The following is a 57671-nucleotide window of genomic DNA, read 5'->3' on the forward strand; positions in this document are numbered from 1 at the left end:
CGCCGCGTTGGAGACGCCGGTGAAGACGCCGCCGACCAGGGCGGCGACCCCGACGACGGTGCCGATCACCCCGACTCCGGTTCTGGTACTCCTTCTCAAAACCGAGCTCCTCGCAGATCGTGCAGGACCCCTGACCGAGGCGGTGGCGCGGGGGCCACTCCTGATCCCGCGGGGGGCAATTCATGAATGTGAACAACATCCATGAACCGGAACGCGGCCTAAATTACGGATCACGAGAACCCGGGTCAATGCTCCGTGTCGGACGATTGACGGGCCAATTCGGGCAGTTGCCGGTTTGTCCAGGTGAGGGGCGAAGCGCCGGGGTCTTCTCGGTGAAATTTTCATGAAACACCCGCGCCGGGCCAGCGCTCGGCGCGAGCGGCGCACTCTCGAAACCCCGACCGGCCTCACCAGGTGTAGGTGAGATCACACCCCGCCGAAGCGGGGCGAGGGTTCGTCGGCGATATCGTTTTGTACCGACTGGTCAGTACAAAAGAGTGGAGCGCAGACATGGACGCCGGGCGGACCGTGAATCCCGCACCCGCTGCCGGAGCTCCCGCCCCACCGTCCGGCGGTGTCTCCGGCAGTGTTCCCGGCAGTGTTCCCGGCAGTGTTCCCGGCGGTGTCTCCGGCAGTGTTCCCGGCGGTGTTCCCAGCGGTGCCTTCGCGGGTGCCGAGGTGGTGGCGCGGGAGCTGGGCGTCCGGGGTGGTCACGGCTGGGTCTACCGGCACGTCTCACTGCACGCGGCTCCCGGCACGCTCACCGTCGTCACAGGTGAGGCGGGCAGCGGCCGTACGAGCCTGCTGCTCACCCTCGCGGGACGGATGAAGCCCACCGAGGGGACGTGCACCGTGGGCGGCCTGGCCGCGCCCCGCAGGATCAGGCAGGTGGCCGCCCTCGGGCTCTTTCCGCAGGTGAATCCCTTCGACGACGCCCTGTCCGTGCGGGAGCACCTGCAGGAGCGGCTGCGCCCGCACGGTTTCCTGTGGCGCAGGCGGCACCCCGACGCCGCGTGGTCGGCCCTCGCCCACGCCGGGCTCGACCCGGGCGCGCTGCCACACGGCGATCGGACCCTGGCCAGGGAGCTCACCCGTGACCAGGCGGTCCGGCTGGGCGTGGCGCTCGCGCTGCTCGACCAGCCGGGTCTGCTCCTCGTGGACGACGCCGGCACCGGCGTTCCCGTGGGCAGGCGTCACGAGTTGTGGGACACGCTCCGCGGCCTGGCCGACGAGGGCCTCACGGTCGTCACGGCGTGCACCGACGCCGAGGAAGCGGCCGGCGTGGCCACCACGCTGCTGCCGCTGCCCGTCGAGCGGGTGGCCGCGCGCCGCGACGACGACCGTCACGATGCCGAGGAAGGGACACGTCGATGAGGGCCTCCCTCCCCGGCCGGTTCGAACTGCGCAGGTTCATGCGCTCCCGGCTCACCAGGGCCGCGCTGGTCGCCGTCGTGATGCTGCCCCTGCTGTACGCCGGGCTTTACCTGTGGTCGTTCTGGGATCCCCAGGCGAACCTGAGCCGCGTACCGGTGGCCCTCGTGGTGGAGGACCGTCCGGCCACCGTCGCCGGAGCCGCGGATGGCCGGCCGAGCACGGTGAACGCCGGAAGCGAGCTCGCCGCAGAACTGGAGGAGCGCAGGGTCTTCGCCTGGCACCGGGTCGGCGCGGCCGAGGCCGACAGAGGCGTCCGCGAAGGGCGTTACTACCTGTCGCTGACGATCCCGGCCGACTTCAGCGCCGACCTCGCCTCGCCCTCGGGTGACGGCACGCCGCAGCCCGCCCGGCTCGGCGTGCGGGTGGACACCGGGCGCAGCTACATCATGGGGACGATCTCGGACGCCGTGTTCCGCGAGGTCAAGGAGGCGGCCGGGCGCAGCGCGGTCAAGGACTACCTCGACCGGATCTTCCTGTCGTTCGGCGAGCTGCACGACAAGACCACCCAGGCGGCCAACGGCGCCGGCCGGCTGCACGACGGAGCCGCCACCGCCAGCGACGGCGCCGCCTCACTGGCTAAGGGGCTGGGGTCCGTGCAGGACGCGACGGGCCGGCTGTCATCCGGGGCCGGCGCCCTGTACGGCGGGTCGAAGCGGCTGACGAGCGGGCTGCACCAGGCCAGGACCGGCTCGGCCTCCTTGTCCGCCGGCCTGTCGAAGGCGGCCTCCGGCGCGGCCGCCCTGCGTGAGGGCCTGTCCGCGCTCGACAAGGGGGCGGCCACGCTGGCGGAGGGCAACCGCGAGGCCTACCGCCAGGTGCACGCCCTGTCTCCGGCCGTCAACCGCGCGGCCGACACGTACGTCCCCGTGCTGGAGCAGAACGGCGACCGTATCCGGCGGGCCGCGCTCACCCTGGCGGAGGGCGCCGACGGCTTCGCGAACGCGCTCGACGGCCTGCCCCGGGAGGTGCGGAGCTCGGCCGGCGCGGCCCGGCAGGACCTGCGTGCCGTCGAACGCTGGCTGGGCGCCCATCCCGACGCCGACCCCGAGCTGCGCACGCTGGTGGAACGGGCGGCGGGGTCGGCCGGCGACCTCGCGTCGGCCGCCGGACGGCTGCAGGACCGCCTCGGCGCCCAGGAGGGCAGACTCGACGACCTCGCCCGTACGGCGCGGACGGTGGCGGACGACGCCCGGGAGCTGGCCGCCGCCGCACCCGGCCTCGGCACCGCCCTGGACGACGCCCGCGACAAGTTCAACGAGCTGGACAAGGGCCTCAAGCGGCTGGCCGACGGAGCGTCCGACCTGCGCGACGGCACCGGCAAGGCGCTGAGCGGGGCCTCCTCGCTGTCCACCGGTCTCGGCACGCTGAACACGGGCGCGCGCCGCCTGTCCACCGGCCTGGCCGAACTCGACGACGGAGCGAGCGGCCTCACCACGGGCCTCGCCTCGCTCGCCTCCGGCGCGGGCAAGCTCGAGGGCGGCATCGGCGCGCTGCGGCGGGGGGCCGGAAAACTCGACTCCGGGCTGGTCAAGCTGACCGACGGCTCGGGCGAGCTGGCCGGCGAGCTCGGCGACGGGGCCGCCCGGATCCCCGACTACGGGGCAGGGGACCGTGACAGCCGTACGGACATGATGAGCGACCCCGTCCGGCTCGCCACCGAGGTGGACAACGAGGTGCCCAACTACGGGACCGGGTTCGCGCCCTTCTTCGTGCCGCTGGCGCTGTGGGTCGGCGCGATGGTGACGTACATGGTGCTGCGGCCGGTCAACCCGCGGCTGCTCGCCGGGTCGGCGCCGGCCTGGCGTACGGCGCTCGCGGGGTGGCTCCCGGGGCTCGCGATGGGGACGCTCCAGGTGGCGGTGCTGCTCGCCGTGCTGCGCTTCGGGCTCGGGCTGCGGGCCGGCGACTGGCCGGGCATGGCGGCCTTCCTCGTGCTCGTGACCGCGGCGTTCCTCGCGATCGTGCAGGCGGTCAACGCGCTGCTCGGGCCGCCCGGACGGGTCGCGGTGCTGGCGCTGCTCATGCTGCAGCTCACCTCGTCGGCGGGCACCTACCCCATCGAGACCTCCCCCGGCTTCTTCCAGGCGATCTCGCCGTGGCTGCCGATGAGCTGGGTGGTGTCGGCGATGCGCCGGCTCATCAGCGGCGGCGACGCCACCGTGGTGTGGCAGGCTTGCGGCGTGCTGTCCCTGTTCGTCGCCCTCGGTCTCGCGCTCACCGTGCTCGCCGTCCACCGCGGCCGTACCTGGTCGATGCGCCGCCTCAAGCCGGAGCTGTCGCTGTGAGCCGCCCAGTGGACGGCACAGTGGACGGCACAGTGGACGGCCCGGCGGACAGTCCGGCGAAGGAACAGGGCGGCAGGCGGGCTGAGACGCGGCAACGGCTGTACCGTGCCGCGGCCGACCTCATCGCCGAGCAGGGTTTCGCGGCCACGACCGTCGACGCGATCGCCGAACGCGCCGGGGTGGCCAAGGGCACCGTCTTCTACAACTTCGGCAGCAAGGAGGCGCTGTTCGCCGGGCTGCTCGACCACGGGATCGAGCGGCTCGCCGACGCCCTCGCCGAGGCCGCGCGCGGCCCCGCCGCCTCGCCGGTCGCCGTGCTCGACGCGCTCATGCTCGCCCAGCTCCGCTTCTTCGACGAGTACGGGCCCTTCGCCCGGGTGCTGCTGGCCGAGTTGTGGCGGGCGGCGTGGCAGGACGCCGTCCTGCGGCTGCGTACGACCGTGCTCAGGACGTACGAGCGCGTTCTCGCGGACGCGGTGGCGGCCGGCGAGCTGCGCCCGGGGTTCGACACCGGCACCGCCGCGACGGCCGTCTTCGGCATGGTGCTCACCGTCGCCATCGAACGCCGCGCCCTGCGCCCCGACCAGCCGGTCGAGGACGTCCACGCCACACTCGCCGAACTCGTCCACCGCCGCATCACACCCTGACCGGCCGCGGCGTGGAAAAGCCGGAATCTACCGGTCGTGCGAGCGCTGAGCCCGCACGGCGCCGACAAGGACCCCTGGCGTCAGCAGAGGCAGGGAGATCAGGAGAAGAGGTCGTCCACTTCGCCGTGGCCGCCCGGCCAATCCACTGCTCCAGCAGGTGCAGGTCGGAGCATCGGCTGATCCGCTCAGGTGCCGCGGAAGGGATGTCCAGGCCCCGGGCGTCGAGCACGGCGAGGATCGCCTCGATCTCGCTCTCCGTGCGGCCCTCTTGACGACCCTGTTCCAGACCTTGTACCAGGCCCCTGTTCACCCACTCGGAGAAGGCGGACTTCACTCAAGGTGTTCACGCCATTACGGAGGATCATCGGAGTCTGTGGATGGCGTGGGAACGGGGCTGATGCGTTAGCGAGACGAGATGATCGGCAACTAACGTGAACCGCCGTTCGTCGGGATGAATGCAGGCATCCCGGAGCAATGGAGGAGATCGTGTACCCCCCACCGCAGCAGAAGCGCCGGCGCAGCGTGGCTCCGTTCATCGTCGCGGTCGTCTTCGCGGGAGCGCTCATCGTCGGGTTGAAGCTGCTGTTCGGCGGGGTGTCGGGCGGCGGGAACGCCGGGGACGGCAAGGACGGGAACGCGACCAGACGCGCCTGCGACGACGACGGGATCACGCTGACCGTCGCCGCCTCCAGTGAGAAGGCCGAGCTGCTGCGCACGATGGCCAACGACTACAACGGCCACAAGGTGGACGGGAAGTGCGTGGACGTCGTCGTGAACTCCAAGGCGTCCGGCGGGGCGATGCAGGCCCTGGCGCGCGGCTGGGACGAGCGGCAGGACGGCCCGAAGCCGGACGTGTGGACGCCGGCGAGCGCCGGCTGGATCACCCTCCTGCGGCAGCGCGTCGAGGGCGGTGACCAGGCGTCCCCGGTGTCCGCGGAAAACCCGACGATCGCCACGTCTCCGCTGGTCATCGCGATGCCCAAGCCGATGGCCCAGGCGCTCGGCTGGCCGTCGAAGAAGATCGGCTGGTCCGACATCCTGGACCTGGCCAACGACCCGAAGGGCTGGGCGAAGTACGACCACCCGGAATGGGGGCAGTTCCGTCTCGGCAAGACGAACCCGAACTTCTCGACATCGGGCCTGAACGCGACCGTCGGGGCGTACTTCGCGGCCACCGGGCTGTCGGGCGACCTGACGGAACGGGACGTCGCCGCGGCGAAGACGCGTGACTTCGTCAAGGGGGTCGAGCGGTCCATCGTCCACTACGGCGACACCACGCTGACCTTCCTGTCCAACCTCCAGCACGCCGACGACTCCGGGACGGCCATGTCGTACATCTCCGCCGTGACCGTGGAGGAGAAGTCGGTGTGGGACTACAACCAGGGCAACCCGACGGGCGACCCCAAGACGCTCGGCGACCACGCCAAGCCGAAGGTCCCGCTGGTGGCGATCTATCCCAAGGAGGGCACGCTCCTTTCCGACCACCCGTACGCCGTGCTGTCCTGGGCGGACGGCGCGAAGAAGGCCGCGGCGGCGGACTTCCTGAAGTACCTCCAGGCGCCCGAGCGGCAGCGGGAGTTCGAGAAGTACGCCTTCCGGTCCTTCGACGGCAAGCCGGGCAGCCTCGTCACGACCGCCAACGGCCTCGACCCCAAGCAGCCGGCCACCACGCTCAGCACGCCGACTCCGCAGGTGCTCGACCGGATCCTCGCCAGCTGGGCCGAGCTGCGCAAGCCCGCCAACGTGCTGATGGTGATGGACGTCTCCGGCTCGATGGGCGCCGACGTCGCGGGCACCGGCAAGACCAAGCTCGACCTCGCCAAGCAGGCCGCGATCAACGCGCTGCCGCAGTTCGGCCCGAACGACCGCGTGGGCCTGTGGCTGTTCAGCCTCAAGCAGGACGGCGACAAGGACTACCGCGAGCTCGTCCCCCTGGGCACGAACAACCAGTCGCGCCTCAAGAACCGCATCAACGGCCTGATACCCAGCGGCGGCACGGGGCTGTACGACACGGCCCTGGCGTCGTACCAGCACGTGATGCGGCACCAGAGCGGCGACGCGATCAACGCGGTCGTGTTCCTGACGGACGGCAAGAACGAGGACAACAACTCCATCTCGCTCGAGAACCTGCTGCCCGAGCTGCGCAAGGAGGCAGGGCAGGAGACCGTGCGGATGTTCACCATCGCCTACGGCGGCGACGCCGACCTCGGCGTCCTGCGGAAGATCTCGCAGACCACCGACGCGGCGGCCTACGATTCGCGCAAGCCGGGGAGCATCGACGAGGTGTTCACCGCCGTGATCTCCAACTTCTGACCGGGAGCCCCTGCCTGTGTCCCGCTTCACCGACGAACTGCGCGACCCCTGGGCGCTGCTCCTGGGCGCCACGGCCGCCGGCGCCGCCTGGGCCGTCGACCTCCCTGCGGCGGGCGTGGCCGTCGCCGGGGTGGGGGTGTGGCTCATCAAGGCGTTCGCCTCCGCCTGGCAGTCCGCGGGAGGCGAGAGCCGTACGGAGCCGGAGGCCCCGCCGGTCGCGCGCGGCAGCGTGGAGGAGGCGTGGCTGCGCCGGGCGGAGCAGGCCGCCGCGTCCTTCGCCGACCTGGCCGCCTCGATGCGCGGGCAGCTCCTGCTCGACCGGATCGCGGCCATGCGCCCGCAGGTGGACGACACCGTCGCGACCCTGCGCCGGCTGGCCGGGCACGCCACCGTCACCGGCTCCGCGCTGGCCCGCTTCGACCCCCGGTTCCTCGAGCAGGAGCGCGCACGGCTGACTCAGGCCCGGCGGACGGCCCGGCAGGAGGTCGCGGGCGAGCTCGACCGGTCGATCGCCGCCCTGGACGCCCAGCGCGAGGTGTACGACCGGTTGTCGGGCGCGCGGGAGCGGGTGCTGGCCCGGCTGCAGTCGGGCGCCCTCAGCCTGGAGGGCCTGGTCGCCCGGGCGGTCGAGATCTCCGCCATGACCGCGACCGCCGACGGCGCGGGCGGCGGCGCCCGGGCGCTCGACGACCTGACCTCGGAGCTCGAACTCACCCGGCAGAGCCTGCACGAGGTCGAGGAGGCCACCCGCAACGACCTCGGCCCCTGATCGCCCGGCTCAGGCGGAGGACCCGGTCACGGCGTGCGACAGGCGGCTCAGCGACAGGCCGTGCCGCGCGATGCCGGGCAGGTCGCGCATCCGGTCCATCCGGAAGTCCGTCAGCGCGGCCACCAGTGGCCCCGGCCGCTCCGCGTCGGGCCCGGCGATCCAGCGCGACCTCAGCACGGTGCCATCGCCGCGTCGAGGTCGCCGAGAAGTCTCCGGACGCCACCTGCGGTCATGTCAGTCTCCGGGAGAAGCGCGGGGCCGGGGCAGAGCGCACGCAGGCGCCGCAGCACGCCGCGGCGGGCGTGGACGGGGGCCCGCGCAACCCGCGCAGCCGCCGGCCGTCGTGTGTCACCCGTCCATCTATCTGACCGACCGGTCGGCCTTCTATTCGGCAGGGGCGAGAAGACGGGACAGTTCGGCCGGGCCGGCGTTGCCGCCCGTACAGACGACGGCGACCTTCCGGCCGGCGAACTCCTCGCGCCGGGCCAGCAGCCCGGCGAGGGCGGCGGCCCCGGCGCCTTCGGCCAGGGTGTGCGCCTCGGTGAGCAGCAGGCGCTGGGCCCGCAGGATGTCGTCGTCGTCCACCAGGACGAAATCGGCCAGCCGGTCCCGCATGACGGCCTGCGGGGTCGCGAACGCCGAACCGGTCGCGAGCCCCTCCACGACGGTTTTCACGGGCCGGGTCACGAGCTCTCCCAGCCGCCAGGAGTCGTACGCGGCCGGGGCCTGGGCCGACTGGACGGCGATCACCCGGCAGCCGGGCGCGAGCGCGGCGGCGGCGAGGCACGCGGCGGCGGCACCGCTGCCGCTGCCCACGGGCACGAACACCGCCTCCAGATCCGGCCGGGCGGTGAACATCTCGACGTAGAGCGTGCCCACCCCCGCCAGGATGTCCGGCTCGTCGGCCGGGCTGATCAACCTGCGTCCGGTCTCGGCGGCGAAGACCCGCGCGTGCTCCCCGGTCTCCACCATCGTCGCACCCCGGACCTCGACGGCCGCCCCGAGCGCCTCGACCGCCGCGACCTTGGCGGGGTTCGGGTTCTCCGGCATCAGGACCGCGCAGGGCACGCCGTACAGGCGGCAGGCGTACGCGATGGATTGCGCGTGGTTGCCGGTCGAGTACGCCACGACCCCGCGGGCGCGGTCGGCCATGCGGGCCAGCAGCGCGATGCCGCCGCGGACCTTGAACGCCCCCGTCGGCTGGACGTTCTCGTGCTTGACGTGGACCTCGGCGCCGACGGCCGCGTCGAGCACGGGATAGGACCACATGGGAGTCTCGGGCAGGTGAGGGGCGATGAGCCGCCGGGCGTCCAGGATGTCGCGGATGTTCGTCATGGCCTCAGCCTGGCCCGCGGCCCGACAATAGGTCCAACTGAAGTTTCCAGGCAAATCCATAGACGGGATCGATGAATGCCGCTTGACGTCGTACGACTGCGGGTTCTCGTGGCCGTGGCCCGGGCCGGGACGGTGACCGCGGCGGCGCGGGAGCTGCACTACTCGCAGCCCTCGGTGAGCCACCACCTGGCCCGGCTGGAGGCGGAGACGGGCGCGAAGCTGGTGCAGCGGGCGGGCCGCGGCATCCGCCTCACCGAGGCCGGCCGCCTGCTCGCCGAGCGCGGCGCGGAGATCCTCGGCCGGCTCGACGCGGCGTCCGCGGAGTTGTCCGCGCACGTCGGGCTGCGGGCCGGGCGCGTACGGCTGGCCGCGTTCCCCTCGGCCCTCGGCACGTTCGTCCCGGCCGCCGCCGCGCGGCTCGCCGACGACCACCCCGGGCTGGACCTGCGGCTGATGGAGGCCGAGCCGCCCGAGGCGCTGCGGCTGCTGCGGGCGGGCCGGGTCGACGCGGCCGTGGTCTTCCGGTACGGCGAGAGCGGCCCGGACGATGACACCGACGATGACACCGACAATGACACCGAGGACGACGGCGTCCGGCTGGTCCACCTGCTCGACGACCCGAGTCTCCTCGTCACCTCGGCCGCGCACGACGGCGCGGGAGACCTGGCGGCGTACGCGGACGGGCCGTGGATCGCGGGCTGCGAGCGGTGCCGGGCCCACCTGCTCGCGCTGTGCGCCGAAGCGGGCTTCGAGCCGCGCGTCTCGTTCACCACGGACGACTACGTCGCCGTCCAGGCCATGGTCGCGGCAGGTCTGGGCGTCACGGTCCTCCCCCGGCTGGCGCTGTCGGCCCATCGCCATCCCGGCGTACGCGTGACCGAACTGCCGGGCTCGACCCGCCGGGTCTACGCCGCGACGTACGGCGAGCCGCCCGACCCGCCCGCCACCACGGCCCTGGTCGCCGCGCTCCGGTCCCGTAGAGATGGGTGACATGTCCCGGATGATCCAGCGCGGGACCCGGCCGTGGGCCGCGATACTTCGACACGTCCACGGCAGACCGGCCGATCGCTCGAAGGAGACGTCGAGGCATGAACGCGCCCCCATCACCGTCCGGGGTGGAGCACACTGACGAATCATCCATCCGGATCGGCGTTCTCGTGCCGCTGACCCGCCCCGGCTGGGTCGAGGCGGGCCGGCACCTGCTCGCCGGGCTCGAACTGGCCGCCGGCGACGTCAACGACGCCGGTGGGATCGCCGGAAGACCGCTCGAACTGGTGGTCCGGGACACCGCGGCCGATCCGCACAGGGCCGCGGCGGCCGTGGACGAACTGGCCCGCCTGGGCGTGGCCGCCCTGGCGGGGGAGTATCACAGCGTCGTCGCCCGCGCGGCCGCCGCCAGGGCCGACGCCCTCGGCCTGCCGTTCCTCTGCTCGTCGGCGGTTCTCGACGCGCTCACCGAACGGCCGACGCGATGGGTCGCGCGCCTGGCCCCGGCGCAGTCCCACGGCTGGCGGATCTACGCGGACTTCCTCCTCGGCGCGGGCCACCGCCGAATCGCCGTGGCCGCCGACGCGAGTGTCTATTGGGCGTCCGGGACTCGCATTCTGCGGGACCACCTCGCTCCCCGGGGCGGCACCGTGACCGAACTCGACATGCGCGCGCTCACCCCCGCGGCCGTGTGCGACGCGCTCGCCGCCGATCGCGCGACGGCCCTGCTGATTCTGGCCGGCCACCCGGAGCCGGCCGTGCCGATCGTCAGGTCGGTCCGCCGCGACCGGCGCCTGGCCGAGATCATGATCGGTGCTCCGGCCGGGCAGCCGGAGCTCGCCGAATGGGCGGCGTCACTGGGCGGCGACGGCGCCGGGGTCCCGTTCCTGCGCTACCTGCCCGAGCGCCTCGGCCCACTCGGCGCGCGGGTCGAGGCGGCCCTGCGCGAACGCCTGGCCCAAGCGCCCTCCTTCGTCGCCTTCGAGGGCTACGACACGATCGCCGTCCTCGCCGACCTGCTCCTTACCGGTGGCGCGGACCGGGCGCGGATCGCGGAGTCCTGGCCACGCGTCGCGGTCGAAGGCACCCGCGGGCTGATCCGGTTCTCCCGTACGCCGGGCATCGACGTATGGCAATGGGCGTGGCCGCCGGTCCAGGTCGCCGACAGGGATCCGGCGGAACCCGCTCGCTTCCGTGTCCGGGGGTGAGGAACCCGTGGACAGCCGCGACGGATCAGCTCGGGCTCGGTGCGGGCGACGGGGTGGCGACGTCGTTGTCCAGCTCCCTCGCGGTCCACAGGGCGACGCCGCTGCCCGGCAGCTGGCTGATCCGGGACAGGAACGTCGCGGTGCCGTCCGCCGCGTCGTCGTCCTCCGCCGCGAAGACGGTGAGGGACTGCCAGGTGCTCCACTGGTCGGCGGGGAAGAGCAGCCGGGGGCCGATGGACAGGTCCGGATCGCCGAGCAGCCGCTCGCTGTCGACGGTCACCCAGCCGTACGACGGCTTCTGGCTGAGCCGCACGTGGATCAGCGCCGAGCCGCCTTCGGGCACGACGATGTCCGCGGGCGAGACGACGACGCTCGGCGTGGCGCTCGGGCTCGGCGACGGGACGGGCGTGGGCGCGGCGGAGGGCGGTGGGGCGGCCACGCACGGCACGCCGTTGACGGCGAAGTCCGTGGGCCGCGGATTGCTCCCGCGCCAGGTGCCGGCGAACCCGACGGCGGCGGACGCGCCGGGCGAGATCGAGCCCGCCGGGACCGAGGCGGCGACCAGGCGGCCGGTCTGGGCCCACTGCGCCGACCAGCCGTACGTGAGCCGCTGCGAGCCGGGAAAGGTGAACGTCAGCGTCCAGCCCGCGATGTGGTCACCGGTGTTGGCGACGTCCACACTGGCCGTGAAGCCGCCCCCGTCCTCTCCCCACTGCGTGGTCGCGTACGTGACCTCGCAGGAGACCGCGGCGTCGGCCGTCCCCTGGACGAGCCCGGTCGTTGCGGCCGCCGCGACCATGGCGGCCGCGAGGACGGCCGAGCGACGCAAGCGGCCGTGGGGGAATCGCATCCGGCACCTCCATGGTGAGCTGACCACCGCCCTGGCCGGCTGCGACTGATCGCCGGCGACGCTCCCAGCGTCAGCTCTCCTTGGCGGCCTGTACAGGAATCACCCCCGCGGTCGCGGCGAAACGGCCGGGCCACGAGGCAGGCGGCCGGCGATCTACCTGAGGTAACCCGTCACCGGCCGCGGTTCACCCGGCGATCGGGCCGCTGAAAGATTCAGAGGAGACGGTTCCCGCGACGGGTTCGGTCCCCCGTGCGATCATCTCCGGGTGCGTACCAGTATGGGGGTACTCGCCGCGCTGGCCCTCGTGTGCGCGTCCGCGCTGATGGCCGACACGGCCCGGTACGACGCCGGGCGGACGGCCGCCCACGCTGTCGAGTGGTCGTCGCGGTGGACCCTGAGATACGCCGCCAGGGAGCACGAGGACCTTCCGTTGTCGATGGTCCCCGCGGCGGACGGCGGAGTGTCGCTGTTCGTCAGGCAGAGACCTGGCCCCGGCTGGTCGATGCTGCGGTGGGACGGGACCTCCTGGAGGCGCGCTCGCCTGCCCGCGCAGTTCGGCGAGGCCCGGGGGCTCGAGATCGGCGGATCCGCGTCCGGGGAGACGATGTGGGCGGCCCTGAGCGTGCCCCAGGAGTACGACAGCGTGACAGAGCACCTGTGGCGGTTCTCCGCCGGGCGCTGGACACGCCTGCTCTCCCGGGACGCGACGTGGAACCCGGTGGTCGGCATCTCCCTCGACTCGCGGGGCGGCGCCTGGTTCGTCACCGGCATGGACCCGGACGGGGGTCGCTCCACCGTGCTGCGCTGGAGCGGCGGCACCTGGCGAAGGCAGCCGTCGCCGCCGGATTTCGACCTCATCGCGGTCGCCGCCGCGAGCCCGGACGACGTGTGGATCGTCAGCCGGGAGCGGGGGGACAGGTTGCTGCACTGGAACGGCGCGTCATGGCAGGACGTGCCCTACCCCTGCGCGATCGGCTCCGCCCGTCCACCCTGTCGCGGGCGCGCTCACCTGAGCGATCTGCACCTGACCGCGCGGCCGGACGGCGAGGCGTGGGCGGCCGGGCCCTACTGGGCGGACGGCGGCGGCCCCGTCGTCCTCCACCGGGACCGCACGCGATGGGAGCAGGTGGGCACGGACCTGGTGCGGACAGGCCTGACGGCGGTGCGTGCGGACCCGGTGGACGGCGTGTGGATGGCGGCCCATCCCGCCTCCGGCGCGCCCTATGTCCTCGGCCTGCGCGACGGCGGCTGGACCAGATCCACCCTGCCGGCGAGCGGCCCCGGCGAGCGCATCGTCGGCATCGCGCCCATGCGGGGCACGGAGCGACTCTGGGTGCACACACGGCGGCCCGATCCCAGCGGCGACGGAACGACCTCGCTGGTGTACGAGCTCTCCCGGTGACGGCACGGCCGGGGCGTCAGCCGGCTTGGCGGAACTCGGCGGCGTGTGGGCCCTCGGCGCAGGCGGCGGCCAGCTCGTCCAGCGACAGGCCGAGCGCGGCGGCCAGCGCGGCGACGGTGAAGAAGGCCGGGGTCGGGGCCCGGCCGGTCTCGATCTTGCGCAGCGTCTCGGCCGACAGCCCGGCCGCCGCCGCGACCTCGACCATGCTGCGCTCGCCGCGCGCCTGCCGGAGCAGGGCGCCGAACCGCTCTCCCCGCAGGCGTTCCTCGGGGGTCAGGGGCACTCTCACCATGACCGTGATACTAATACCGGTATAGTTATTGGTGCCACTTGGGAAGGGCAAGTGTCATGGTGGAGATCAAGACCGATGCCGCGCTGGACGCGATGCGGGAGGCGGGGCGCGTGGTGGCCCGCACGCTCGACGCCGTACGGAAAGCCGCGGCCATCGGGGTGCGGCTCACGGACCTGGACGAGACCGCGCGGGCGGTGCTGCGCGAGGCGGGGGCGAGCTCGCCGTTCCTCGGCTACCGGCCGCGGTTCGCGCCGACCCCGTTTCCCGCGGTGATCTGCGTGTCCGTCAACGACGCGATCGTGCACGGCATCCCGACGGACTACCGGCTGCGCGACGGTGACGTCGTCGGCGTCGACTGCGGTGCGGAACTGGACGGCTGGACGGCCGACGCCGCCGTCACGTTCATCGTGGGCACGCCGCGGCCCGGCGACCTGGAGCTCGTCGACACCACGCGCCGGGCCCTGGAGGCCGGGATCGCCGCCGCGACCGTGGGCAACCGCATCGGGGACATCTCGGCGGCGATCGGCGCGGTCGCCGGGAAGGCCGGGTACGGCATGCCCAGGGACTTCGGCGGCCACGGCATCGGCCGCCGCATGCACGAGGACCCGTCGGTGCCCAACCACGGCCGGCCGGGGCGGGGCTATCCCCTGCGGCACGGCCTCGCGCTGGCCATCGAGCCGATGTTCATCGCCGGAGGCCGGGACGGCTACCGCACGGCGGACGACGGCTGGACGCTGCACAGCGTGGACGGCAGCCGGGCCGCCCACATGGAGCACACGATCGCGGTCACCGAGGACGGCCCCCGCGTGCTGACCGTGCTCTGAGCAGGAGCCGCTAAATAGGAGTGCTTGAACAGGGGCGTTGTCCGTACCATCCGAGCCATGCCGACTCTGCCGACACTCGCCCTGTTCGCCGCCGCCACACTGGCGCTGCTCGTGGTCCCGGGACCCGCCGTGCTCTACATCGTCACCCGCAGCGTGGCCCAGGGCCGTTCGGCGGGACTGGTGTCGGTGCTCGGCGTGCACGCCGGTTCGCTGGTGCACATCGCCGCCGCGGCGCTCGGGATCACCGCGTTGCTCGCCGCCTCGGCCACCGCCTTCGCCGTCGTGAAGTACCTCGGTGCGGCCTACCTCGTCTACCTGGGGGTCCGCAAGCTCATGCGGCGGCCGGAGACGGAGGACGCGGAGGTCAAGGTGGCCTCGAACACCCGGCTGTTCGGCGAGGGCTTCGTGGTCAACGTGCTGAACCCCAAGACCGCCATGTTCTTCCTGGCGTTCCTGCCGCAGTTCGTCGACCCGGCGCGCGGTCCGGTGGCGCCGCAGGTGCTCGTGCTCGGGGCCGTCTGGGTCGCGCTGGGCATGGCCAGCGACGGCACCTACGCGCTGCTGGCCTCGGTCCTCGCCGGCCGGATGCGCTCCTCGGCCCGGGCCCGGCGGCGGCTCGACCGGGGCAGCGGCGTCGTCTACCTCGGTCTCGGCGCGGTGGCGGCCCTGGCCACCGAAGGCGCCAGGAAGCTCTGACGGCTACCGGGACATTTGTACTGCCGTAATCGGGATCGCTGAATCTGCCCGGCTCCTCCGGCTTTCGAGACGCTTGACGCGTGCGGAGAGACGAGCTGGAGGAGCCGATGACGCAGACCCTGACCGCGCCGCCGAGAGCCGAGCAGCCCCGGAAGGGCAATCTCGGCAGGATGCTCATACCGCTGGCGCTCGACGTCGCCACGCCGATGGCGTGCTACTACCTGCTGCACGGCGCGTTCGGCATGAGCGAGGTCGCCGCGCTGGCCGTGAGCGGCGTGATCCCGGCCGTCCGGGTGGTCGCCGGGATCGTCAGGGACCGCACGCTGAACGGGCTCGCCGGGCTGACGCTGGCGGTCAACGTGGCCGGCATCGCGCTGAGCTTCGTCACCGGCGACGCCCGCATGATGATCGCCAAGGACTCCGGCCTCAGTGCCGTGCTGAGCCTGGCGATCATGCTCTCGGCGTTCACCCGGCAGCCGGTGATGTCGGCGGGCATGCGCCCGTTCGTCACCCGGGGCACACCGGAGAGGGAGGCCGCCTGGGACCGGCTCGCGGAGGGGTCGCCCCGGTTCCGCCGGGCGGTGCGGCTGTTCAGCGGCATCTGGGGCGGCGTGCTGCTCGCCGAGTGCGTGGCCCGGCTGATCGGCGCGTTCACGCTGCCGGTGTCCACCATGGTCTGGCTGTCCAACGTGATGCTGATCGTCGCGATCGTGGTGGGGCTCCTGGTCGCGGGCGCCTTCGCCTCCGGGCCGATCATGATGATGGTCAGGATGGAGGCGAGGGGCGCGCGATGAGGGGCAGGGGCATCAACTACGACACCGGTTTCCTGCCCGGCGGGCGCATCAGCCGGGAGACGTTCGACTCCGAGACGGTCCGGGCGGAGATGCGGGTCATCGCCGGGGAACTGCACTGCACGGCCGTCCGCATCACGGGCGGCCACCCGGAACGGCTCGGCGTCGCCGCGCGGCACGCCGCCGACGCCGGGCTGGAGGTGTGGTTCGCGCCCTTCCCCTGTGAGATGACCACGCGGGAGCTCGCGCCGTTCTTCGCGGAATGCGCCGAGCGGGCCGAGGAGGTGCGGCGCGGCGGCGCGGAGGTGGTGCTCGTCACCGGCTGCGAGCTGAGCATGTTCGCCGCCGGCTTCCTCCCCGGCGACACCGTCTTCGAGCGCATCGCCGGCCTCATGAAGGGCGACCCCGAGGTGTACGCCCGGTTCGCCGGGATTCCCGCGCTGCTGAACCCCTTCCTGACGGAGACCGTCCGGGCGGCGCGCGAGGTCTTCGGCGGGCGGGTGACGTACGCCTCGGGGGACTGGGAGGGGATCGACTGGAGCCCGTTCGACATCGTCGCGGTGGACGCCTACCGCGACGAGCGCAACGCGGCGACCTACCGCGAGGGGCTGCGCTCCCTCTTCGGGCACGGCAAGCCGGTCGCCGTCACCGAGTTCGGCACGTGCGCCTACACAGGGGCGGGCGCACGCGGCGGCATGGCCTGGGCCATCGTGGACCGGTCGCGAAGGCGGCCCCGGCTCACCGCTGACTTCACCCGCGACGAGGGCGAGCAGGTCCGCTACCTGCGTGAACTGCTCGCCGTGTTCGAGGAGGAGGGCGTGGACAGCGCCTTCTGGTTCACCTTCGCCGGGTACGGCCTGCCGTACGACCCCCACCCGCGCAGGGACCTCGACCTGGCCTCCTACGGGGTGGTCCGGCTGCTGAAGGACGGCGGCAGGGAGCCGAAGGAGGTCTTCCACGCCCTCGCGGCCGCCTACTCCGACGGACGCGCGACCGGCTGAGATGCGGGCCGCTGAGATGCGGGCGGCTGAGATGCGGGCGGCTGAGATGCGGCGGCGGCCACCTGACCGGCCCACCGGTAGTCGGCCTTGCCCGCCGGGGAGCGGACGATCTCCTCCACGAACGCGTAGGTCCGCGGCACCTTGTAGCCCGACAGCCGGGTGCGGCAGTGCGCGTCGAGCTGCTCCGCCGTCGGCGCGGTCCCGCCGTACGGCTGGACGACGGCCGCGACCCGCGAGCCCCAGCGTTCGTCGGGGATGCCGGTGACCACGGCGTCGAACACGGCGGGATGCCCCTTGAGCACCGCCTCGACCTCCTCGGGGAAGACCTTCTCCCCGCCGGTGTTGACGCACTGGGACCCGCGTCCGCAGAACCGGATCGTGCCGTCCTCCTCGACCGTCGCGAGGTCGCCGGTGAGCAGCCACCGCACGCCATGGGCGTCGGTGACGAAGGTGCGGGCGGTCTTGTCCGGGTCGTTGTGGTAGCCGAAGGCGATCCGGCCGCTCCTGGCCACCGTGCCGATCCGCCCGGAGCCCGGCTCGACCGGGGTCAGCGTCTCGTCCAGCACGGCCACGGTGGCGTTCGCGTTGGGCCGGTAGCGCAGGCCGGACTCCGGCGACGACCCGTCGACGCCCGAGGCCGTGTATCCGGACTCGGTCGAGCCGAAGTTGTCGAGGATCATCCGGCCCGGCAGCAGCTCCTCCAGCCGCGCGCGCACGGCGCCGCTGAGGATCGCCCCGGTCGAGCTGAGCACGAACAGCGACGACAGGTCGTAGGACCCGGCGGCCATCTCCTCGGCGAGCGGGCGGGCCATCGCGTCGCCGGTGATGTTCAGGCTGACGACCTTCTCCCGATCGATCGCGCGCAGCACGGCGGCCGCGTCGAACCGGCGGACGTGCACCATCGTGCCGCCCATCCACCAGGCGATGAAGGTGCCCATCTGGGCCGCGCCGTGCATCAGCGGGGCCCCCGTCATCATGACGACCGGGGACGCCGTGCCGCGCGCCTGCTCGATGACCGCCTCGGGCGTCTTCAGCGGGTCGCCGTACGGGTTGCCGCCGCCGAAGGCGAAGAACAGGTCCTCCGACCGCCACATCACGCCCTTGGGCATGCCGGTCGTGCCGCCGGTGTAGATGACGTACACGTCGTCGCCGGAGCGGGGCGGGAAGTCCCTGCCTTCGGACTCCCCCGCCACCGCCTCCTCGTACGGCACCGCCCCCGGCACGGCGGTGGGGCCGCCGACGGCGACGAGGTGGCGCAGCCCGGGGACCTGCGCGGCCACGGCCGCGACCCGGTCGCCGAACTCCACGTCGAACAGCAGGGCCGCGATGCCGGAGTCCCGGTAGAGGTAGCGCAGCTCCGACTCGACGTACCGGTAGTTGACGTTGACCGGGACGGCCCGCAGCTTCAGCGTCGCCAGCAGGGCCGCGACGTACTCCATCCCGTTGTAGAGCTGCATGCCCACGTGCGTTCCGTGGCCGACGCCGTGCGCGGCCAGGTGGTGGGCCAGCCGGTTGGCGTGGGCGTCGAGCTCGGCGTACGTCGCGCGGTCGTCGCCGCAGACCACCGCGACGCGGTCCCCGATGGCGTCGGCGAGCCCCTCGAAAAGATCGGCGTGGTTGAACTCCATCGGGCGGACCTCCCGCTCGTCAGGGTCTGCGACTACCTCACGGTCTGCTGCTTCCGACGATCCACATCGCGAAGAACTGCGCGCCTCCGCCGTACGCGTGGCCGAGCGCGAGGCGTGCCCCCTCGACCTGGTGCTCCCCCGCCATGCCCCGCACCTGGAGCGCCGCCTCGGCGAAGCGGATGAGGCCGGACGCGCCGATCGGGTTGGACGACAGCACGCCGCCGGAGGCGTTCCACGGGGTGTCGCCGTCGAGCGCCGTGCATCCGGCCTCGGTGAGCTTCCAGCCCTCCCCCTCGGCGGCGAAGCCCAGGTTCTCCAGCCACATCGGCTCGTACCAGGAGAAGGGCACGTACACCTCGGCGACGTCGATCTCCCGGCGCGGGTCGGTGACGCCGGCCTGGCGGTAGACGTCGGCGGCGCAGTCGCGGCCCGCGCGCGGGCTGACGACGTCGCGGCCGGCCACCATGATCGGCTCCGAGCGCATCGCCGTGCCGTGGATCCAGGCGGGCGTGCCGGTCACCTTGTCCTCGGCGGCGAGCACGATCGCGCAGGCGCCGTCGGACGACGGGCAGGTCTCCAGGTAGCGGATCGGCTCCCACAGCATCGGGGTCGACTCGACCATCTCCCGGCTGATCCCCGGGATGCGCAGGTGGGCGTAGGGGTTCTTCAGCGCGTTGAGCCGGTCCTTGACCGCGACCAGCGTGCCGATGTGGTCCGGCGCGCCCGACCTGCGCATGTACTCCCTGATGTGCGGAGCGAAGTAGCCGCCCGCGCCCACGACCAGGGAGGCGTTGAAGGGCAGGTGCGTGGACAGGGCCCAGGTGGCGTTCGACTCCGACTGCTTCTCGAAGGCGACGACCAGCACCCGCCCGTGCACGCCGCCCTGCACGAGCGACGCGCCGACCAGCGCGGTCGAGCCGCCGACCGAGCCCGCCGTGTGCACGCGCATCACCGGCTTGCCGGCCCCGCCGAGCGCGTCGGCGAGGTACGCCTCGGGCATCATCACGCCCTCGAACAGGTCCGGCGCCTTGCCGATGACGACCGCGTCGATGTCGGCGAACGTCAGCCCGGCGTCCTCCAGCGCCCGCAGGGCGGCCTCGCGGACCAGCCCGGCCAGCGACACGTCCCGCCGTCTGGTCTGGTAGCGGGTCTGGCCCACGCCGATGACGGCACAGCGGTTTCCCACGGCGACTCCTACAGAGACTGGTCGAGGACGGCGCCTTCGAGCACGGCGACGAGGTTCTGCTGCAGGCACGGTCCCGAGGTGGCGTGCGCCACCGCGCGGGCGGCCGAGCCGTCGAGGATCCGCCGGGCCGCCTCCCCGACGCGGATCAGGCCGGTGGCCATGACCGGGTTGGCCGCGAGCGGCCCGCCGGACGGGTTGACCGTCACCTCGCCGGACAGGCCGAGCGCCGCCCGCAGGATCGGCTCCTCGTGGCTGAACTGGGTGTGCAGCTCGGCCACGTCGACCGGGCCCTTGCCCACTCCGGCCGCCCGGCCCGCCTCCGCCGTGGACACCGACCGGGACAGGTCGCGCATGCCCAGGTAGTGGGGCTCGGCGCGGTGGGCGATGCCGGTGATCCAGGCGGGCCGCCCGGTTAGCTCGCGGGCACGGTCCCCGGCGGCCAGCACCACGGCCGCCGCCCCGTCCGTGACCGGCGCGACGTCGTACGGCCGCAGCGGCTCGACCTCGAACTCCTCTCCGGAAGGGTCGGGCAGGTCGAGGGCGTGGGGGTTGGCCCGGCCGTCGGCCCGGCTGCGCCGTACGATCTCGTCCAGCGCCGGTCTGTCCGCGTTCACCGCGCAGGCCTGCAGGGCGGCGTACGACACCTGGTCGAGCCCGAGCGGCGCGAGATAGTACGGATCGAGCTGGAGCGTCATGATCTCCCGGATGTCCGACATCGACGACTTGCCGAAGCCGTAGACCAGGGCGGTGTCGATGTCGCCGTGCTGGAGCCGCACCCACGCCTCGTACAGCGCGAACGCGCCGTCCATCTCGACGTGGCTCTCGCTGATCGGCGGCCAGGCGCCGACCGCGTCAAGCGCCGAGACGAACGAGAACGGCGCGCCGGCCAGGTAGTCGCACGAGCCGGAGCAGGTGAAGCCGAACCTCTTCAGCCCGGTCGCCCGCTTGACCTCGTCGATCACCGGCAGCAGCAGCTCGGGCTCGGCCAGCCCGGTGTCGTGCCCGGTGTGCACGGTCTGGGCGAAGGCGACGACCGCGACCTCCCTCATCAGGCACCCCCGATGGAGTCGTCGAGGTCGGCGTCCGGCTCGCCGGTCGGCTCGAACCACTTGACGTTGGTCATCGACAGCGTCCGCTCCTCCGGCGGCACCCACACGGCGCGCACCCGCATGCCCTGCCGCACCTCGTGTGCCGGGATGCCGCCGATCAGCGCGATCATCGGCGTGTCCGCGCCGTCCAGCAGCACGTACGCCGAGACGAACGGCACCTCGGGGGCCCGGGGGTCGGGCAGGTTGTTGATCGCGTAGGTGGTGACGGTGCCGGTGTCGGCGACCTCCACCTCCTCCTCCACGACGGAGCCGCAGGCGGGGCAGGACACGCGGTAGGGCACGTAGACGGCGTCGCATTCGGCGCACCGGCCGCCGAGGAACCTGCCGTCGCGCACGCCTTCGAGGAAGCGGGTGAGCGCCCGGCCCGGCGTGACGCGATACTCGGCCCGCACCGGCGCGACGAGCGAGGTGACCTCGGGCACGAAGCACTCGATGTCCGTGATGTGGCCCGTCGTGGCGGCCCGCCAGCGCGGGCGCACCCGCAGTCCCGGCCGCAGCGCCTTCGGGCTTCCCGCGTCCAGCGCGTGGACCAGGGCGGTGTCGGCGCCGTCGAGCTTGATGAGCGCCCAGGCGAACGGCCGGTCGAGCGGGTGGCCGGGGCGCGGGGAGCCGACCCAGGCCCACGCCTGGACGGTCCCGGCCGGTCCGACCTCCACGTAGTCGTCCGTGACCGGCTCGCCCGTGTCCGGGTCGTACTCCAGCGGCGGGACCAGCACCCGCCCGCCGGCCGTGCGGACCCCGACCAGCCGCCGGTCGCGCAGCTCGGTGAGGAACCGCCCGATGACCGGACCGGTCGTCCGCGTGTAGCCGCCGGGGAACTCCAGGACGTGAATGGCGGCCGGCGATTCCTCAGATGGCACGGTCCCTGCCTTCCCAGTAGGGGGCGCGGAGCTTGCGTTTGAGCAGCTTGCCGTTCGGCTCGCGGGGCATCTCGTCGATGAACTGGATCATTCTCGGCCACTTCATGTGGGCCAGGCGGCCCTGCAGCGACAGGACGATCTCCGCGGCCAGTTCCTGCCCGGGAACAGCGCCGGGCGCGGGCTCGACGACTGCCATGATCCGCTCGCCCCACTCGTCGTCCGGGATGCCGAACACGGCCACGTCCGCCACTTTCGGGTGGACCATGAGCTCGTTCTCGATCTCGGCCGGGTAGATGTTGGCGCCACCCGAGATGATCATGTCGGCCTTACGGTCGCAGAGGAACAGGAAGCCGTCCTCGTCCAGGTAGCCGATGTCGCCGACGGTGAAGTGGTCACGCAGCCGATTGGCCGCGGTCTTCTCCGGGTCGCCCTTGTACTCGAAGGAGACGCCCATCTTCATGTAGACGGTGCCGGGCGTGCCCGCGGGCACCGGTGCGAGCTCGTCGTCCACGATCAGCAGCTCACTGCCCGGCCAGGCCTTCCCGACCGTGCCCGGCCGTTTCTTCCAGTCGTCGGGGGTGGCGATCGTGCCGCCGCCCTCGGTGGCGGCGTAGTACTCGTAGATCACGTCGCCCCACCACTCCAGCATCTGCCACTTCACGGGCACGGGACACGGCGCGGCGGCGTGGATCATCCAGCGCAGCGACGACAGGTCGTAGGACCGCCGCGTCTCCTCGGGCAGCGACAGCAGCCGTTTGAAGTGCGTGGGAACCATGTGGGAGTTCGTCACGTGGTGCCGCTCGCACAGGCGCAGCGTCTCCTCGGCGTCCCACTTGTCCATGAAGACCAGCGTGTGGCCCATGTGCAGCGCCGTACCGGCGAACTGGGTGACGGCCGTGTGGTAGCTCGGCGAGGTGACGAGGTGGGCGTTCGGCCGGCCCGGCGTCACGCCGAACAGCCGCAGCAGGCCCGTCATCAGCTCGGCCGAGTCGTCGGGGTCGAGGCCCGTGAGCGCGCGCCGCACGCCCTTCGGCCGTCCGGTCGTGCCGGAGGTGTAGTGCATGGTGGCCCCGGCCGTACGGTCGCCGGGCAGGGTGTCGGGCATGCCGGCGGTCAGCTCGGCCACCGGGCGGAAGCCCTCGATCTCGCCGTAGGAGAAGCACCGCCCGGCCGCGATGCCGGCCTCCCGGGCGGCCCTGGCGGCCTCGGCGGCGTACCGCTCGTGGGCGAGGAACGCGGCCGCCTCGCTGTCGGCGACGATGTAGCCGATCTCCGGTCCGGTGAGGTGCCAGTTGACCGGCGTGTAGTACCACCCCGCCTGCAGGGCGGCGAGATAGAGCACGAGGCCGTCCGCGCCGTTGGGCAGCAGGCCGCAGATGCCGTCCCCGGGTCCCAGGCCCAGCGCGCGCAGGCCGTGGACCATGCGGTTGGCCCGGGCGAGCAACTCGCCCGCGGAGTGTTCCGTGCCGTCGGGATCGACCGCCGCGATCCACGCCGGGTCGGTCTGCGCGAGCCTCCAGAAACCGAGTGAGCCCATGTGCCAGCTCCCTAGGGGGTGCGCCGCGAAGCCGGGCGTCAGCGGCCGGGCAGTGAAACACGACGGGACGACGCTGACAAGATCTGGCAATGCGGAGCGACTCAGATGAGAATCGGTTCTAGTTCTTGCGGGCAGACTAACCCCGCGCGCGATGTCTAACAAGCGCTTGATCGAACCGGTGACGCCGTCCCGCTGGAGGACACCTGTGGAGCTCCTGCCCATCAGCACCCCGCACTGCCGGATCGAGCGCGACGGTCACGTGGTGATCGTCACGATGGACCGCCCCGAGGCCAGGAACGCGCTCTCGCAGGACATGCTGGTGGGGCTGGCCGAGGCGTGGCAGTACGTCTCGGACGAGCCCGAGGTGCGGGTCGGCATCCTGACCGGGGCGAACGGCACGTTCTGCGCCGGGGCCGACCTCAAGGCGATGGGCACGCCCTCGCAGGACGAGCGGGTGCGCCGCCGGGCCGCCGAGATCCCCGACTACCACTGGAAGGGCCTGCTGCGCGATCCCGAGGCGCTGCCGTCCAAGCCGATCGTGTGCGCGGTCGAGGGATACGCCGTGGCGGGCGGCACCGAACTGCTCGTCGGCACCGACCTGCGCGTCGCCGCCGAGAGCGCCACGCTCGGGCTTTTCGAGGCCAGGCGGGCGCTGTTCCCGATGGGCGGCAGCGCCATCCGGCTGCCCCGCCAGATCCCGTACGCGTTCGCCATGGACGTGCTGCTCACCGGCCGGGCGGTCACGGCGGCCGAGGCGCTCGCGATGGGCATGGTCAACCGGGTCGTGCCGGACGGCGGGGCGCTCGCGGCGGCCCGTGAGATCGCCGAGCAGGTGGCCGCCTGCGGGCCGCTGGCCACGCGGGCGATCCTGCGCGCCTACCGCGAGACGCTGGGCATGCCGGAGGCCGAGGCGCTCAAGGTCTCCGACGCGATCGGCTGGCCGGTCATCGGCTCCGAGGACGCCAAGGAGGGCGCCCGCGCCTTCCGCGACAAGCGCCCGCCCGTCTACCGGGGCCGATAGCCGTTCAGGGACGGACCTGGACCATGGCGTGGGTGCCCGTGGTGCGCCATGGGCGGCCGGTCGCGTCCAGCTCCGCCAGCGTCCGCTCCGGCACGCCGACCAGCGCGTCCGACTTCAGCGTGCGCAGCGCGACGACGGGCCCCGGGAAGTAACCGGTGACCGCGGCGAACGGCATGGTCGCCGGCCACATCCGGTCGCCGACGAGCCGCCGGTAGTTCAGGTCGCCCTTCAGGACGGTCAGCGAGGCCGACGCGAACTCCGCGCGCAGGTCGTCCGGCATGTCCGAGTAGGGCAGCGGAGCGCAGGCGAAGGGATGCGCCCGCAGCCGAAGACGCCCCTCCTCCATCGCGGCCCACAGGCGGGCGCCGGCCTCCCCGGCCCGGCCGGGGGCCGCGGCGAGCCGCCGCACGCACGCGAGCACGTCGGCCGGGGTGGCGTCCGACACGAAGTACGGAACGGGCTTCACGTGGAGGACGACCTCGCCCGCGAGCCCGCGGGTGAGGAGGTGGTCGACGAGCACGAGGTCGGGCAGCAGTTCACGCCCCGCGTTGTCGGCGACCAGGCAGATCCGCCCCGGCGCGGCGGCCTCGACAAGCGTCCACAGCAGCGGGCCGTCGTCCACGACCAGGCCTGCCGCCCTCTCGTGGTCGCCGTCGAGCGTGACGCCGAAGGACAGGTCGGCGCGGTTGCCCCACAGCGAGCCGAGCAGGAGCGCCCGGGCCTGCTCGTCCGGGGGCAGCGCCGCCGTCTCGTCGAGCGCCGCCAGTTCCCCGTCCACGACCGGGCCCTCGAGCTCGGCCTGCTTCATCGGGCCGAACGGGTCGACTCCGCGCCACGGACCGTCGCCGAAGTATCCGGTGGCCTCCAGCAGCTTGCGGTAGAAGTAGCTCTCACCCCACAGGAACGGCACGTCGACGTAGCGACCGCCGATCTTGCCGCGTCCCCACTCGGCCCAGGCGGCGCCGTCGTGGGCCGACGGCCCCAGCGGCGCCATGACGTCGCGCACGACCTCGTCGAGCAGCCGGTCGAGCGCGCGCCGCCGGTCCGGGTCGTACGGCAGCGCCCGCGCGACCTGGCGGACGAGCACGGGATGCCGCTCCCTGAAGACGCTCAGGGCGTAGGAGCCGGGGACGTTCCCCATGATCGGCGGGGCCTCGGCCACGGTCTCGTCGCGGGCACCACTCATCCCCGGCATCCTCCCTCGGCTCGCCGAACTGCACGGCCAGTAAATCGCAGCGGCCGAGCGACCGAGGGAGGCGGGGCGGCGGTGTGGGGCAGGGGTGAGGGACCGGGGCGAGGGACCGGGGCGAGGGACCGGGGCGAGCGACCGGGGCGAGCGACCGGGGTGAGCGACCGGGGTGAGCGAGGACCCCGCCCGCCTCGCCCGCTCGCTCGCGGCGTCAGCCGTCGCCGGTGATGCTGCCGAGGCGTTCCATGGCCTCGACGTACTCCTCCACCATCTCGAAGACGACCTGTTTGGCCGGCTTGACCTGGTTCATCGCGCCGATGATCTGCCCGGCGGGGAACGTGGCCAGCTCGGTCGCGTCCGACCTGCCGATCCGCCGCAGCGCGTCGGAGATCAGCATGAACTGCAGCGGCATCGGCAGCGTGCCGGGCGACTCCGCCGACTCCCACGCGTCGGTCCACTCGTTCTTCAGCAGACGGGCGGGCTTGCCGGTCCAGCTCCGCGACCTGACGGTGTCACGGGAGGTGGCCGCGATGATGCGCCGCCGTACGGTCTCGGAGGTGTCGGCCTCCTCCACGGCCAGCCAGATCGAGCCGGTCCACACGCCCTCGGCGCCGAGCGCCATGCCCGCGGCCATCTGGCGGCCGGAGCCGATGCCGCCCGCGGCCAGGACCGGGACGTCCACCGCGTCCACGACCTGCGGGATGAGCACCATCGTGGAGATCTCGCCGGTGTGGCCGCCCGCCTCGGTGCCCTGCGCCACGACCACGTCCACGCCGACCTCGACCTGCTTGACGGCGTGGCGCGGCGTGGAGGCGAGCGCGGCCACCTTCACGCCCTTGGCGTGCGCCTGCTCCACGACGTCGGCGGGCGGCGGGCCGAGGGCGTTGGCGAGCAGCGCGATGGGATGCCGGAGCGCGACCTCGACCTGCGGCCGGGCCGTCGCGTCGGTCCAGCCGAGCAGGACCTTGCCCGAGTCGGATCCGTCCAGCGGCGGCACGCCGTGCCGGGCCAGCAGGTCCTCCACGAAGGCCCGATGCCCCTGCGGGATCATCCCCTGCAGCCGCGCCACCAGGTCGGCCGGGGAGTCCACGTCGAGGTCCGACCCCGCGTAGGAGGCGGGCATCACCACGTCCACGCCGTACGGACGGCCGTCCACGTGGTCGTCGATCCACTTGAGCTCGATCTCGAGCTCCTCGGGGGTGAAGTACAGGGCGCCGAGCACTCCCATGCCGCCGGCGCGGCTGACCGCGGCGACGACGTCCCGGCAGTGGCTGAAGGCGAAGATCGGAAACTCGATACCGAACATGTCGGTGACACGTGTCCGCATGCCTTCGAACGTACGACGGCCTCCGGCGAACTGCAACGCGTTCTACTAACTGGGGATCGACCCGTTCCTACCAGCCGGTAACTCGACGGCCGGGGACGCGACGGGAAGCCGCACGAGAACACGTTCCAGCACCCGGGGCGGCGATCATCCCGCGATGACCACCGTTAAAGTCAGATTTCATGACAATGCGGGATTGCGGCCATACCACGGGAGTCGTACCTTCCCCCTATGGATCTGGAGATCCGCCACCTCAGAATCGTGCACGCGGTCGCCGAAGCCGGGAGCGTCACGAAAGCGGCCACCCGGCTCGGCCTCGCCCAACCGTCGCTCACCGCTCAGCTCAAGCGCATCGAGCGCTCGCTCGGGGGCCCGCTGTTCGAACGCGACCGCAACGGCGCACGTCCCACTCCTCTCGGCGAGATGGTGCTGTCCCGCGCCCGGGTGCTGCTGCCCGCCGTACGGGACCTCCAGGAGGACGCGGTACGGTTCGCCAACACCTCGGTCAAGCTGCCCGGCTATCGCATCGGCGCGACGAACGGGCCCATACTCGGCGGGCTGGTCGAGCGCCTGACCGCCGACCAGCCCGGCGTCCCGGTCACCACCCGCACGTCCTGGTCGGCCGGTGAGCTGACCTCGCTCGCGGTGGCCGGCCGGCTCGACTTCGTGCTGCTCGGCACGTGCGGCGACAGCCCGCCTCCCCCGGCCGAGGCGATGAACTGGACCACGGTCGGCACCGACCCGGTCTTCGTGCTGCTGTCGGCCGACCACCCGCTCGCCGGGGAGAGGGAACTGGAGCTGTCCAGCCTCGCCGACGAACACTGGACGGTCGCCCCCGGCGACGGCTGTTTCGCCGACTGCTTCGCCGCCGCCTGCGCCCGGGCCGGGTTCGTCCCCGAGTCCATCTACGAGACGGACGTGGCGACCTGCCTGCACCTGGTCGGGGTGGGCAAGGCGGTCGCCCTGTGCCAGGCCACCTTCCGGCTCACCGCCGGGCTGGTCATGATGCCGCTGGCCGGCGCGCCGCTGCGCTGGCGGCACCTGCTCGGCTGGCACGCCGACTCGATGGGCGCGCGGGCCGCCGCCCCCGTGGTCGCCGCCCACGCCCGGGCGGCGTACGCCGACGCGGTCCGCCTCAGCGCCCGCTACGCGGACTGGCTCGTCACCAACCCCGAATACGGCACCGTCCCCTGACGCGGCGGCGGGCGCACCCCCCTGCGCCCCCGCACGTCCGTCCACGCGATCCGGCCCCGCGATCCGGCCACGCGTCCCGCCACGCCTTCCGTCCACGCGTTCCGGGCCACGCCCAGTCACCCGCCCGGCCGCCGGTGCAACTCCGCGACGCCTCCCTCCTCTCGCGCTCGCGCACGCCCGGAGGTCCGAGGGCGGTTATTTCCGGGCCAGCGAATCCCCCAGCGAGGGCGGTTCCATAACTCGGTGATAGGGGCGAATTGATAGATCCACGTGACAGCGGAGGTCGGTTACGTTGACGGCACCCCCCAAAGACAAGGAGAGCCCCACATGCTCCACAGACGCACCGTACTCGCCGGATGCGCTCTGGCCGTCACGGCCCTCGCCACGGTCGCCACCCCCGCCATGGCCGAGCCGAACAACTCTCCCGCCTCCTCCGCCGTCAAGCCGCCGCCCGCGATGGTGGAGGCGATGCAGCGGGACCTCGGGCTCACCTCAGCCCAGGTCGACGCCCGCCTCGCGAACGAGGCGAAGGCCATGGCCACCGAGGCCAAGGTGCGCGCCACCATCGGTGACGCCTACGCCGGGTCATGGGTCTCCGGCACCACCTCGGAGAGCTTCATCGTCGCCACCGCCGACGCGTCCAAGGCCGGCGCGATCCTGGCCGCGGGCGCGCAGCCGAAGCTCGTCGGCCGCAGCCTCGCCACGCTCGAGTCCGCCGAGGCCGCGCTGGACCGGGCCGCCGCCGGCGCGCCCGCCTCCACGTCCGTCTGGTACGTCGACGTGCTCAGCAACAGCGTCGTCGTGCTGTCCTCCAACGCCGCCGAGGCCGAGGCGTTCGTGGCCGCGAGCGGCGCCGACAGGTCGGCCGTACGCGTCGAGCAGTCCAACGAGCAGCCGCAGACCTACTACGACGTGCGCGGCGGCGACGCCTACTACATCAACAGCTCGGCCCGGTGCTCGATCGGCTTCTCCGTACGCAGGGGAACCACGAACGGCTTCGTCAGCGCCGGTCACTGCGGCCGCGCCGGCAACAGCACGACCGGCTACAACCGGGTCGCCCAGGGCACCTTCCAGGGCTCCTCGTTCCCCGGCAACGACTACTCCTGGGTCGCGGTCAACAGCAACTGGACGCCCAGGGGCTGGGTCAACAACTACAGCGGCGGCAATGTGGCGGTGCGGGGCTCGTCCGCCGCGCCCGTGGGCTCGTCGATCTGCCGGTCCGGCTCGACCACCGGCTGGCACTGCGGCACGGTCCAGCAGCTCAACGCCAGCGTCCGCTACTCCCAGGGCACGGTGAGCGGCCTGACCCGGACCAACGTCTGCGCCGAGCCCGGTGACTCCGGCGGCTCGTTCATCTCGGGCAACCAGGCTCAGGGCATGACCTCCGGCGGCTCCGGCAACTGCTCCTCCGGCGGCACCACCTACTTCCAGCCCGTCAACGAGGCCCTCTCGGCGTACGGCCTCACCCTCGTCACCGGCTGACCCCCACCCCCCACCCCCCACCGCCCGTGATCTTGTAGTTTGTCGCAACAAAGGCTGTGTCCAGGGCCGCCACGGTCCGTGATCTTGCACAAAAGCGCACCCTGGGTCCACGACCAGCGAGAACGCCCTCCGTGATCATGCAATTGCTAGATCACGGAGGGCGTTTTCGCAGGTCGAGCACATGACCAGTGAGTCGACCACAAGATCACGAAGGATAACACTGCAGGTCAGCGGCTTCTCTGCGACAAACTACAAGATCACGGGCTGTGTGTGGGTGGGGTCAGCGGGGGAGCCTGCGCCATATGGGGCGGGGAAGCAGCCGCATGACGGCGAACGCGAGCCGCAGCCGGGCGGGGACCCACACGGTCCCCTTCCGCGTGTCCAGGGCCTCCACGACCGCGTCCGCGACCTCGGCCGCCGTCACCGACATCGGGGCGGGGGTCATCCCCCGCGTCATCCGGCCGATCACGAACCCCGGCCGGACGACCACGACCCGGGCCCCGGAGCCGTGCAGTGCGTCGGCCAGTCCCTGGGCGAAGCCGTCCAGCCCGGCCTTGGCCGAGCCGTACACGAAGTTGGCCCTGCGCACCCGCACCCCGGCCACCGACGACAGCACGACGAGCGTGCCGTGTCCCTGCTCGCGCAGCCGTCGCGCGGCGGCCAGCCCGATCGAGACGTGGCCGCCGAAGTTGACCGCGACGTCGCGGGCGGCGGCCACCGGGTCGGCGTCGTAGACCGCCTGGCTGCCGAGCACGCCGAACGCCGGGATCACCACGTCGAGGTCGCCCACCTTGGCGGCGGCCTCCTCGATCAAGGCGGCGTGCGCCTGCGGACGGGCGGCGTCGAAGTCCAGCATGTGGACCTCGGCTCCGAGCCGTTCGAGGTCCTCCACCGGCGCGGTCCCACCGCGTGCGGCGAGCACGACCCGGCGGGCGCCCCGCCGGACCAGCCGCTCCACGATCGCGAGGCCGATCTCGCTGCGCCCGCCGAGCAGCAGGACCGTGTCGACCGAGCCCAGTGCGTTCCTCACAACCACTCCCTCGACGACGGAATCAGCACAGGCGCAGCCTACGGGCGAGGTCGGAGACGAAGACGCCGTCCGGATCGGCCCGGCGCCGGATCTCCCGCCACTGCGGCAGCCGGGGGTACGTCGCGGCCATGGTGGCGGCGGACATGCGGGAGTCCTTGGCCAGGTAGAGGCGGCCCCCGGCCGCGGCGACCCACTCGTCGAACTCGGTCAGCATCGCGGCCAGCCCGCTCTGCCCGGCGGGGATGTCCAGGGCCAGCGTCCATCCCGGCATGGGGAACGACAGCATGCCGGGAGTGCCCGCCCCGAACCTCTTCAGCACGGTCAGGAACGACACGACCCCCGCGCCGGACAGCCGCTCGACCACCCGGCGCAGCGTCTCCTCCGCCCCGAGCGGCACCACGAACTGGTACTGCACGAAGCCGCGCGGGCCGTACATCCGGTTCCAGCCGTCCACGCCGTCGAGCGGGTGGAAGAACGGCGCGATGCCCTGGACGATACGGCGCGGGGCGGCGGGGGCCTTGCCGTACCAGGCGGCGTTGAAGGCCCGTACGGTGGCCCGGTTGAGCAGGCCGCCGGGCACCCGGGGCGGGGCCGACAGCAGGGGCCGCGGCGCGAAGGCGAGCGGGTTCCCGCGCGCGCGGGCGGGCAGGTCGCCGGGCACGGCGTGGTCGCCCCGGGTGAGCACGCCCCGGCCCATCCGCCCGCCGCGCGCCAGCAGGTCGATCCACGCGACCGTGTAGCGGTGGCCGTCGTCGGTCGCGGTCATCGTCGCCAGGGTCTCGTCGAGGTCGCGGGTGCGCTCGACGTCCACCCGCACCCACGCGGTCTCGACCGGCACGCACCGGAACGTCGCCTCGGTGATCACCCCGGTCAGCCCCATGCCGCCCACGGTGGCCCAGAACAGGTCGTCGCGGGGGGTGAGCGTCCGCAGGCTCCCGTCGGCGGTGAGCAGGCGCAGCGAGCGCAGGTGGGCGCCGAAGGAGGAGTCCACGTGGTGGTTCTTTCCGTGCACGTCGGCCGCGACGGCCCCGCCGACCGTGACGTACCGGGTGCCGGGGGTCACCGGGACGAACCAGCCGCGCGGGACGAGCGCGGTCATGAGGTCGTGCAGGCTGATCCCCGCCGACGCGGTGACGAGCCCCGCGGAGTCGACGTGCCACGACCGCTCCAGCGCGGTGCAGTCGAGCACGAGCCCGCCCGCGTTCTGCGCGGCGTCGCCGTACGCGCGGCCGAGGCCGCGGGCGACGACGCCGCGGCCCCCCGCCTTCGCCAGCAGCGCGGCCGCCTCCTCGGCGGTGCGCGGGCGGGCCACGGTGGCGCGCGTGGGCGCCGTGCGCCCCCATCCCGTCAGCAGCGTCATGCCAGGAGTCATGCCAGTTGGATACCGCATGCCAGCAGGACCAGCATCAGCGCGAGGAAGATCTGGAGCGGGCGGTCGCGCAGCACCAGTTCCTCGGGCTCCTCCCCCACTCCGCGGTCGACCAGCAGCGCGTGCCGCAGCACGACCAGCACGAACGGCACGATGCTGAGCGCGCAGAACGCCCTGGCCGGCCCGGTGTGCTCCTGGAGCGCCCACAGGCAGTAGGTGACGATCATCGCCCCCGAGGCCATGACGCGCACGTGGCCGAGGTAGCTCGCGGTGTAGGTCTCCAGCGTGGCCCGGGCGATCGAGCCGTCCCCGGGCCGGGCGCGGAGCTCGGCCTCCCGCTTGCCGGTCACCAGCAGCAGCGAGCCGAGCGAGACGACGACCAGGAACCAGCTCGTCACCGGCACGGCCACGGCGACCGCCCCCGCGTACGCGCGCACCACGTGACAGCCGGCCACCGCGACCAGGTCCACCACGGGCTGGTGCTTGAGCCAGAGGGTGTAGGCGAAGGTGAGCGCGAGATAGCCGGCGACGACGGCGGCGAGCGGCCACCCGCCCGCGAGCCCGGCGAGCAGGCCGGCCGCCAGCAGCGCCGCGCCGGCGGTCCGCGCGAGCCGTACGGACACGGTCCCGGCCGCGATCGGCCGCAGCCGCTTGCGCGGGTGCCGCCGGTCGGCGGCCACGTCGGCCGCGTCGTTGAAGAGGTAGGAGCCACTGGCGGCCAGGCAGAAGGCGGCGAACGCGATGAGCGAGCCGCGCAGGCCCGCCCCGGTGGTCAGCACCCCGGCGGCGGCCGGCGCGGCGAAGACGAGCGCGTTCTTGAGCCACTGCCGGGGCCGGCAGGCCCGCACCAGCCCCGACGCGCGTGCGCGCCGGGAGGGCGCGCACGCCGGAGGCGTCGCCACCGGCGGGCCCATCGGCGGCCCCATCGGCGGGTTCAACGCGCTCTCCCGCTTCACGGACAGGTCCGTCTTCGGGTCACTTCACGCGGCCGGGCCGCAGCAGCAGCCACGCCCCGACGACGGCGAGCGCGAGCCCGAGGATGAGCGCCACCAGCGGGAGCGTCGTCCTGATCAGGGTGATCTGGGCCATGTTGTCGCGGGCCGTCTGCACCAGATTGCTGACGGTCTCCGGGGTGAACGACGCGGTGGCGATGAAGGCGGGCAGGCGCTCGACGCCGTCGGACGTCTTGAGCACCTCGTGACGCTGCTGCTCCTGCTTGACCGCCACGCCGGTGTTCGGCTCCACCCAGAACGTGATGGTGCCGTCGTAGACGCGCTCGACCTGGATGTCCCCGGTGCCCTTCATGCCGAGCACGGAGGCGGGCGCGCTGAGCGTGTCGGTGACGGTCGGGGGGATCTGCTGCGTGAACTTGTAGACCGGCAGCCCGTTGACCGTGTCCTCACCGGCGAACGTCGCGTCGTACGCCTTGCGGGCGTCGGCGTTGAACACCTGGTAGGTCTTCTTCTCGACGCCGAAGGGGAACAGGAAGACCTGGCCCCGCAGTTGCACGGGCTGCGCGCCCTCCCCGGTGTCGACGCTGGTGCCGCAGCAGGTGACGCCCTGACCGTTGAACTTGTTGAACGCGCTGCGGAACTGCGTCATCGAGATCCGCGGGTTGTTGTTGGTGACGTCGCTCGCGGCGGTGAACTGGTCCCACACCACGTGGTCGTCCTTGGACTCCTTGACGTCGCCCCGGACGGTGACCGTGATGTCGAGGTCGCCGGTGAGGACCTTCAGGTCGCGCATGCTGAAGTAGCGCGCGTTGGGAGCGGTCAGCTTCGCGACGCTGTACTGGTCGGCCGGCGCCTGCACGAGCTTGTCCGCCACCTGGAACCGCAGCAGTGGCGCGAAGACGACGAGGAACGCCCCGATTGCCAAGAGAACAACTCCCACTCCGCGGCGCATCGCTCCTCCTGGGGGCAGACCAGTTGATGCCTATTTATCCTGAAACAGGTTTCTATTTCGCTGTATGTTAGACGGGGCAGTGACCGACGTCACGAGGGATATGGAAAAGTGACCGAAACAGGTTCTAGCTCGTCGGCCACTCGTGACATGTTACCCGCCGGTTCGCAACCCGTTCGTGACACTGGCGTGCCCGTCGGCCACGTCGACGCCCTCGACGGCGTGCGGGCGCTCGCGGCCGTCGCCGTCCTCGTCTTCCACGTCGCGATCGAGTCGGCGGCGGCGCTGCACGACAACTTCTTCAGCAGCCTGCTCGCCCGTGGCGACGTCGCGGTCCCGATCTTCTTCGCGCTGTCCGGGCTGCTCCTCTACCGGCCGTACGCGCGTGCCGCGCTGCTCGGGGAGCGTCCCCCGGACACCCGCGTCTACCTGGTCAAGCGCGCCCTGCGCATCCTCCCGGCGTACTGGCTGGTCGTGGTCGTGGCGATGGTGCTGTGGTCCAAGCCGCACCTCGGCGACGTCAAGACGTGGCTGCAACTGCTGCTGCTCGGCCACACCTACGAGATCCACCCCTGGTGGTTCGGCCTCGGGCCGCGCGGGCTCGCCCAGATGTGGAGCCTGTGCGTCGAGGCCGCCTTCTACGTGCTGCTGCCGCTGGTCGCCGCCGTGCTCGCGGCGTTCGCGCGGCGCGGCGGCCCCGGCCTCGACGCCCGCGCGCGGCGGCTGCTGACCGGCGTCGCCGTGCTCGCCGCGTCGTCGTTCGCGTGGGCGCTGCTCACCTACTACCCGGTCTACCGGCCCTACCTGAACGCCTGGCTGCCCCGGGCCTGGGTGTTCTTCGCGGTCGGCATGGCGCTGGCCGTCGTCTCCGAGTGGGCCCGGCAGGAAACCGGCGAGAACGGCCCGGCGCGCCGGTTCGTCCGGGCGGTGGGCGCGTCGGCGGGCTCGTTCCTGCTCGTCGCCGCCCTCGCGTACGCCGTGGCGGCCTCGCCGCTGACCGGCACGCGGTTCAGCGGCGTGGACGGCGTCTGGGCCGACCTGTCGGAGCTGGCCCTGTACGCCACCGTGGCGGCCGGGCTGGTGACCCCGGCAGCGCTGCTGCCGGCCGGCGGCTCGCCGTACGGCCGCTTCCTGAGCAGCCGCGTGATGCGCTTCCTCGGCCGGGTGTCGTACGGCGTGTTCCTGTGGCAGTTCGTGGCCCTCTATCTCTGGTACGACTTCACCGAGCAGCAGGCGTGGAGCGGGAACTTCGCCGGCAACCTGGTCGTGGTCGGCGCGCTCACGCTGCTGCTCGCCACGCTCACCCATCGGTACGTCGAGGAGCCGGCGAGGCGCCTCGCCCGCCTGGCGACCTCTTCCCGGAGGGAGAAGCGGACGGGGACGCCGACGGAGACGGCGACGGAGACGGCGACGGAGAAGGCGGCGGCGTCGCCGCTGCCGTAGGGGCGGGCGCGCCGGGCACGGGGTCGCCGTAGGCGAAGCCCTTCAGGCAGACCCCCGACGGGTCGTCCAGCCGGATCAGCAGCCCCCTGCCGACGGCCGTGACCGGGAACCGCACCAGCGCGCCGCCGGAACCGGTGGCGTGGAACCGCAGCTGTCCCCGCTGCCCGCTCATCTCGTAGCTGCCGGTGCCCGCGCGCTCGGCGGTGTAGGCCAGCCCGGCGATCGGCCCGGGCCCGCCGAAGGACACGACGTCGGGGAAGAAGATCGCGTCGCCGAGGAGCGGGAAGCACGAGCGGCCCCCCGGCGGCACCACCCCGACCGACGCCTTGACCTCGACCGGCGCGAGCCCGCCCTTGTCGTCGAAGACGAGCGCCTGCTCCGACGGCTCGGGCACCCGCATCCGGGCGCGCAGCGCGGGCCGGGCGAGCGGGGCCAGCAGGTGGTGGCTGAGCCTGCGGTTGCCGTTCCAGGGCAGCACGATGTCCTCGGGCAGCGGGCTGGAGTAGATGACGGCCGTGTCCGGCACCCGGGCGAGCGAGGCCCGCACCGCGGCCAGGTAGGCCCGCACGCGGTCGCCCGACAGCGTGTCGCGGTAGTTCTGAATCGAGACGATCGACATCGCGAGGTAGGCGCCCGCGAGGAGCCCCGCCGCCGTCGGCAGCCCGCTCCCTGCCGGGATCGGCCGCCGGTACGGCTCGGTCTCGTCCCGCATGGGCAGCAGCGCGAGTCCCAGGCAGACCGCGAGCACGATCGCCGCGTCGGCGACGTACCGCGTCTCGGAGCCGACGACCTGGGCGAGCCCGGTGCCCCGCGCGATCGCGGTGGGCACGCCGTCGGCGGCGACCAGGTAGCCCGCCAGGATCAGCCAGGCCCGCACGGCCCGCCGCCGCCACAGCACCGTGCCGGCCACCAGCACGGCGAGCACGGCCCATCCGGCGGCCACCAGCAGCGGACCCGGGTCGGCCAGCCCGCCGTTGGGCAGCACCGGGCCCCACGACAGCGGCCCGCCGACCACCCCGGCGGGGAAGATCTCGCCGAGCAGGCGGCCCAGCAGGTCCGCCGCGTCGCCCGGCGCCGGGACGGCCGCGCCCTCGCCCGGCGCGGTGCCGCGGCGGGCCAGGTAGAGCGCCGCGTACGCGCCCGTCAGCAGCGCGTACGAGCCCCACAGGCGCCAGTGGGAGCGCAGCTCGCGCAGCATGAGCGCCGGCCACGGGCCCGCCCACGGCCGCAGGTGCGACGTGGTGAGCGCGAACAGCAGGAACGGGACGAAGACCCCCTTCGTGCTGAACGCCATGCCGGCGAGGACCCAGAAGAAGGCCCGGCGGGCGTGCCGAGCCCCGCCCTCCCGGACGTACCTCACCTGGGCGGCGAGGGCCATGACCATGGCGAGCTGGAGCGGCACCGCGTTGACGGCGGCCGACCACCAGCCGAAGGCCGGGATGGTCAGCGGCGAGAACAGGGCGAGGGTGAGCGGCAGCAGGATGCCCGGCCGCGTGCCGAACAGCCGCACGAGCAGCCGCAGCAGCATGACCGCCGCGGCGGCCTGGACCGCGAACGTGACCGCCGAGACCAGCAGCCAGTCGTACGCCGACAGCCGCGACAGCACCCAGGTGAGCCCGAGCGCCCCCGGCATCAGGTGACCCTTGTGGACGCGGAACAGGAAGTCGAACGTGAGGGAGTGCTCGTAGGCGTCACCCACGAACAGGAAGTCGTCCTCGACGAAGGACGACGACGTGAGGACGGGGACGCGGACCGCCAGCGACGCCACGACCAGCAGGACCGCCGCGATCATGACGGGATTCGCCAGGCCCGCTCGCCATGCCGGCGCGATGCCGGGCCGTCCGGTACGCATGATCTGACTCATCGGGATTCTCCCAGCGCTGTGGGACAAAAGGGGTGTTATGCTCCGGCGCACCCGACAGGAGAGGGACGTCGTGCACGCCGAGCCGTTCCGCGCCGACCTGGCCCGTTCGATTCGCCTGTTCAGCGCCTTCCGCAAGGAGCAGACCGACCCCGACTTCTTCTACGGCCTGCTCGCCCGCGACACCGTCGCCCAGCTCGCGGCGTACGCCGACCTGGACGGCGCACTCGTCGCGGACGTCGGCGGCGGGCCCGGTTACTTCACCGACGCGCTGCGCGCCGTGGGCGCGCGGCCGGTGTGCGTGGACTGCGACGCCGGGGAGATGAGCGCGCGCACCGGCGCGATCCCCGACGGCGCGGTGCTCGGCAGCGCCCTCGACCTGCCGCTGAAGACCGGTGCCGTGGACGTGTGCTTCTCCTCCAACGTGCTGGAGCACGTGCCCGACCCGTGGCGGATGGGCGACGAGATGGTGCGGGTGACGCGGCCGGGCGGCCTGGTCTACCTGTCGTTCACCAACTGGCTGTCGCCCTGGGGCGGCCACGAGACCTCGCCGTGGCACTACCTGGGCGGGCATCGGGCCGCGCGCCGCTACACGCGCCGCCACGGCCACTCCCCCAAGAACGTGTACGGCACGAGCCTGTACGCCGTCTCGGTGGCCCGGGCGCTCGCGTGGGCCCGGCGGCACCCCGGCGCCGACCTGGTCGACGCCCTGCCGCGCTACCACCCTCGCTGGGCGACCCCGGTGATCCATCTACCCGGCGTTCGCGAAATCGTGACGTGGAACCTGCTGCTGGTGCTGCGCCGCCGCTGACCTTCTCGTCCGCGCGCCGATCCGGTGGACCAGGGCGAGCACGACCGCGAGCAGGCCGCACGCCAGCGGGATCCACTCGCGCGTCAGCAGGATCCACCGGCGGAACCGGGCCGCCTCGTCGGCGAACGCCCGCACCTCGGCGGCGCTCGTCGTCAGGTCGGCGTCGAAGGCGACCTGACGCTCGACCTGGTCGGGCGTGCGCAGGGTGTCGCGCCGCCGCTCCCGGGTGCGCACGGTCAGCCCGCTCTCCGGCTCGACCCAGATCGTGCGGGTGATCTCGGTGTACCTCGCCACGGTGACCCGCCGCTCGCCGGGCATGCCGACCGACGTGCCGGGCACCGGGCCGGGCAGGTCGGCCGTCTTCACCGGCCCGGCCGAGTAGGTGTAGCGGTAGGTCCGCAGGCCCTCGACGGTCTCCTCGCGCTCGAACCGCATCGGCGCCTCCCGCCGCAGCACCGGGTCGAACATGCCGTACGAGCGCGGCTCCGCGCCCGCGGGCAGGCGGAAGGCGAGCCCGGTCTGCCGTACGCCGGGATCCTCGTCGACGTATCCGCCACAGCAGTCGACGGCGAGGCCGGTCCGCCGGTCGAAGGCCGTGCGGCGCTCGTGGTAGTCGACCCGCTCGCCGTCCCGGGTGTCGAGCGAGGAGAACTCCACCCACACGGCCGTGCGCTCGTCCCCGGCCCGCGGATCGCCGTAGACGGCCACCGTGTTCTGCACGGGCACGCCTCTGTGGAGCCGGAACGTGGCGGTGTCGAGGTAGGTGGCCGAGGGCGAGACGAGCCGCTGGATCCTCGTCAGCTCCAGCGGCAGCACCGTGGTCCGCGGGGCGACGTAGAAGTGGAACAGCACCCCCACGGTGACCAGGAAGGCGATGCCCGCCAGGAGCAGCGTGCGCGGCGACCGCCCCATCTCCCCCCTCACACCCCCACCCCCCTGCCGTGATCTTGCAGTTTGTCGCAGGAACCCGGCGCGACCTGCGCGTCTTCCGTTCGTGATCTTGCACTTGAGCGGCCGAAAGCGCCCCCACCAGCACCGTTCCCGTCCGTGATCTTGCGATCGTCGTCCGGATCCCGTACGGCGGCCAGCAGCCGGGCGAGCACGACGAGACAGAGCGCGTCGGCGGCCGCGCCCTGCCCGGCCGCCTGGGCCACGCCGGCGAGGCCGAGCGCGACGAGCACCACCCACGCGGAGGCGGCCCGGCGGGCGAGGGCCCGCGGGCGGCTCGGGCCCGCGTGCTGGGCGGCGGCGATCCCGCGCAGCCACAGGAACGCCGCGAGCGCCGCGGCGACGACGGCCACGCCCGCCACGCCCCCGGCCCACAGCCCGGCGAGCGGCGCCGCGATCCACACCCACGGCGCGCGGACGCGTCCCGGCCCCACGGGTCGCAGCCGCGACCGGCCCCGCACCAGTGCCAGGGCCACCACCACGAGGGCCAGGCCCAGCCCGGCCAGCAGCGCCGCGCGGTAGGCCGGATCGGGCTCGTAGCGCAGCACCACCTCGCCGCCGCCGGCCGGCAGCTCCCACGCCTGCCGCCAGCCGTCGAGCCGTGCCGGGGTGAGCCGCGCGCCGTCGAGGTACGCCTGCCAGCCGGCGTTGAAATTCTCGTTGACCACCAGATAGGACGGCGCGGCGGCGGCGACCCGGAGGCGGCGCTCCTGCGGCCCCCACGAGGTCACCGTGGCGGGGGCGGCCGTCACCGCCTTCCGCTCCTGCCCGGTGCCGTCGGCCAGCACCACCGAGCGAACCCGGAAGGCGTCGCCCGGCGCCACGCTGACCCTGCTGCGGCCCTCGGTGAGGTGCACGGGCGCGCAGCCCGAGTAGGTCAGCGGGCGGCCGTTGAGCACGTCGTCGAGCGTGCCCTCGACCACCCGGGTCGGCACGTCGTCGCCGTCCACCCGCAGGGTCGGGCCGTACCCGCAGGGCAGCCGCAAGGGGATCGCGCCGAGGCCGCCGAGGGGTTTCACCCCGGGGATGGCGATCTCGGCGACCTCGATCGCGCGGGAGGCGGGCGCGGTGAACTCGATGGTGAACGTCCGCGTCCTCACCGTGGGGAAGGTGAACACGCCGTCGCGGTCCACCCAGCCCTGCACCGCTCGCTCTCCGGCACGCAGCGTGAGCTTCACCGGCGGGATGCCCTGCGCCGAGTCGGGGAACAGCACCCGGATCCGCGAGAAGCTCCGGGTCGTCCCCAGGTCGATCGACAGCGTCGGATGCCGGTCGAACGGCTGGGCGAACCACAGCGTCGAGGGGTCGCCGTCCATCGCCTGGCGGCCCAGCACGGCGCCGTGCTCGGCCGCCGTCGAGGACGCGCTCACATGCGGGTACTGCTTCGGCAGCGTGGTGAGCAGGTCCGCCGCCTTCGGATCGGTCAGCACGGCCTGCCCGCGCAGCGTGCGCACGCCGTCGCGCGCCACCGGGACGAGCCGGTCGAAGCCGTTGCCGTCCTCGCCCAGGATCTGGAGGCGGGAGGAGCACGTCCAGGTGACCGAGCCCCGCATGCACGCGTCGGCGTCCCCCTGCTTGGTCAGCAGCATGGTGCCCGGGTCGCCCGCGCCGGTGCCCGTGTTGGATGTGTCCGGCACCGAGATCGTCCGCACCGCCCGCACGCCCGGGACGCGCAGGTCGGTGATGCCGACCCGGCTGCCGAGCGCCGTCTTCGGCTCGTACGCGAGCCTGGTCACCCGGATCCGCAGCCACCGGCTCTTGCCCGGCACCGGTGGCAGCGGCTGGAGCGCGTCGGTCCGCGCCACCGGGACGCGCCGCACGCCGCGCTCGGTCTCCAGCGCGACCTCGGCCACGGGCGGCCCGGCCGCCTCCTGCTCGAACGCCGCCGAGATCTCGGTCAGGTCGACCTGGCCGGTGAAGCGGACCTCCAGCCACTCCCCGACCGCGCCGTGCCAGCCGTCCGACCGCCATCCCGTGCGCGGGTCGTCGTCGAGCGCGGCGTACGGCTGCCGCCCGGGGTCGCGCTGGCCCACGGCGGCCGTGACACCGGAGTCCGCCGACGAGGCGGTGACGTCCTTCACGTCGAGATAGCGGGCGGTCGAGGTGGCCGCCGACCAGGCCGGATCGGTGAGATCGGTGGTCACGAGCGCCTGGTCGTCCGGCAGCGTGGCCGACGCGATGCGCCGTACGTCGCCGAACACGATGTCCCGTTTCCGCAGCGTGTCGGTGAGGATCGTGTCGCGGGCCGGGATCGCGGCCGCGCCCGGCTCGTCGCCGACGAGCACCGGCCGGTCGCCGGTGAGCAGGCCCTCCTCGGCCAGGTCGAGCACGGCCTCGGGGGCGCCCTCCACGTGCAGCGTGCCCGCACGGGGCACGGTCGAGGCGAGCGGAGCCGTCCCCGGGATCGTGTAGACCTCCAGCGCCGGGTACGGCTGGTCGAGCCAGCCCGAGGCGGTCCCGCTCGCGGTCAGGCCGACCAGCGGCCCGAACTCGGCGGTCCTGGAGAGCCCGGAGTCCTGCAGGGTCTGGTGCACCCGGGCGGGCCAGGCGGTGCCGAGCGTCTCCCTGATCAGGTCGTTGCGGATGAGCAGGTGGCTCACCCCGGCGCGGCGCAGGGCCGCGGTCAGGCCGGGCGAGCCGCGCCCGGTGGCGAAGCGCTCGTCCACCGCCTGCACGAGCCGGGCGAGGCCGGGCGAGCCCCACGGCACGTTGGCGTGGGTGGCCCAGCGCACGGTCAGCAGCGACTGCATGGGCTCGTCGAGCGGCCGGCCCCACAGGTACTCCCCCCGGGCCGAGCCGGGCATGGCGAGCACCATGCCGTCGCCCGCGTTGCGGTTCAGCCAGGCCGCCGCCTCCCGCCAGTAGGTGGGGAGGTCCGCGAAGGAGCCGCGGGCGGTCACCCCGGCCGTGCCGACCGGCACGAGCGTGAGCGCGAGCAGCCCGGCGATCGCGGCGGTGACCGGCCCGCGCAGGCGCGCCGGCCCTGTCGCCGGCCCTGTCGCCGGCAGGGCAGCGGGAAGCGCGGCCAGGCCGAGCGCCAGCGGCAGCCGGATCAGCGCGTCGAACTTGTGCAGGTTGCGGAAGGGCGCGAGCGGCCCGTCGAACAGGTCCCTGACCTGGCCGGTCCAGGGGTGGGCGAGGTCGCCCGCGTGGCCCGCGGTGACGATCAGCAGGCCGGCGACCACGCTCAGGACCAGGAACGTCCGCTCCGGGGTCGCCCGGCGGACGACGCCGGTCAGCCCGAGCCCGGCCACCAGCGCCGTCGCGGCGACCAGCCACGGCACGGTGGCCTGGTCGTAGGCCGCCGGCAGCCACGGCTGCCCGTCCACCGGCAGGAACGAGATCCAGCTCGACGTGCCGCGCAGCGCGTTCACCAGCGAGGTGACGCTGGTGGTCGCCGACGCCGTCTCGATGAACGGCAGGAACGAGAAGATGTAGCGCCCGAGCAGCAGCAGCGGGACGAGCCACCACATCGACACGAGGCCGGCGAACAGCAGCCACCAGCCGAGCAGGGCCCATTTGCGCCCGCCGTTCCGGCGGCTGAGCAGGTAGACGAGCGGGACGACGAGCACGGCCAGTTCCGCCGCCGCGTTGACGCCGCCCGCGAACAGGAACGCGACGGCCGAGAGCGCGGCGGCCCGGCGCGGGCTCACGCCCTCCCGGGTGCCGCGGACCAGCGGCAGCAGCACCCACGGCAGCACGGCGCTCGGCTGGAACTCCGAGGAGTTGATCCCGATCAGGGCCAGCGCGTGCGGGGCCAGGGCGTAGGCGAGCGCGCCGAGGATCCGGGTGCCGGGCGAGCCGATCCCCATCGCCCGGGCCAGCCGCTCGGTCCCGAGGAACGCCGCGCACAGCACGAGCGACATCCACAGCCGCTGGATGTCCCAGGCGGGCATGTCCATGGCCCGGAAGAGCACGTAGAACGGCCCCATCGGGAAGAGATAGCCGTACGCCTGGTTCTGCAGGTGGCCGAAGTAGGCCGGATCCCACAGGTGCAGCGCGCGTGACAGGAACCCCAGGGGGTTCACCGCCATGTCGAGCTTGGTCTCGGAGATCACCGCGCCGGGCGCGGTGTTGAAGGCGACGGCCGCCAGCAGCAGGCAGCCCGCGAGCAGCCGCAGCCGGTGGCGCAGCGTCCGGCCCGGCGGCGCGGGACGGGCGGCGGGGGCGGGCTCCGGGGCTCCGGCGCTCTCGCCGGGCGCGCGGGTCACCTCTTCCGGCGCGGGCTCCCGCGGCTGGACCGGGACGTCGACGGACACGGGCGCGCTCAGGCCTCCTGCTCACGGCGGTCGTCCGGCGGCCGTGCGGCCGGACGTACGGGGAGCCGGCCGAGCTCGCCCGCGACCAGCCCGGTCATGGCGGCCCCGGTCTTCCCCCAGGTGAACTCGCCCGCCCAGCGCCGGCACGCCCGGGCCATCCGGGCCCTCGTCAGGGGGTCGTCCAGCTCCCGCAGGGCGTGGTCGACCACGTCGGCGAGCCGCTCGCCGTCGCGGACCAGCCAGCCCGTCACGCCGTGCCGTACGGAGTCGCGCAGGCCGGCCACGTCGTAGGCGACGGTGGGCACGCCGAGGGCCGCCGCCTCGATCACGGTCAGCCCCCAGCCCTCGAACTCCGAGGCCGTGACGTTGAGCCTGGCCCGGCTCAGCACGGCGTTCTTCTCCGCCTCCGGCAGGAATCCGTGCAGGTGGACGCGTCCGGCGACGTCGGGCCTGCCCGCCCGCTCGGCCAGCCGCTCGTGCTCGGGCCCCCTCCCGACGACGTGCACGTGCAGGCCCGGACGGCCGGGCGCCAGGTCGGCGGCGAGCTCGACCACCCGCTCGACGCGCTTGTGCCCGACCAGGCGTCCGAGGTAGACGACGGCCGGGTCGCCCGGCACCGGCTCGCTCGCGACGGGCCTGGCGGTCGGGCTGCCGTTGGGCACCACCTCGATCGGGGCCAGCCAGCGCAGGCGCTCGCGCAGTTCGTGGCGGGAGGACTCGGAGACCGTCACCGTCGTGCACCGGCGATACAGCAGCCGCGCCACCGGCCCCTCGATGAAGCAGCCGATCCGCGCCAGCCAGCGCGGGAAGAAGGCGTAGAACTGCCGGTCGTGCACGTGGTGGACCACGCAGATCACCCGCGTACGGCGGCGCGCCACGACCGGGGAGAAAAACGGGATGCCGTTCATGCAGTCGACGACGACGTCGAACCGGCGGCGGTGCAGCAGCAGCCAGAGCGGGACGAGGAGATAGACCAGGTATTTGCCGCCCATCCTGCGCAGCCGGATGCCGTCACGCGACTCGGCGCGGGCCTGGTACCGCTCCCGGCTGGTGAGGAAGCTGACGCTCGCGCCCTGGCCGACGAGGTAGGCGGAGACCCGCCACGCGTACTCCTCCGCGCCGCCGGCGACGGTCTGGCTCGGCTCGCGGAAGTTCAGCACGGCCACGCGTACGCCCGCGAGAAGGGGAACGGCGGCCGGGGCGGCGCCGGCCGCCGCCAGGTGCGGCCTTTCGGGCGGCTCGGGAAGGGGGGCCGGGCGCCCCGAGGATTTCGCCTTCGCACCCTGTGCGACCACGACCACTCCTTCGGGTGACACGTCTCGGCGGGAGTTCGGGGGGCACCGCGTCACCCGGACGGGGCGGTTACGGCGGTGCGGGCGAATCGGGGCACGGACGCATGAGGGCGTGGCGAGACCACACCCCCTGGCGGGCTCGGACTTCGCGGAGGTCCTTATGGAACGGGTCTCAGGTCTGCCGCGTTCACCTGTCGCCGTAGTTGTAGAGCGGCTTGTTCGGCGGCTCCGCGGTGGGCGCTGCCACGTTGACGACCGCCACGGAGGCGACGCCGGCGAGCACGGCCCCGACCGCGAGAGCAGCCAGCACCTTCAACACGGATGCTTCCTCCTTGTCGGGAGCGGGCGATAGAGGCCGAGAGTAGAACGTGATACAGGTCCTACACCATAGCCTTGGTCAAACCGTGATAAAAAGACTTACTGTCCAGTATGCCATCCGTCCCCGATCTTGGCTGGTCACAGCCGCACCAGCAGTAGCTCCCGGCCTCTGTATACGGGGGTCGCCCCCGGCAGCCGGGACAAGAACGTGTTCTCATCAAGCCCGGCCGCGAGCACGTAGCGCACCCCCTCCCGCCGCAGCCCGTCCGCCGCGGACGACACCGGAGGGCCGGCGGGCGGTGTGCCCCCGGCCGTGGTGGGTTCCGTGGTGGGTTCCGTGGTGGGTTCCGTGGTGAGCCCCGTGGTGAGCGCCGACGCCACCGCCTCGATCCGGCGGACCCGCGGGCTCTCGGCCGCGACCCGGATCCGCCCGCCGCCCGGCACGCCGACGACGAGCGTCTCGTTCCACAGCACGGGCCGGGAGAACATCTTGGTCGCGGGGTCGAGGACCACCCGTCCCGAATTCCAGGAGAAGGCCCGGTAGGCGCTCCAGGGCAGCGACAGCAGCGCGCCGGGAGCGGGATCGCCGTTGACGACGGCCTGGACGCGGCGCCATTCGCCGGGATATCCGGCCGTTCCGAGCCTGCCGGACGCGCCCAGCGCGAAGGTCGGCAGCACGAGCACCGGCACCGCCACGGCGGCCGCCGCCACCGGGGCGGGCAGGCTCCGGCACAGGGCCGCCGCCACGACCGCGACGCCCGCCGCCTGCGCGAGCGCGAGCGGCGCGACGTACACCTGCCCGTCGCGAAGCGGGCCGAAGCCCGCCCACCATCCGACGAGCTCCCGCAGCACACCGGACGCGAAGGCCCCGGCGCAGGCGATCAGGACACCCGCGCACGCCGCCACCGCCAGTCCCCGCCACCACGCGGGCCTGCGGGTGGCACCGCCGAGCCGTACGAACCCGGCGACCGCGACGAGCGTCAGCGCCAGGCGGACGGCGGCGAGCCCCGGGCCGTCCTGGCCGGGCACGACGGCGTGGGAGTTCCAGATGCCGCCGAGGCTGAGCAGGCTGCCGAGCGTGCCGAACGGCCCGTCCGCCCGGGGCGCGAACGCGGCCACCCCGGCGGGGTCGGTCACGGCGTCCGACCGGAGGGCGGGCACGAGCCACGGCAGGCTGAGCACCACGACCACGGCCGACGCCCACGACACCGACCTGAGCACCGCGCGCGCCCGTCCTGTCCCGGCGCGCAGCACGGCCACCGGGAGCACGGCCAGGGCGCTGACCAGCATGGCCTGGAACCCGCCCACGGCGGCGGGCAGGAGGGCCGCGGCGAGCCGCCCGGGCCCGCCGCGCGCCGCGGCGCGCACGGCCCAGGGCAGTCCGGCGTACCCCAGCAGCAGCGCCCAATGGCCGAGGAGCAGGCGCTGCGCGAGATAGGCGTTCCAGGCGTAGAAGGCGGCGGCGGCCAGCCGGGGCACGAGCACCGCCGCCCGCACCCGGGCCTCGGGCGCGCCGCCGGCGGCGGACCCGTAGGACAGGGCCTCACCGGCCAGGGCCGCCGCCCCGGAGGCGGCCAGCGTGAACAGCCCGAGCAGGATCGCCTTCTGCACGATCTCGGCCGGGATCACGGCGGACAGCAGCGCCACGACCTGGTCGCTCGGCACGGCCCGGGGGAAGCCGTCGCCGAAGCGCAGCGGCGGGTCCGGCACGAAGACCATGTCGTAGCGCAGCGTGAACCCCGGCCCCAGCGCGGGCCCGAGCGCGAGCACGCCGAACGCCAGGCCGAGCAGGGCCGGCCCGAACCGCACGATCGCCGGCCCCCGTGCGGCGCCCGCATGCCCCACAAGGCCAAGCCGCACAAACCGGAAGGGCCGCCACATGTCGTCCAGGCTAGTGGCCCGCCTTGACGGCGTTCGATCGCGTCGGCGCCTGTCGGCGGCCTGTGCCCAGCGGAGAAAGGGGACGGCAAGGCCGTTGCAAGCGCTCGGCCTTACCACTGGGACACGGCCGCCGCGACTCCCGGGCGGCGACCCGCCCCGCCCGCACGTCACGGCGCACCCCAGTACACCGGAGGATCACATGCCCCGCTCGACCCGCCACCTGACCGGTCTCGCCGTCCTCGCCGTCGTCGCGGGCGGCCTGGCCGCGCTCACCGTCCCGGCCCAAGCGACGCCCACCCCCTCCGTCGCGGCCGCTCCCGACACCACCCCGACTCCCAGGCCCACCCCGACCGCCCGCCCCGGCGAGGTCGCCGCCTTCAGCTACACCGGCCTGGACGCCGACTGGGGGCCCTTCTACTCGGCGTACCGGAACGGCGCGCGGGCCATGGTCCGCGGCCGGGTGTGGGAGGACGAGGACAACGGCAGCTTCAACGTCGAGGCGCGGCTGTACGACCGGAACTCCCCGGCCAGGCTGTGCGCCTACCTGCGCCTGAAGGCCAAGACCGAGGAAGAGACGTGGAGCAGGACGCTGAAGAAGTGCGGGCCGGACGGCTACGCCCGCTTCTCCTTCCACGACTGGGAAGAGCATGTTCCCCAGGACCTCCGGGTCCAGGTCTGCTACCGGGACGCGCTCACCCGCACGGTCACCTCCTGCGGCGGGTGGTGGCACGCCTACCGCTGGATCGAGCGGTGACCGCCGGTCGGCGCTGACGGCGATCGGAGCCGCCGGTGTCGCCGGAGATCGACGTCACCGAACTCGACCGGTCCTCAGCGGCTCTCGTAGAGGCGGTAGGTGGCCAGGACGTTCAGCCGGTGCAGGTCGCGGCAGAGAGTGAGCATGCCCTGCCGGGCGAGTTCCGGTGGCACCGGATAACGCGCGAGGGCGGCCGACAGCCGCGGATCGAGGCGCTCGGCCCACGGATCGGTGCACGCCGCGAACGTCTCCTCCAGATCGCGACCCGCCCGCACGCTCGCCTCCACCTCGGCGTGGAGTCGTTCGAGGTAGCCGATGAGATCGTCCAGGGCCGCGGGACCGTCTCCCATCGGGCCGTGACCGGGGACGACGGTCTCCAGGTCCGGCAGGGCCTCGCGCATCCTGCGCAGCGAGCCCACGTACGGTTCGGGGCCGCCCTGGAGCAGCATGTGGGCCGTGCCGGCGTGGCAGAGGAAGTTGCCGGTCCAGGCGGTGCGGGCGTCGGGGACGTACACGATCGTGTCTCCCGGGCCGTTGCCGGGGCCGAAGTGATGAAGCTGGACGACGCGTCCTCCCAGGTCGATCTCGGCGGACAAGTCGAACGTCAGGTCCGGCGTCCGCCACACGGTGACCTCGTCGAGCAGCGCGGCGTCACCGTACATGTTGGCCGACCGGGTCTGTTTCTCGTATGCCAGGTCGGTCATGTTCGCCTTGTTCGCCCCGGACGAGATGATCACGACCTCCCGGGGGAACGCGGCGTTGCCGAAGGTGTGGTCGCCGTGGTAGGTCGTGTTGACCAGGTAGCGGAGCGGCCGGTCGGTGAGACCGGTGACGGCCGCCTGGATCCGGGCCGAGACGCCCGGGGTGATCCCGGCGTCGACCACCAGGGCGGCGTTCCGCCCCGCGATCACGCCGTTGTTGTCCTTCGGCGGCAGGTTGGCCATGAGCGCCCACACGCCGGGCGCGAGTTCGTGCGGCACCAGTTCGAGGCCCACCGGCGACAGGTTCGGGCCGCCGTAGCCGGCGGGCCGCTCGGCGATCTCCCGATCCGGGATGTGAGACAGGGGCATGACGATTCCCTTCGGTGTCAGACGGAGGCGGCGATCGGGCGGGCGTCCGGGGTGACGGCCGCCCGGGGAAGACCGGCGGTCCAGAGGCGGTGGACGAGGATCGGGCCGATGACCCAGTAGCCGAGGGAGGTGACGATGCCGGGGAAGGCGAGGTCTCCCGAGACCAGGTCGTAGACGGGGTGGCCGATCGCGTTGCCCATCGCCCCCATGACGGCGAAGAACCAGGCGATGAGCAGCGGCACCCGCCAGCCCCGGTAGATCGCGAGCGCGCCCAGCGCGAAGGCCGCGTAGGAGATCATGTTGATCCAGACGAACAGGGACAGTGACATCGCCTGCGCGCCGAAGACCTCGACGGGCCAGCGCCGGTTGAATCCGTTCATGAACTCCTCCCCGAAGTGAAGGAACTGCCAGGCCAGGCCGATGAGGTAGACCGGCAGCACCCGGGAGGGGTCGGGGGGCCGGCGGTCGGTGGTCGCGAGGTGGCAGCCGTAGGCGATCAGCATCGCCGGGATGAAGGTCAGCCAGAGCGCCAGACCGGGTGACAGGTAGGCGAACACGGCGATCAGGGCGGCGGCGACGACCCCGGCGGCGACGGCGGAACGGTGACTGGTCATCCGGTGCTCCTCATGAGGTGCTTGGTGACGGTGTCGAGAAGAGCCATGCCGACGACGCTAGGGCGGCGCCGCCCACCCGGAATCCGTCATGTGACCGGTCATCCCGAAGCGGGCATACGTCACGTCCTCCATAAGATCGGTCCGTGCTGTACGGGCGGAGGGCCGAAACCGATCGGATAGATCACTTGCTGGCCGAGGCCGGGAACGGCCGGAGCGGCGCTCTGGTGATTCGCGGTCCGGCGGGGATCGGCAAGACGGCGCTCCTCGACCACGCGGCGCGGAAGGCGTCCGCCACCGGGATGCGGACGTTGCGCGGGGTGGGCATCGAAAGCGAGGCCGAGCTGGCGTTCGCCGCGCTCCACCTGTTGCTGCGCTCCGGGCTCGACCGCCTCGACCGGCTGCCGGCCCCGCAGGCGGAGGCCCTCAGAGGAGCCCTCGGGCTGGCCCCCGCGACCACGCCCGACCGCTTCCTGGTCGGGCTCGGCGCGCTGACCCTGCTGTCCGAGCTCGCCGGCGACGGGCCCCTGCTGTGCCTGGTGGACGACGCCCAGTGGCTGGACCGCTCCTCGGCCGACGCGCTGCTGTTCGCCGCCCGGCGGCTGGAGGCGGAGGGGGTGGCGCTGATCCTGTCCCTGCGGGACGGCGGTCACGGTCTCCCGCCGGCCGGCCTGCCCGAGATGAGGCTCGGCGGCCTCGGACCGGCGGACGCGGCCACGCTGCTGGGTGCGACCGCCGGCACGCTGGCGCCGCACGTGAGGGACCGCGTCCTCGCCGAGAGCGAGGGCAACCCGCTCGCGCTCATCGAACTCTCCGGGGGGCTCACGCCCGGACAGCGGGCCGGGCACGTCAGTCCGCTGGCCTACCACCTCGGGCCGCTCCCGCTTCCCGGGCGGATGCGGGAGGCCTTCCAGACGCAGATCCAGGCCCTGCCCGAACCCGCCAGGGCCCTGCTGCTCGTGGCGGCCGCGGAGAGCACCGGCGACCTCGCCGTCATCCTCGCGGCCGCGCAGCGGCTGGGCGTCGGCCCTGACGCGGCCGAACCGGCTGAGCGTGCCGGGCTCATCCGCGTCGACGGGGAGCTCTCCTTCCGTCACCCGCTGATCAGGGCGGCCGCCTACCAGGGAGCGCCGTTCACCAGGCGCGTGGCCGCCCACCGGGCACTGGCCGCCGCACTCGGCGAGGCCGCCGGCGGGAGCCGGCACGCCGACGCACGGGCCTGGCATCTGGCCGCCGCCTGCACCGGACCCGACGAGGCCGTCGCCGCCGTGCTGGAACACGCGGCCGAGCGGGCCAGGCGCAGAAGCGGCCACGCCGCCACGACCGCGGCCTACGAGCGCGCCGCGCAGCTCACCCCGGACCCGCGCGAGCGGGTACGCCGGCTGATCAGCGCCGCCGAGGCGGCGATGGACGCCGGCCAGCTCCCGCGGTCGCGCGCGCTGGCCGACCGGGCGGCCCTGCTCACCGACGATCCGCGTCAGCAGGCCAAACTCGCGAGGGTCCGCGCGGCCGTCGAGTTCGAGCAGGGCTCACCGCGCGTCGCGCACGGCATCCTCATGACCGCCGCCACCCCCATCACGGCGGCAGACCCGGCCATGGCCGGGTCCATGCTGGCGGAAGCCGTACGCGACGCCTGGTTCGCCGGCGCGCCCGAACTCGCCGGGCAGGCCGTCGAACGGCTCCACGCCCTGGATCTGCCGGCCGGGCACCCCCTCCACCCGGTCATCTCCGCGTTGACCGGACTGGCCGCCCTGCTGGCGGGCGACTCCGCCCGCGGGCTGGTGCCCATCCACGCGGCACTCGCCGACGCCGGGAGGTCCCAGGCCGCCGGCCCCGGAGAACGGCTCATCATCGCGTCGATGGCCTTCATGGTGGGCGACGACGAGACGTCCCTCGATCTGGCCGCCGGCCTGGCCGGCGACTGCCGGGCCCAGGGGATGATCGGCTGGCTGCCGCACGCGCTGCAGAACCTCGCCAGCAGCCAGCTCTACCTCGGCCGGTTCCGGGACGCGAAGGCGTCGGCCACCGAGGCCGTGCGCATCGCCGAGGACACCGGGCAGCATCACCGGGTCGACCACCTGCAGGGCGTGCTCGCGTGGCTCGCCGCGGTCTCCGGCGACGACCGGACCTGCGAACGGCTCACGAGCCGCGTTCGCGCCCACGCCATGGACCACGACAACGTGTCGAGCCTGGCCTGGGCCGTCTGGGCGCAGGGACTGCTCGCCCTCGGACAGGGCAGGACGCGGGCCGCACTGGACCATCTGGAGACAGGTATCGCCGGCACCGTCCGCCACCAGCTCTCGACCACCTTGTTCGTGCCGGATCTGGTGGAGGCGGCGGTCCGGTGCGAGCAGCCCGAACGGGCCGGGGCGCCGCTCGCCCGGTTCGACGAGTGGGCCGCCGCCACCGGGCAGCCCTGGGCGCGTGCCGTCGCCCTGCGCTGCAGAGCGCTGACCGCCGCGCGGGACGAGGAGGCGGAGAGCGACTACGTCCGTGCCGTCCGCCTGCACCTCAACGGAGGGCGGCCGTTCGAGGAGGCCCGCACCAGACTCCTGTTCGGAGAATGGCTACGCAGAAACCGGCGCAAGGCCGACGCCAGAGTCCACCTCAGGCAGGCGCTGGACATGTTCGAACGCGCCGGCGCCGCCCCCTGGGCCACGCGTGCCCGCGCCGAACTGCGCGCCACGGGCGAAGTGTCCGGCGACGTCCGCGCGGTGGGCGCGGCCGGTCTGCTCACCCCGCAGGAGCTGCAGATCGTCCGCCTGGCCGCGCGGGGCGCCACGAACCGCGACATCGGCGCCCAGCTCTTCCTGAGTCCGCGCACCGTGGGCTACCACCTGCACAAGGCCTTTCCCAAGCTCGGCGTCGCCTCCAGAACCGAACTGGGCCGGCTCGACCTCGACGATCCCGCCCTCGCGACGAGTTCGCGCCACCGCGACGGCTGACCCGGCGGCACGGACGCGGACCGGCGCGTCGCCGGGCACGGCGGACGCACGGGGTCACCGCACGAGCGGCCGGGCGGGCCTGCCACCGGCCCGCCCGGCCGCCCGGATGCTACTTGCCCGGCTCGGGGTCGCGGGGCAGGCCGAGCATGCGCTCGGCGACGATGTTGAGCTGCACCTCGGTGGTGCCGCCGTAGATGGTCATCGCCCGGGTGGCGAGCACGGCGCGGTTCCAGTAGCCGGCGTCGCCGAGCTTCCAGTCGGCGGCCGTGACGGCGGCCGGGCCGAGCAGGGAGACCGCCACCTCGGAGACGTTCTGCGCGTGCGCGGTGGACAGCAGCTTGCGCACCGAGGCGTCGGCGCCCGGCTCGCTGCCGGCGAGCTGCTTGAGCGTCACCCGCAGCGACAGCGCGTTGATCGAGTGGGACTCGCAGACGACGCGGGCGAGGTCCTGCCGCTCGGCCGCGGTGAGCTCGCGGCCCAGCCGGCCCGCCAGGCCGAGCAGGTCGGGCACCGAGGCGCCGGTGCCGCCCGAGCCGGACGACAGCGAGACCCGCTCGTTCGACAGAGTGTTCCGCGCGACCCGCCAGCCCTCGTCGACCTCGCCGACGACCAGCTCGTCGGGCACGAAGACGTCGTCGAGGAAGACCTCGTTGAACAGGTTCTCCCCGGTCATCTCGGTCAGCGGCCGCACGGTGACGCCGGGCGCCTTCATGTCGACGAGGAAGTACGTGATGCCGTCGTGCTTGGGCTTGGAGGTGTCGGAACGGGCGATGCAGATGGCCCACTCGGCGACGTGTGCCACCGACGTCCAGATCTTCTGGCCGTTGAGCTTCCAGCCGCCCTCGACCCTCTCCGCCTTCATCTGCAGCGACGCGAGGTCGGACCCGGCCCCCGGCTCGGAGAAGAGCTGGCACCAGATCAGCTCGCCGCTCAGCGTCGGCGGCAGGAACCGCTCCTGCTGCTCCGGCGTGCCGTACGTGACCAGCGACGGCACCACCCACGCACCGATGATCATCTGCGGCAGCTTGATCTTGGCCGCCCTGACCTCCTGGTGGATGAGCACCTGCTCCAGCGGGGAGGCCGCGCGGCCCCAGGGCCTGGGCAGGTGCGGCATGACGAAGCCCGCCTTGGCCAGGGCCCGCTTCTGCTCGGCGCCCTCCAGGGCGGCGATCTCGGCGAGCTCCGCCCGGATGGACTCGCGCAGCGGCTCCGACTCCTCCGGCAGGTCGATCTCCATCTCGCGCGCGACGCCTCCCAGCGCGAGCGCGGCCACCAGGTCGGACCACTCGGAGGACGAGCCCAGCAGCGCGCGGATCGTCAGCGCCCGGCGGTAGTACAGGTGCGCGTCGTGCTCGAAGGTGTAACCGATGCCGCCGAACGTCTGGATCGCGTCCTTGGCGCACTGCACGGCGGCGTCGGGCGCCATGACGGCGGCGATCGCGGCGGCGTAGTCGCGCTCGGCGCCCTCCGCCCGGGTGGCGTCCCAGACCGTGGCCCGCGCCTGCTCCAGCGCCACCAGCATCCGCGAGATCTTGTGCTTGATGCCCTGGAACTGGCCGATCGGCCGGCCGAACTGCACCCGGACCTTCGCGTAGTCGGCGGCGGCGGTTACGCACCAGGCGGCCACCCCGACCGCGTCCGCGCCGAGGACGATCGCGGCGATGTTGCGCACCTCGGCGCCGGTCAGGCCGGTCAGCACCCGCTCGGCGGGCACCCGTACGCCGTCGAGCTCGACCTTGGCCACGCCGCGGGTGAGGTCGAGCGACTTGACCTCGGTGACCGTCGCCTGGGCGGCGTCGATCGCCACCCACTCCTCACCGGCGTCCGTGGCGACCGGCAGGACCAGCACGTCGGCGACCGCCGCGCCGAGGACGTACGCGGCCACCCCGCCGATCGTCAGCGCGTCGCCGTCGCGCGCGCCGGTGACCGCGCCGTCGAGCGCCACCGCGCCGGTCAGCGATCCGTCCGCGAGCCCGGGCAGCAGGTCTGCCTGCGCCTTGCCCTCCGCGGCGAGGATCGCGGCGCTCGCGAGCACGGTCGGCACCATCGGCCCGGGCGCCACCCGCTCCGACAGCGCCTCGATCGCCACCGCGGCCTCCAGCAGGCCGTAGCCGGAGCCGCCGTACTCCTCGGGGACGTGCAGCCCGAGCAGCCCCTGGCCGGCGAGAGCGGACCAGAAGGGCGGACGCTCCTCCGTGCCCGCATCGGCGAGGACGCCTACCGCGCTCCGCACGAGGTCGGCGGGCACGGCCCGCTCGGCCCATCCGGTCACCGACTCGCGAAGCGCCTCGTGCTCCTCGCTCAGCCCGATCCCCATAAGATCCTCCAGCGCTAGGTCCTTGTAGAACCATATTCTAGAGGAATATTCGCTGGCTAGACCGGGGGTTCCGGGGGCTCCGGTATCGGCTGCCCCCGGCACCCGTCATGACCTGCGCCGGTCCCGGCGCGCCGCCTTGCGGCGGCCGTTCGCGCAGGTAGACAGGGGGCTATGCAGCTCTCACGGAAGGTCCTCCGTACGGTCGCCGGCCCGGCCGTGGCCGCGCTGGTCACGGGGGGATGCGCGTCGGGAACCACGCCGGGCGGGGCCGCCACCCCGGCCGCGCCCCGGACGACGGGCACGGCGGCGCCCGCGCCCAGCCGCCCGATCGAGCTCGAGACGACCTACGAGCAGGTCATCAAGAGGGTCCTTCCGTCGATCGTGCAGATCACCACGGGCCAGGCCCTCGGCTCCGGCATCGTCTACGACACCGAAGGCCACATCCTGACCAACGCCCACGTCGTGGGCGCCGCGAGGGAGTTCCAGGTCACGCTGGCCACCGGCGGCAAGCCGAGGAGGGCCCGGCTGGTGAGCTCCTATCCTCCCGGCGACCTGGCGATGATCCAGGTCGAGAACGCGACCGGGCTCACGCCCGCCACCTTCGGCCGCTCCGCCGACCTCAAGGTCGGGCAGATCGTGCTCGCCATGGGCAACCCGCTCGGTTTCTCCGGCAGCGTGACCCAGGGCATCGTGTCGGCCCTGGGCCGCACCGTGACGGGTGAAAGGCACGCCGGCGGCGGGGCCGCGACCATCACCAACGCCATCCAGACCTCCGCGCCCATCAACCCCGGCAACAGCGGCGGCGCCCTGGTCGACCTGTCCGGCCGGGTCATCGGCATCCCGACGCTGGCGGCCGTCGATCCGCAGCAGGGCACCGCGCCCGGCCTCGGCTTCGCGATCCCGAGCGACACCGCGACCGACGTGGCCCGCCAGATCATCCGGTACGGCCAGGTCGTCAACAGCCGACGGGCGGCCCTCGGCGTACGGGTCGGCACCGCGGTCGACGCGAGCGGCGAACCGATCGGCGTGGCCGTCGGCTCCGTGTCTCCCGGCGGCGGCGCGGACAAGGCGGGCATCCGCCCCGGCGACGTGATCGTCAAGGTCGAGGGGACCGCCACCCCCACCGCCAGCGACCTCTCGCAGATCCTGGCCACGCTCAAGCCGGGCGACAAGGTGCGGGTGGAGCTGATGCGTCCGGACGGCACCAGGAGGACGGTCACGGTGGTGCTCAGCGAACTGCCGGCCGGGGGCTGAGCCCGATCCTGACAAAGTGGTGTGAGATACCGCGATTTCGCTTGGAAGGGACTCCCGCCTGGTTGTTACGGTCGGTCCGTGATCTCCCCGGAACTCACCCGGTTCATCGCCGGGCTGCCCAAGGTCGAACTGCACGTGCACCACATCGGCGCGGCGTCCCCGCACATCGTCGCCGAACTCGCCGCCCGGTATGAGGGGGCGACGTCCGTGCCCGCCGACCCCGCGCTGGTCGCCGCGTTCTACGACTTCCGCGACTTCGCCCACTTCCTGCAGGTCTATCCACAGATCGTCGACTTGGTGAGGACGCCCGAGGACCTGTGGACGCTGATCCACGGCGTGGGCGGCGACCTGGCCGCCCAGCGGGTGCGGTATGCCGAGCTCACCGTCACGCCGCAGCCCCACCTGGACCGGGGCTTCGCCCCGGAGGAGTTCTGCGAGGTGATCGAGGACGCCCGCCGCAGGGTCGAGGCGGACTTCGGCACCGTCCTGCGCTGGTGCTTCGACATCCCGGGCATCCCCGGCCCGCCCGCCGACCAGACGCTCGCCATCGCGCTCGACCAGCGGCCGGACGGCCTGGTCAGCCTGGGCCTCGGCGGTCCCGAGGTGGGGGTGTCCCGGGCGCAGTTCGCCCCGCACTTCGCCGCGGCCCGCGCCGCCGGGCTCCACTCGGTGCCGCACGCCGGCGAGGTCACCGGCCCCGAGTACATCTGGCAGGCCGTACGCGACCTCGGCGCCGAGCGGATCGCCCACGGCATCCACAGCGTGCGGGACCCGGCCCTGCTGGAGCACCTGGCCGAGCACCGGATCACGCTGGAGGTCTGCCCGACCTCCAACGTGTGCACGCGGGCCGTGCCCAGCCTGGCCGAGCACCCGCTCCCCGCGCTGGTCGCGGCCGGAGTGCCGGTCACCGTGAACACCGACGACCCGCCCATGTTCGGCACCGACCTCAACCGGGAGTACGCCGTGGCGGCCGAGCTGCTCTCCCTCGACGAGAAGGGCGTCGCCGATCTGGCCCGCGCCGCGGTGCACGCGTCCTTCCTCGACGCCGGGGGCAAGTCGGCCCTGCTCGCGGAGATCGACGCCTACGCCGCTCAGAACTCGTCGGCGCCGCTCACCTGAACGATGTCGAAGACGTGCCGGGATGCCGCGCAGACCGTCTCCAGCACGTGGATCGGCAGGTCGTCGGCCGAGTAGGCGGCCCGCACGATCTGAATCACCCACTCGCCGGGATCCAGCTCCAGCGTGACCGCCTCGTCGTCCCGGGGCGGCCGGGCGACCAGCTGCTCCTCCGCCCGCCCGAACCGGTGGCCCAGCTCCTCGATCCGCGACTGCAGGCTCGGCGACAGGAAGCCCGGCTCGCACAACGGGGTGTCCGCGAAGAGGTCGAGCCGCAGGAAGCTCGTGGCCACCCGCACCGGCACGTCGCCGGCGAGCAGCAGCTTGCGCCGGGCCAGCACCGGCGTGCCCGGCTCGACCCGCAGCCCGGCGGCCACGTGCTCGGAAGCGGGCTCCGGGCCGACGTACAGCATCCTGCGCCCGGCCCGCACCCCCTGCCGCTGCGCCTCCGTCAGGAACAGCGAGGCCGATCCCCGTACGGCCGGCTCCGACGGCAGCGACCGCCGCACCACTACCCTCGACGCGCCCGGCATTTTCGGCTCCCCCACCTCAGCGCCCCTCCCACGTACGCCCCGACTCTAGGTACTCGTCATACCTGAGAGCCACTCCGCAGGTCGGCTCGCCAGGGTGACGCGGGTCAGGGACGCCGATCCATAACTTCCTGCCCAGATCAGACATCTGGAAGGGAGTCCCGCGATGACGATCCCCGCGTACCGCACCCGGGCCGGGCGCGCCGTGCTGGCCTCGCTGGTGACCGCCGCGCTATGCGTTCCGGTCCCGGCCGCGGCGCGGGCGCGGGCGACCGCCCCCGCACCGGCGAACCTGCCCGCGCTGACCGCGGCGACCCTGCCGGCCCGGTACGCCGCCAACCGTGCGGTCATCACCAGCGCCGCCCGGATGGCCGAGGCGAAGGGGGACCTCCGCAGGGCGCGGGCGCTGCGTGCCATGGCGGGCCGGGCGTTCCTGTCGTTCGACGCGCGGGGCGACGGCCGGGCCGTCGAGGTGCTCGGCGACCTGGCGACGGCCGAGCGGGTCGCCGTGCTCGTCCCCGGCGCGGACACCACCCTGGACACCTACGACGCGCTCACCCCCGCGCCGCACGCCCGGCTCGGCGGCGCCGCGCGGG

46 protein-coding genes (1 of these 46 running past the window's edge) are annotated in these 57671 nt (G+C 73.3%); 22 read left to right on the forward strand and 24 right to left on the reverse strand.

The annotated features are described in order from the left end of the window. Positions 1–678 precede the first annotated feature (678 nt). The 5 genes from AAH991_RS24385 to AAH991_RS24405 all read left to right on the forward strand — a co-directional run bounded on the left by AAH991_RS24385 (position 679) and on the right by AAH991_RS24405 (position 7448). A complete protein-coding gene (locus AAH991_RS24385) occupies positions 679–1374 on the forward strand; it encodes an ABC transporter ATP-binding protein (RefSeq protein ID WP_346228222.1) in 696 nt (231 codons plus the stop codon). Further along, positions 1371–3719, forward strand: a complete 2349-nt coding sequence (locus tag AAH991_RS24390) for a YhgE/Pip family protein (protein ID WP_346228223.1) — start codon at positions 1371–1373, stop codon at positions 3717–3719. Before AAH991_RS24385 ends, AAH991_RS24390 begins: the two co-directional genes overlap by 4 nt. Before the next feature lie 20 nt (positions 3720–3739). Next, entirely contained in the window at positions 3740–4366 is a 627-nt protein-coding gene (locus AAH991_RS24395; protein WP_346228224.1) for a TetR/AcrR family transcriptional regulator, read from the forward strand. 486 nt (positions 4367–4852) lie between these two features. After that, positions 4853–6679 (forward strand): substrate-binding and VWA domain-containing protein, encoded by a 1827-nt coding sequence (locus tag AAH991_RS24400; RefSeq protein WP_346228225.1) that lies wholly within the window; start codon positions 4853–4855, stop codon positions 6677–6679. A 16-nt stretch (positions 6680–6695) separates the two neighbouring features. Next, positions 6696–7448: a hypothetical protein gene (locus tag AAH991_RS24405; RefSeq protein ID WP_346228226.1), complete on the forward strand. Its 753-nt coding sequence runs from the start codon at positions 6696–6698 to the stop codon at positions 7446–7448. 9 nt (positions 7449–7457) lie between these two features. Here the strand turns inward: AAH991_RS24405 and AAH991_RS24410 are convergent, their stop codons facing one another. Both AAH991_RS24410 and AAH991_RS24415 read right to left on the reverse strand, forming a co-directional pair. After that, complete coding sequence (locus tag AAH991_RS24410) at positions 7458–7625, reverse strand: hypothetical protein (protein WP_346228227.1); 168 nt, start codon at positions 7623–7625, stop codon at positions 7458–7460. A 207-nt stretch (positions 7626–7832) separates the two neighbouring features. After that, positions 7833–8783: a threonine ammonia-lyase gene (locus AAH991_RS24415; protein ID WP_346228228.1), complete on the reverse strand. Its 951-nt coding sequence runs from the start codon at positions 8781–8783 to the stop codon at positions 7833–7835. Positions 8784–8858: 75 nt separating this feature from the next. On the opposite strand from AAH991_RS24415, the gene AAH991_RS24420 reads away from it, so the two are divergent. Together AAH991_RS24420 and AAH991_RS24425 are read left to right on the forward strand one after the other, a co-directional pair. Next, positions 8859–9773 carry a LysR family transcriptional regulator gene (locus AAH991_RS24420; RefSeq protein ID WP_346228229.1) on the forward strand — a complete coding sequence of 305 codons (915 nt, stop codon included), beginning with the start codon at positions 8859–8861 and terminating at the stop codon, positions 9771–9773. 98 nt (positions 9774–9871) lie between these two features. After that, on the forward strand, positions 9872–10978 hold the full coding sequence (locus tag AAH991_RS24425; protein WP_346228230.1) for an ABC transporter substrate-binding protein: 1107 nt from the start codon (positions 9872–9874) through the stop codon (positions 10976–10978). A 25-nt stretch (positions 10979–11003) separates the two neighbouring features. On the opposite strand, the gene AAH991_RS24430 is transcribed toward AAH991_RS24425, so the two are convergent. Then, positions 11004–11828 carry a cellulose binding domain-containing protein gene (locus AAH991_RS24430; RefSeq protein WP_346228231.1) on the reverse strand — a complete coding sequence of 275 codons (825 nt, stop codon included), beginning with the start codon at positions 11826–11828 and terminating at the stop codon, positions 11004–11006. A 265-nt stretch (positions 11829–12093) separates the two neighbouring features. Between AAH991_RS24430 and AAH991_RS24435 the strand changes: the two genes are divergently transcribed. Beyond that, positions 12094–13230 (forward strand): hypothetical protein, encoded by a 1137-nt coding sequence (locus tag AAH991_RS24435; RefSeq protein WP_346228232.1) that lies wholly within the window; start codon positions 12094–12096, stop codon positions 13228–13230. Between the two features lie 16 nt (positions 13231–13246). Here the strand turns inward: AAH991_RS24435 and AAH991_RS24440 are convergent, their stop codons facing one another. Beyond that, positions 13247–13522: a helix-turn-helix domain-containing protein gene (locus AAH991_RS24440; RefSeq protein WP_346228233.1), complete on the reverse strand. Its 276-nt coding sequence runs from the start codon at positions 13520–13522 to the stop codon at positions 13247–13249. 56 nt (positions 13523–13578) lie between these two features. Between AAH991_RS24440 and map the strand changes: the two genes are divergently transcribed. From map to AAH991_RS24460, 4 genes are all read left to right on the forward strand, one after another. Further along, the gene (gene map / locus AAH991_RS24445) at positions 13579–14346 is read left to right on the forward strand and encodes a type I methionyl aminopeptidase (RefSeq protein WP_346228234.1); all 768 of its coding nucleotides are present in this window, start codon (positions 13579–13581) and stop codon (positions 14344–14346) included. Positions 14347–14403: 57 nt separating this feature from the next. After that, positions 14404–15042, forward strand: a complete 639-nt coding sequence (locus AAH991_RS24450; protein ID WP_346228235.1) for a LysE family translocator — start codon at positions 14404–14406, stop codon at positions 15040–15042. Positions 15043–15122: 80 nt separating this feature from the next. Beyond that, the gene (locus tag AAH991_RS24455; protein WP_346228236.1) at positions 15123–15836 is read left to right on the forward strand and encodes a VC0807 family protein; all 714 of its coding nucleotides are present in this window, start codon (positions 15123–15125) and stop codon (positions 15834–15836) included. Next, positions 15833–16834, forward strand: a complete 1002-nt coding sequence (locus tag AAH991_RS24460) for a glycoside hydrolase family 113 protein (protein ID WP_346228237.1) — start codon at positions 15833–15835, stop codon at positions 16832–16834. Before AAH991_RS24455 ends, AAH991_RS24460 begins: the two co-directional genes overlap by 4 nt. Here AAH991_RS24460 and AAH991_RS24465 read toward each other — a convergent pair. The 5 genes from AAH991_RS24465 to AAH991_RS24485 are packed head-to-tail and all read right to left on the reverse strand — an operon-like array spanning position 16807 to position 23154. Beyond that, positions 16807–18462: an acyl-CoA synthetase gene (locus AAH991_RS24465; RefSeq protein WP_346228238.1), complete on the reverse strand. Its 1656-nt coding sequence runs from the start codon at positions 18460–18462 to the stop codon at positions 16807–16809. The two genes, AAH991_RS24460 and AAH991_RS24465, sit on opposite strands and share 28 nt — an antisense overlap. Positions 18463–18499: 37 nt before the next feature. Beyond that, positions 18500–19648 (reverse strand): thiolase family protein, encoded by a 1149-nt coding sequence (locus AAH991_RS24470; protein WP_346228239.1) that lies wholly within the window; start codon positions 19646–19648, stop codon positions 18500–18502. A gap of 8 nt (positions 19649–19656) precedes the next feature. Next, positions 19657–20697: a thiolase family protein gene (locus AAH991_RS24475; RefSeq protein ID WP_346228240.1), complete on the reverse strand. Its 1041-nt coding sequence runs from the start codon at positions 20695–20697 to the stop codon at positions 19657–19659. Continuing rightward, positions 20697–21617 (reverse strand): Zn-ribbon domain-containing OB-fold protein, encoded by a 921-nt coding sequence (locus AAH991_RS24480; RefSeq protein WP_346228241.1) that lies wholly within the window; start codon positions 21615–21617, stop codon positions 20697–20699. Before AAH991_RS24480 ends, AAH991_RS24475 begins: the two co-directional genes overlap by 1 nt. Then, a complete protein-coding gene (locus tag AAH991_RS24485) occupies positions 21607–23154 on the reverse strand; it encodes an acyl-CoA synthetase (protein WP_346228242.1) in 1548 nt (515 codons plus the stop codon). The genes AAH991_RS24480 and AAH991_RS24485 overlap by 11 nt, the downstream gene beginning before the upstream one ends. 205 nt (positions 23155–23359) lie before the next feature. Between AAH991_RS24485 and AAH991_RS24490 the strand changes: the two genes are divergently transcribed. Then, positions 23360–24175, forward strand: a complete 816-nt coding sequence (locus AAH991_RS24490) for a crotonase/enoyl-CoA hydratase family protein (RefSeq protein ID WP_346228243.1) — start codon at positions 23360–23362, stop codon at positions 24173–24175. 4 nt (positions 24176–24179) lie between these two features. On the opposite strand, the gene AAH991_RS24495 is transcribed toward AAH991_RS24490, so the two are convergent. Further along, positions 24180–25361 (reverse strand): damage-control phosphatase ARMT1 family protein, encoded by a 1182-nt coding sequence (locus tag AAH991_RS24495; RefSeq protein WP_346228244.1) that lies wholly within the window; start codon positions 25359–25361, stop codon positions 24180–24182. Positions 25362–25575: 214 nt separating this feature from the next. After that, positions 25576–26691, reverse strand: coding sequence for an NAD(P)H-dependent flavin oxidoreductase (locus AAH991_RS24500; protein WP_346228245.1), 1116 nt, complete (start codon positions 26689–26691; stop codon positions 25576–25578). A gap of 228 nt (positions 26692–26919) precedes the next feature. On the opposite strand from AAH991_RS24500, the gene AAH991_RS24505 reads away from it, so the two are divergent. Beyond that, positions 26920–27882 carry a LysR family transcriptional regulator gene (locus AAH991_RS24505; RefSeq protein ID WP_346228246.1) on the forward strand — a complete coding sequence of 321 codons (963 nt, stop codon included), beginning with the start codon at positions 26920–26922 and terminating at the stop codon, positions 27880–27882. A 327-nt stretch (positions 27883–28209) separates the two neighbouring features. Further along, positions 28210–29364, forward strand: coding sequence for a S1 family peptidase (locus AAH991_RS24510; protein WP_346228247.1), 1155 nt, complete (start codon positions 28210–28212; stop codon positions 29362–29364). A gap of 280 nt (positions 29365–29644) precedes the next feature. On the opposite strand, the gene dprE2 is transcribed toward AAH991_RS24510, so the two are convergent. From dprE2 to pgfA (AAH991_RS24530), 4 genes are all read right to left on the reverse strand, one after another. Beyond that, complete coding sequence (gene dprE2, locus AAH991_RS24515; protein WP_346228248.1) at positions 29645–30394, reverse strand: decaprenylphospho-beta-D-erythro-pentofuranosid-2-ulose 2-reductase; 750 nt, start codon at positions 30392–30394, stop codon at positions 29645–29647. Positions 30395–30416: 22 nt separating this feature from the next. Next, the gene (dprE1, locus tag AAH991_RS24520; protein ID WP_346228249.1) at positions 30417–31766 is read right to left on the reverse strand and encodes a decaprenylphosphoryl-beta-D-ribose oxidase; all 1350 of its coding nucleotides are present in this window, start codon (positions 31764–31766) and stop codon (positions 30417–30419) included. Beyond that, positions 31763–32677: a decaprenyl-phosphate phosphoribosyltransferase gene (locus tag AAH991_RS24525; RefSeq protein ID WP_428834019.1), complete on the reverse strand. Its 915-nt coding sequence runs from the start codon at positions 32675–32677 to the stop codon at positions 31763–31765. The genes dprE1 and AAH991_RS24525 overlap by 4 nt, the downstream gene beginning before the upstream one ends. Positions 32678–32738: 61 nt before the next feature. After that, positions 32739–33668: a cell envelope lipid trafficking protein PgfA gene (gene pgfA, locus AAH991_RS24530; protein WP_346228250.1), complete on the reverse strand. Its 930-nt coding sequence runs from the start codon at positions 33666–33668 to the stop codon at positions 32739–32741. Between the two features lie 186 nt (positions 33669–33854). On the opposite strand from pgfA (AAH991_RS24530), the gene AAH991_RS24535 reads away from it, so the two are divergent. Next, positions 33855–35108: an acyltransferase family protein gene (locus AAH991_RS24535; protein ID WP_346228251.1), complete on the forward strand. Its 1254-nt coding sequence runs from the start codon at positions 33855–33857 to the stop codon at positions 35106–35108. 1901 nt (positions 35109–37009) lie between these two features. Then, the gene (locus tag AAH991_RS24540; RefSeq protein WP_346228252.1) at positions 37010–37780 is read left to right on the forward strand and encodes a class I SAM-dependent methyltransferase; all 771 of its coding nucleotides are present in this window, start codon (positions 37010–37012) and stop codon (positions 37778–37780) included. On the opposite strand, the gene pgfA (AAH991_RS24545) is transcribed toward AAH991_RS24540, so the two are convergent. The 5 genes from pgfA (AAH991_RS24545) to AAH991_RS24565 all read right to left on the reverse strand — a co-directional run bounded on the left by pgfA (AAH991_RS24545) (position 37721) and on the right by AAH991_RS24565 (position 46406). Next, positions 37721–38704, reverse strand: a complete 984-nt coding sequence (gene pgfA / locus AAH991_RS24545) for a cell envelope lipid trafficking protein PgfA (protein ID WP_346228253.1) — start codon at positions 38702–38704, stop codon at positions 37721–37723. The genes AAH991_RS24540 and pgfA (AAH991_RS24545) overlap by 60 nt on opposite strands. Then, positions 38701–42987, reverse strand: a complete 4287-nt coding sequence (locus AAH991_RS24550; protein ID WP_346228254.1) for an alpha-(1->3)-arabinofuranosyltransferase — start codon at positions 42985–42987, stop codon at positions 38701–38703. The genes pgfA (AAH991_RS24545) and AAH991_RS24550 overlap by 4 nt, the downstream gene beginning before the upstream one ends. 8 nt (positions 42988–42995) lie before the next feature. Continuing rightward, complete coding sequence (locus tag AAH991_RS24555; protein ID WP_346228255.1) at positions 42996–44282, reverse strand: glycosyltransferase family 4 protein; 1287 nt, start codon at positions 44280–44282, stop codon at positions 42996–42998. A gap of 184 nt (positions 44283–44466) precedes the next feature. Then, on the reverse strand, positions 44467–44598 hold the full coding sequence (locus AAH991_RS24560) for a hypothetical protein (RefSeq protein ID WP_256862666.1): 132 nt from the start codon (positions 44596–44598) through the stop codon (positions 44467–44469). 137 nt (positions 44599–44735) lie between these two features. Beyond that, positions 44736–46406 carry an MmpA family trehalose lipid delivery protein gene (locus AAH991_RS24565; protein WP_346228256.1) on the reverse strand — a complete coding sequence of 557 codons (1671 nt, stop codon included), beginning with the start codon at positions 46404–46406 and terminating at the stop codon, positions 44736–44738. 271 nt (positions 46407–46677) lie between these two features. Between AAH991_RS24565 and AAH991_RS24570 the strand changes: the two genes are divergently transcribed. Next, positions 46678–47232, forward strand: coding sequence for a hypothetical protein (locus tag AAH991_RS24570; RefSeq protein ID WP_346228257.1), 555 nt, complete (start codon positions 46678–46680; stop codon positions 47230–47232). 74 nt (positions 47233–47306) lie between these two features. Here the strand turns inward: AAH991_RS24570 and AAH991_RS24575 are convergent, their stop codons facing one another. Further along, the gene (locus AAH991_RS24575; RefSeq protein WP_346228258.1) at positions 47307–48302 is read right to left on the reverse strand and encodes an MBL fold metallo-hydrolase; all 996 of its coding nucleotides are present in this window, start codon (positions 48300–48302) and stop codon (positions 47307–47309) included. A 17-nt stretch (positions 48303–48319) separates the two neighbouring features. Continuing rightward, the gene (locus AAH991_RS24580; RefSeq protein ID WP_346228259.1) at positions 48320–48916 is read right to left on the reverse strand and encodes a hypothetical protein; all 597 of its coding nucleotides are present in this window, start codon (positions 48914–48916) and stop codon (positions 48320–48322) included. Positions 48917–49059: 143 nt separating this feature from the next. Between AAH991_RS24580 and AAH991_RS24585 the strand changes: the two genes are divergently transcribed. Further along, complete coding sequence (locus tag AAH991_RS24585; protein ID WP_346228260.1) at positions 49060–51858, forward strand: helix-turn-helix transcriptional regulator; 2799 nt, start codon at positions 49060–49062, stop codon at positions 51856–51858. Between the two features lie 109 nt (positions 51859–51967). On the opposite strand, the gene AAH991_RS24590 is transcribed toward AAH991_RS24585, so the two are convergent. Beyond that, positions 51968–54175, reverse strand: coding sequence for an acyl-CoA dehydrogenase family protein (locus AAH991_RS24590; protein WP_346228261.1), 2208 nt, complete (start codon positions 54173–54175; stop codon positions 51968–51970). Between the two features lie 171 nt (positions 54176–54346). Between AAH991_RS24590 and AAH991_RS24595 the strand changes: the two genes are divergently transcribed. Continuing rightward, positions 54347–55429, forward strand: coding sequence for a S1C family serine protease (locus tag AAH991_RS24595; RefSeq protein ID WP_346228262.1), 1083 nt, complete (start codon positions 54347–54349; stop codon positions 55427–55429). A 78-nt stretch (positions 55430–55507) separates the two neighbouring features. Then, complete coding sequence (locus tag AAH991_RS24600) at positions 55508–56548, forward strand: adenosine deaminase (protein ID WP_346228263.1); 1041 nt, start codon at positions 55508–55510, stop codon at positions 56546–56548. On the opposite strand, the gene AAH991_RS24605 is transcribed toward AAH991_RS24600, so the two are convergent. After that, a complete protein-coding gene (locus AAH991_RS24605) occupies positions 56521–57078 on the reverse strand; it encodes a GntR family transcriptional regulator (protein WP_346228264.1) in 558 nt (185 codons plus the stop codon). The two genes, AAH991_RS24600 and AAH991_RS24605, sit on opposite strands and share 28 nt — an antisense overlap. A 163-nt stretch (positions 57079–57241) precedes the next feature. Here AAH991_RS24605 and AAH991_RS24610 point away from each other — a divergent pair, with 163 nt between their 5' ends. Continuing rightward, positions 57242–57671, forward strand: partial view of an alpha/beta hydrolase gene (locus AAH991_RS24610; protein ID WP_346228265.1) — the beginning only. 551 nt of this gene lie beyond the right edge of the window; 430 of the gene's 981 nt are visible here — the first part of the coding sequence; it begins with the start codon at positions 57242–57244; its stop codon lies off the right edge, out of view.

Origin of the sequence: Microbispora sp. ZYX-F-249 (assembly GCF_039649665.1) — a bacterium.
GTDB classification, from domain to species: Bacteria; Actinomycetota; Actinomycetes; order Streptosporangiales; family Streptosporangiaceae; genus Microbispora; species Microbispora maris.

Excerpts from the sequence above, each read along its gene's own strand:
- AAH991_RS24390 (WP_346228223.1), top strand. The coding sequence starts at position 1,371 with ATGAGGGCCTCCCTCCCCGGCCGGTTCGAACTGCGCAGGTTCATGCGC.
- AAH991_RS24415 (WP_346228228.1), bottom strand. The coding sequence starts at position 8,783 with ATGACGAACATCCGCGACATCCTGGACGCCCGGCGGCTCATCGCCCCT.
- AAH991_RS24420 (WP_346228229.1), top strand. The coding sequence starts at position 8,859 with ATGCCGCTTGACGTCGTACGACTGCGGGTTCTCGTGGCCGTGGCCCGG.
- AAH991_RS24425 (WP_346228230.1), top strand. The coding sequence starts at position 9,872 with ATGAACGCGCCCCCATCACCGTCCGGGGTGGAGCACACTGACGAATCA.
- AAH991_RS24430 (WP_346228231.1), bottom strand. The coding sequence starts at position 11,828 with ATGCGATTCCCCCACGGCCGCTTGCGTCGCTCGGCCGTCCTCGCGGCC.
- AAH991_RS24440 (WP_346228233.1), bottom strand. The coding sequence starts at position 13,522 with ATGGTGAGAGTGCCCCTGACCCCCGAGGAACGCCTGCGGGGAGAGCGG.
- map (WP_346228234.1), top strand. The coding sequence starts at position 13,579 with ATGGTGGAGATCAAGACCGATGCCGCGCTGGACGCGATGCGGGAGGCG.
- AAH991_RS24450 (WP_346228235.1), top strand. The coding sequence starts at position 14,404 with ATGCCGACTCTGCCGACACTCGCCCTGTTCGCCGCCGCCACACTGGCG.
- AAH991_RS24460 (WP_346228237.1), top strand. The coding sequence starts at position 15,833 with ATGAGGGGCAGGGGCATCAACTACGACACCGGTTTCCTGCCCGGCGGG.
- AAH991_RS24465 (WP_346228238.1), bottom strand. The coding sequence starts at position 18,462 with ATGGAGTTCAACCACGCCGATCTTTTCGAGGGGCTCGCCGACGCCATC.
- AAH991_RS24475 (WP_346228240.1), bottom strand. The coding sequence starts at position 20,697 with ATGAGGGAGGTCGCGGTCGTCGCCTTCGCCCAGACCGTGCACACCGGG.
- AAH991_RS24485 (WP_346228242.1), bottom strand. The coding sequence starts at position 23,154 with ATGGGCTCACTCGGTTTCTGGAGGCTCGCGCAGACCGACCCGGCGTGG.
- AAH991_RS24495 (WP_346228244.1), bottom strand. The coding sequence starts at position 25,361 with ATGAGTGGTGCCCGCGACGAGACCGTGGCCGAGGCCCCGCCGATCATG.
- AAH991_RS24500 (WP_346228245.1), bottom strand. The coding sequence starts at position 26,691 with ATGCGGACACGTGTCACCGACATGTTCGGTATCGAGTTTCCGATCTTC.
- AAH991_RS24505 (WP_346228246.1), top strand. The coding sequence starts at position 26,920 with ATGGATCTGGAGATCCGCCACCTCAGAATCGTGCACGCGGTCGCCGAA.
- AAH991_RS24510 (WP_346228247.1), top strand. The coding sequence starts at position 28,210 with ATGCTCCACAGACGCACCGTACTCGCCGGATGCGCTCTGGCCGTCACG.
- dprE1 (WP_346228249.1), bottom strand. The coding sequence starts at position 31,766 with ATGACTCCTGGCATGACGCTGCTGACGGGATGGGGGCGCACGGCGCCC.
- AAH991_RS24525 (WP_428834019.1), bottom strand. The coding sequence starts at position 32,677 with ATGGGCCCGCCGGTGGCGACGCCTCCGGCGTGCGCGCCCTCCCGGCGC.
- pgfA (WP_346228250.1), bottom strand. The coding sequence starts at position 33,668 with ATGCGCCGCGGAGTGGGAGTTGTTCTCTTGGCAATCGGGGCGTTCCTC.
- AAH991_RS24540 (WP_346228252.1), top strand. The coding sequence starts at position 37,010 with ATGCTCCGGCGCACCCGACAGGAGAGGGACGTCGTGCACGCCGAGCCG.
- AAH991_RS24570 (WP_346228257.1), top strand. The coding sequence starts at position 46,678 with ATGCCCCGCTCGACCCGCCACCTGACCGGTCTCGCCGTCCTCGCCGTC.
- AAH991_RS24575 (WP_346228258.1), bottom strand. The coding sequence starts at position 48,302 with ATGCCCCTGTCTCACATCCCGGATCGGGAGATCGCCGAGCGGCCCGCC.
- AAH991_RS24580 (WP_346228259.1), bottom strand. The coding sequence starts at position 48,916 with ATGACCAGTCACCGTTCCGCCGTCGCCGCCGGGGTCGTCGCCGCCGCC.
- AAH991_RS24590 (WP_346228261.1), bottom strand. The coding sequence starts at position 54,175 with ATGGGGATCGGGCTGAGCGAGGAGCACGAGGCGCTTCGCGAGTCGGTG.
- AAH991_RS24595 (WP_346228262.1), top strand. The coding sequence starts at position 54,347 with ATGCAGCTCTCACGGAAGGTCCTCCGTACGGTCGCCGGCCCGGCCGTG.
- AAH991_RS24605 (WP_346228264.1), bottom strand. The coding sequence starts at position 57,078 with ATGCCGGGCGCGTCGAGGGTAGTGGTGCGGCGGTCGCTGCCGTCGGAG.